The sequence below is a fragment of the Bordetella sp. BOR01 genome (genome assembly GCF_019218885.1).
In the GTDB taxonomy this organism is placed as follows: Bacteria; Pseudomonadota; Gammaproteobacteria; order Burkholderiales; family Burkholderiaceae_B; genus Bordetella_A.
On sequence record NZ_JAHUWT010000001.1, the window covers coordinates 1131007 to 1188677 of the forward strand.

Below are 57671 nucleotides of genomic sequence, written 5' to 3' on the forward strand. Positions count from 1 at the left end.
GGCCGTGCGTGCCTTGCTGGCGTCTTCCGAATTGGCAGACCGGCCGGTGCAGCCGTGTTTCTACACCAACAAAGTGCTGCGCGTGGTGCCGCTTACTCAGGCCTGCGACCGCTCTGTGTCCACCGGAACTCGTTCATGATGGCCCGGCTGGCATTTTCCGCTGCGGCATTGCTGGTCTTGGCAGGATGCTCCGCACAGCAATCGCTGCATGCGCTGCGTGAAGCGATTTCCGACGCACGCACCAGGGTCCAGGCCGACCAACGGCAGTTTGCCGCCGCCGTGTCCGATCGGGCCGCGCGCATGGCCGCCCAGGACGTCGGCAAGCCCTGGCTGGCAGGCCGGTCGCAACCATTGGCGCGCGATGTCATATTGCCGCCGGCGTTGCGCGGAGATGTGGACACGACCTTGTTGTTCGCCGGACGGCTCGACCTGCCGTCCCTGGCCGAACGCTTGACCAGCGTCACCGGCATTGCCGTGCGCATCGCTCCCGACGCCTTGCTGCCGCTGTCGTTGTTCCTGCCTCGCCTGGGCCAGCCTACGCCGGCCGCATTGCCCACGCCCAGCAGCATGCCGGTGCTGGTCGGGCCTCGCCCGTTGCCAGACACGCTCGATACGCTGGCCGCCAGCTTCGGCGTGCACTGGCGCTACCATCGCCATGCGATCGAGTTCTACCGCATGCAGACGCGCGTCTTCGATGTGCGGGCACTGACGCTGGCCAGTCGCGCCGATGCCCGCCTGGGGCGCGCAGGCACGACCGAAGCCGGCGGTTTCGACAACACGTCCAACACCACGCTGTCGTCCGGCGAGCATCATGCCTTGCAGGCCGTGCGGGTGCGCATCATCCCGTTCCTGACGCAGGCAGGCACGGTCGCCGATCTCGACGGCGGAGGCAGTTCACTGGTCATCACCGATACCCTCGAGGTCCTGGACCGCATCGGGCAGTTCATCGAACACGAAAACCAGGCCTTGACGCGGCGTGTGCGCTTGCTGTTCGAAGAAATCACGGTCCTCGCCAACGATACCGCCGAGGGTGGCATCGACTGGAAGGCCGTCTACGACAGCGCGCGCGTGGCCGTCACTGCCGCCGTGCCCGCCGCGGCCGGCGATATGGCCGCCGCGCTGGGCGCCGCGGTCGATCAAGGGCATTTCCAGGGTTCGCGCTCGATCATATCGGCGCTCAGCCAGACCGGCGCCGTGCTGCGGCACAACAGCGTGCCGGTCCTTACCTTGAATCGCCGCCCGGTCACTCACGCGGTGCGCACCACGTTCTCTTATATCGACAAGGTCCAGAGCACGGCGGTGCCGGGCATCGATTCCTCGCTGGGCAGCACGGCCCTGCCATCGGTGTCCATCAGCCAGAAGCAAGAGACCGTAGGTACCTTCCTGACCCTGGTGCCCGACGCCCAGGCCGATGGCCGCATCCTGCTGTCAATCGCCTACGACAACACCGTGGCCCAGCCGATCAAAAGCATCACATTCGGCGAGCAGGGCAATCAGGTCCAGGTGCAGCAGATCACCATCGATGGCAACGGTACGGTGCAGCAAGTTGCGCTCAGCCCTGGCCAGCCGGTCATCTTGTCCGGTTTCGACCGACGCCAGGATGAATACGATCGCCGTCGCCTGTCGGCCAATGCGCCGCTGCTGGCTGGCGGCCAAGACCGTGCCTCCAGTGATCGCCTGACGACAGTGGTGTTGGTAACAGCCCAGGTCGAAGAGGATATTTGAATGCGTGCAACCGCTATGCCCGATCAGTTGCTGCTGCTCGATCTCGATCACGGTGAAGGCAGCCTGGCGTTCGGATTGTCGTGGTTCGCCCTGGTGGGCAGCCATGCTCCCGCCATGGCAAGAGCCCGCGCGCGTCGCATGCGCGCCACGCATTATGTCGTGGGCGGGCAGGGCGCGATGGCGGGCGGCTGCGCACGGATCGCGCCGCGCCTTCGCCGGCCGGTGCACGCTGCGGCCCAGGTCTTTGCCCGGTATCACCCCGACGGCACCGCTGCCTGTATCGCGCCACTGCCAGACGGGCGCTGGTGGCTGGCGGCCGCCCAGGACGGCGCGGTGCTGGCGCGTGCCGATGCGCTCTACGCCGATGCCGAACAAGCTGCCGTGGCCCTGCAAGGCCTGGCTGCCCAGTACCCCTCGCTGCGCCAGCACGATGGCCGGCAAACCTTGAAGGCCCTGATGACCTCGGCCGATGCCGCCACACTGATGCAGCCCGTGGGATCGCGCTGGTCACGCATGCCCCTGCCAGTGCGCGCGTTCATCAGTCTCGTTGCCATAGCCCTGGCGGTACCGGTGGCGTGGCGGGCATGGCAGCCATCGGCGCGCGTGGCCGCGCCAGTAGCCAGCGTCACTGCCGAAGAAGCCTGGCAGCAGGCTTCTCTGGAATTTCGTCGGCAACACACCATGCACGCTTTGCCGGAACTGGGCCGCGTGCTGGCATCTTTGCATCGCCTGCCCCTGAACGTGCAAGGCTGGCTATTGCGCGATGCGCGCTGCCAGCCTGCATCGCGCGCATGGTCGTGCAGCGCCGCCTATGTCCGCGTGCAGGCCGACGCCACCAACACTGCCTTTGCCCAGGCTCTTCCCGCGGGCTGGCAGTTGCGCTTCCAGCCGCTCGATGCTGCCGAACTGGCCTGGATGGTGCCGGGAAACAGCACCTTGCTGGCCGACGTCGCGCTGCCCGACGCGACGCATGTCGACGGCGTCCTGGCCAGCGCTTTACAGCGCGCGCGGCCGGCTTTTACGCAGTTGACCCTGGGCCCTGCGGCTTCCGCGCCGATCGCGGCCCCGCGCGATCCACACGGCCTGCCCATCGCCGCACCACCTGACTGGCCGGCCTTGCGCCAGCGCGCGGTGGCGCTGCAGGGGCCGCTGCGCTCGCTTTCGCTGCTGGCCGACCAGTCCCGGCTGGTGGTCGCCTGGTCATCTGTCGTCTTGCGCCTGGCCGCCGGCCGTGTGCCGGCCACCGCCGTCAGCGCCCTGACCGCCGAACTCCAAGGAACCCTGTATGAACAAGACTGATCCACATGTATATCCAGCGGGATGGCTGCGTCGCGCCGCCTGGTTCATGGCGACAGCCGCCGGTTGCGGCGCCGGCATGCCGGCGGCCGCCCAGCCGCTGGCTGCCGATCGTGTCGCCGAATCTGTCGATGCGTCCGATGGCGGCAACGCGGCCTTCGCCGCGGCCGATACTGCATGGGCCGAAGGCGACACCGTGCGCGACCTGCTGCGTGCCGATGCACAGGCTGCTCGGGCCGCCCGGTTTCCGCGCCAGGCAGTCGATTGGCTGGCGCCACAGTTGCCCGGTGGCATGGTGCGCCTGCCTGGCGCTCCGCCAGGCAACCGGCCCGATGGCGAGCCTGGCTCCATCGATCGCATCGATGTCATGGCGATCTACGGCGTCGGCAAGGCCCTGCACGCCGATATTTCGGTCAACGGACGCGTGTCCCGCTATCGGGCGGGGCATGCCATGCCGCTGCTCGGCAGTCCGCTTGCCGGCGAGTCGTATGCGCTGCTGGCCATCGAGGCTCCGTGCGTGCGCCTGCGCAAGGCTGGCGAACGCTACACGACCTGCCTGCTGAACGCCGAGCCCGGCCATGATTGACAGTCCGGCCATCGCCCCGCGGTCACCAACGGATGTCCATGCCCGTTCGCTGCCCACCCTGGGCATCCAGGACCCGCCATGGCTGCGCACGCCCGACGACCTGGCTCGCCTGGATCCCGCTTTTGTGCGCGCGCTAGGCAGCGAATTCGACCTGGCATTGCTGGCCGGCCGCCTTTGCCCTGTATTGCTCGAGGGTGGCCAGGCGGCGGTGTTCGCTGTGCATGATTACCTGCATGGCGACCAGATCGCCGAAGTCGAGCGCATGCTCCGCGCGCGCGGGTATCGCCTTGCGCAGGTGCCGCGCTATGCGCTGCCTGCCACACTGCTGCTTCCCGTGGCGCGCGGCCAGGTCACTCCCGCCACGCTGCGAGGCCATGGCGGGGGCGGGCCCATCACGCGCCGTTCGGCATTGGCCTCGGTTTTTCTTGATATGGTGCGCTGGGGGCTCGACCAGCGTGCCAGCGATATGCACATCAATATCAGCCAGCCGCCGGGCAAGTCTGAAGTTCGCTACACCATCGACGGTGCCTATGTCTTGCCCGGCTGCTTCGGCGATATGTCGGCCGCGACCTTGCTCGAAGTGCTGGCAGTGGCGTGGATGGACGTGCGCGGTGGCAATGGCGCTGTGTTCGATCCGCTGGCCGAACAGCAGGGCCGCATCGCACTCGAGGTCGATGGCCGGCCCATCACGGTGCGCTGGGCATCGCTGGCGGCAGACAGCGGTCCGTCCGTCTGCCTGCGCCTGTTGCGGCTGGATGCGGCCGAGGGCGGCAGCACCCTGGCGGAACTGGGCTACCTGCCGTCGCAGATCCAGGTGCTGGAACGCGCCCGCGAACGCAGCGGTGGTGCCATCGTGCTGGCCGGCGTGGTCGGGTCGGGCAAGTCCACTTCCATCGCCACGCTGATGCGGGGCATTCCTGCTACGCGCAAGGTCATCACCCTTGAAGACCCGGTTGAATACCGCATAGGCAATGCACTGCAAAACACGGTGGGGCGCACGCTGGACGCCACGGCTTCGGCCGTATTCGATGCCAAGCTCAAGACCATCAAGCGTTCGGCCATGCACGACCTGTTGATCGGCGAGGTGCGCGACCGCGACACCGGCCGCGCCTTCATGGACCTGGCCGGCTCAGGCGCCAACGTCTATACCACCACCCATACGGGTTCGGCATGCATGATCCCCGAACGCCTGGCTTCCGATTTCGTCGGCGTGTCGCGCGATTTCCTGGCTACGCCCGGCGTGCTGAAACTACTGGTGTACCAGGCCTTGTTGCCGCGCTTGTGCTGTGCTTGCTCCTTGCCGTTCGATAACCTGCCCGGGCGCGATACCGCCATGTCCTGGCGCGAGTGGGCCGCAGTCTTCGCCCACGCCCACCAACTCGACGGCGCAGCATTGCGGGCCCGTAATCCTGCCGGCTGCCCGGCCTGCCGACGGCCGCAATTGCCGCAGCTATACGGCCTGGCGGGGCGTACTGTCGTCGCCGAAACAATAGAGCCCGATCACAATGACCGTTTCCTGCACCTGGTCCGGCGCCGCGACAATCTGGCGCTGCGGCGCTACGTGCACGCCTTGCCGCGCACGGCGTTCGCCGACGCCGACATGACCGGCAAGCGTGCCGTCGATTGCGCCGTATACAAGGCGTCCCAGGGCCAGATCGATCCCAGGGTCATTGCCTTGCGTTTCGACCTGCCTGTCGACCCGCGGCATGCCGCGGCATTGCACATGGCTGCCGGAGGCCGCGATGCGTGAGCGCGGGGGCTTGCTGCCGGCGGCGCTGCGGCAGATTGCCGACTGGCACGACAGGCGCTGCTTTCAACGCCAGCGCGCCGACTACTACGAATACCTGGCCGGCTTGATCGACAGCCTGCAGGGCCGCAAGACCTTGCGCGACATGTTCGACGACGATGCGCTGCGCTATGGGCCGCGTACCGTGCGCGGGCGCCTGGCGGGTCGCTGGGGGCGTCGCTATCAAGAATCCGGCGGCGACATCGCTGCGGCATGGGCCGGCACGATTCCCGATGATGAGTGCCAGTTGATCGCCGCGGCGCAGCATGCCGGGGGCGATGCGCTGCCTCATGCATTGCGCGATTTGGCCGACGCGGTACGGCTGGTGCAGCAGGCCCGCAACATCCTGGCGGCCACGTGCGCGGCAGGGGGCGCGGCGCTGGCCGTGGCCATCGTCCTGTTGTGTGCCGTGCCGTATTTCACCGTGCCGCGCCTGCAGCATGTATTCCAGGCGGTGCCTGCGGACCACTACGGCGAGCTCACCAGAGGCTTGTATGCGCTGGCGCAGGCCCTGCGAAGCTGGCTGGCATTCTGGGCCGCATTGCTGCTCGGCGGCACCTGGCTGGCCGCCTGGTCGATGCCGGCGTTCACCGGCCCGTGGCGTATGCGGCTGGATCTCCTGTTCCCCTGGTGCCTGTATCGCGATTTCCATGCCATCCGCTTCCTGTCCATGCTGGCCGTCATGCTGCGCCAGCGCGGCAACATCGATACGCGCCTGCGGCAGGCCCTGGCTGCCCTGGCCTGGCATGCGCCTTCCTGGCTGGCCTGGCATATCGGCGAAATGCTGGTGCGCGTCGAGCACGGTGTGGTGGGCGCTGACACCTTCGATACGGGCCTGTTCGACCGCGAGACTGCCTGGTTCATGGCGGATGTTATCGCCGCCAGGGGTGTCGAGGCGGGGGTGGCGCAGGCGCGCCTGCGGGTGGAGTCGCGCATGCTCAAGCGGGTGCGCCGCCAGGCCCTGGCGCTGCGCTGGTCCTTGCTGCTGGCGGCAGTCGCCGGTGTGCTGGGCCTCGCGCTTTGGCACTACGGCGTGATCGATGAGCTGCGCCGCGCCCTGACCAATTTCTACGCCAGTCGTTAGCCAGGGCGGCTGTGCCGCCCTGTTTTTTCAGTACTTACCGGAGTTCCGCATGCATCATCCGTCATTCATTGCGGCACCGCGCCGCCAGGCTGGCTTTTCGCTTATCGAGGTTTCGATCGTCACCGCCATCGTGCTGCTGGTGGCGATCATTGGCATCCCGGCTATCGGTGCCTATGTCACAGAAAACAAGGTGCCCAAGGTCGGCGAAGAACTGCAGCGTTTCGTGGCCCGCACCAAGGCCAATGCGCAAGGCGCCGGCCCGACGCCCTATGTCGACATCGACACCGGCGCGCTGGCCAACGCCTTGCGTGATTCCAGCGTGGTGGCGGTCAGCGGCACCGGCAGCAGCGCAGTGGTTGCCCATGGCCTGGGGGGGAATGGCAGCAGCGGCAATGGCACCATCAACCTTGCCCCCGTCTCGGTAGCGAGCGGCGGTGCCGGCTCGGGGTTCGCCATGACATTGACCAACGTCAACAACGCCGCCTGCCCGGCCCTGGCCTCGATCATGCAGCGCGTTTCCGACATCATCACCGTCGAAGGCCAGGGCGGGGCGGGCAAAGTCAAGGACAGTACCGTCGTTCCCCGGATTGCCTACAGCGCCACGGCCGCCGAATCGCGCTGCACCGAAGGCGACAACAACACCTTCGTGTTCACGGTACGCTGAAGGATCGCCCGTGATAACCCTAGCGTTCCATGCCGATCTTTCCAGGCGCGTCCGGCCGCGCCCATTTCCGGGGCAGGCCGGCTTCGCCCTGCTGGAACTGGCCGTGGCGGTTGCCGTGGCCAGCATGATCCTGATCTGGGGCGCCAATCGCCTGGTCCACCAGGTCGATGATGCGGCCGGCCGTGCTGCCGGGGTCTGGATGCTTGAACTCAAGCGCGGGCTCGACAACGTGCTGCGGCAGCACTTCGACAGCCTGGCCGAAGGCGTGCCCGCGCGGGATGGAAGTGGCCTGCCCCTGTATGCCGACCTGTTCGCCCCGCAATTGGCTGAACTCAAGGCCCATGGCCACTTGCCTGCCGGTTTCCCGGAAACCGGGGCGCTGGGCGGGGGCGTGGCCATCCGCATCCTGCGCGACGCCCGCTGTCCCGGGGCAGGGTGCCGGCTTGATGCCCTGGCGTACGGCACCGCCCCGGTCCTGGTGGCCGACGGCACGGCGCCAGACCTGATGCGCATCGGCGCCGCGGTAGAGGCCGCCGGCGGCTATGGCGGATCGGCCACTGCGACCCGGGTGCGAGGCGCCAATTTCGACTTCGCCAATCCGCCCGCGCCGGGCATGCCCGCCCTGGCGCCCGGTACCCTGGCGATATGGGCGGGTTTCGGCACGGCCGACTACGATCTGTTCGTGCGTCGGCGCGATACGCGAGATCCCGACCTGCAAGGGGGACTTTCCGTGGCCGGCCCCGTTACCACGACCAAGCGGCTACATACCGATGAATATCTGTCACTGGGCGGCATTGCCGTCCTCGGTACTGCTTGCGCGGCCTCCACCGGCCTGCTGGCGAGCGGCGCAGATGGCACTTTGCTAGGCTGCCGACAGGGCCGTTGGGCCATGGTCGGCGGCAACTTCGGTGGGGCATATGCCAGCAATAATCGTTACGGTTGCGCCCACTACTCTGGCCAGTCGACCGCCAACCCCCTGACCGGTACCTGTTCCTGCCCGCCCGGCTACGCAGCCGTTATTGTTTCCGCCGGCGGTAAATGGACGGAAACCGAGGGCTGGACCACCGGCTATGTCTGCGTGGGCTAGGCTGGCCGGCGCCCGGACCTCCCCCTGTGGCGCCCCCCGCGCGAGCCTCTATAATCAAAAATTCGCCTAAATCCCGGTTCGTCCCAGAATGAAATCCTCAGAGATTCGCCAGAAATTCCTGCAGTTCTTCCAGTCGAAAGGGCACACCATCGTCCCGTCGGCTTCGCTCGTGCCGGGCAACGATCCCACACTGCTCTTTACCAACTCGGGCATGGTGCAGTTCAAGGACGTCTTTACGGGCAAGGAAACGCGGGCCTATACCCGGGCCACCTCGTCGCAGCGCAGCGTGCGCGCCGGCGGCAAGCACAATGACCTGGAAAACGTCGGGTACACGGCGCGGCACCACACATTCTTCGAGATGCTGGGCAATTTCAGCTTCGGCGACTACTTCAAGCGCGATGCCATCCAGTACGCCTGGGAATTGCTTACCTCGGTCTACAAGCTGCCGGCCGAGAAACTCTGGGTGACGGTCTACCAGGAAGACGACGAAGCCTACGACATCTGGGCCAACGAAGTCGGCGTGCCGCACGAACGCATCATCCGCATCGGCGACAACAAGGGCGCCCGCTATGCGTCCGACAATTTCTGGCAAATGGCCGATACCGGTCCTTGCGGCCCGTGCTCCGAAATCTTCTACGACCATGGCCCCGATGTGTGGGGGGGGCCTCCGGGTTCTCCCGAAGAAGACGGCGATCGCTACATCGAGATCTGGAACCTGGTGTTCATGCAGTTCGAGCGCGATGTCGCCGGCAACATGGAACAACTGCCCAAGCCCTGTGTCGACACCGGTATGGGCCTGGAACGCATTGCCGCGGTGCTGCAGGGCGTGCATTCCAACTATGAAATCGACCTGTTCCAGAACCTGATCCGGGCCGCGGCACGCGAGACCGGTGTCAAGAACCTCGAAGACAATTCCCTGAAGGTCATTGCCGACCATATCCGCGCGTGCTCCTTCCTGATCGTCGACGGCATCATCCCCAGCAACGAAGGCCGCGGCTACGTGCTGCGCCGCATCGTGCGTCGCGCCCTGCGCCATGGCTACAAGCTGGGCCAGACCAAGCCCTTCTTCTACAAGCTGGTGCCCGACCTGGTGGCCGAGATGGGCCAGGCCTATCCCGAGCTGGCGCAAGCCGCCGAGCGCGTGGCCCAGGTGCTCAAGCAGGAAGAAGAACGCTTCGGTGAAACCCTCGAGCACGGCATGAAGATCCTCGACGGCGCGCTCGCCAGCGTACCGGCGGGCGGCCAGCTCGACGGCACCACGCTGTTCACGCTGTACGACACTTATGGCTTTCCGGTCGACCTTACCGCCGACATTTGCCGCGAACGCAATGTCGATGTCGACATGGCCGGTTTCGATGCCGCCATGGCGCGCCAGCGCGAACAGGCCCGCGCCGCCGGCAAGTTCAAGATGGCCGAGGGCCTCAGCTACGAAGGCGCCGATACCCGCTTCGAAGGCTACGAAAAACTCGAGCTCGACGGCGTCAAGGTCACCGCGCTGTACGTCGACGGTACCCAGGCCGAGCGCGTCCAGGCGGGCCAGAACGCCGTGGTGGTGCTCGATGCCACCCCGTTCTACGCCGAGTCGGGTGGCCAGGTGGGCGACACCGGCCTGCTCGAGGGCGGCGGCGCGCGCTTTGCGGTGGCCGACACCCTGAAGATCCAGGCCGGCGTGTTCGGCCATCATGGCGTGCTCGAATCCGGCTCGCTGTCCGTGGGCGATACCTTGCTGGCCCGGGTAGACGCCGTGCGCCGCGCGCGCACCGTGCGGAACCACTCTGCTACCCACCTCATGCACAAGGCGTTGCGCCAGGTGCTGGGCGCCCACGTGCAGCAGCGCGGTTCGCTGGTCGATCCCGACAAGACACGTTTCGATTTTGCCCACGACGCGCCGCTGTCGGCCGAACAGGTGACCCAGGTAGAAGCCATCGTCAACGCCGAAGTCCTGGCCAACCAGCCCGTCCAGGCGCGGGTCATGGCCTACGATGACGCCGTCAAGGGCGGCGCCATGGCGCTGTTCGGCGAAAAGTACGGCGACACCGTGCGCGTGCTCGATATCGGCTTCTCTCGCGAGCTGTGCGGCGGTACGCACGTGTCGCGTACGGGCGACATCGGCCTGTTCAAGATCGTGGCCGAAGGCGGCGTGGCGGCGGGCGTGCGCCGCGTCGAGGCCATCACCGGCGACAACGCGCTGGTGTGGGTCCAGAACCAGAACGCCCTGTTGTTGCGTGCTGCCGGCATGCTGCGCAGCACGCCGGCCGACCTGCCCGATCGCATTGCCCAGGTGCAGGACCAGGTCCGCACCCTGGAAAAAGACCTGGAACAGGCCCGTGGCAAGCTGGCCGCCAGCGCCGGCAACGATCTGGCTGCGAAGGCGGCTGAAATCAAGGGCATCAAGGTGCTGGCCGCCAGCCTGGGCGACGTCGATCCCAAGGCATTGCGCGGCATGGTCGACAACCTGAAAGACCGTCTCAAGTCGGCGGTAGTGCTGCTGGCCAGTGCGGGGGGCGACGGCAAGATCAGCCTGGTGGGTGGCGTAACGGCCGACCTTACCGGGCGCGTCAAGGCGGGCGATCTGGTCGGCTTCGTGGCCGGCCAGGTGGGCGGCAAGGGCGGCGGACGGCCCGACATGGCCATGGGCGGCGGCACCGATGCCCAGGCCCTGCCGGCGGCCGTGGCCAGCGTGCCGGGGTGGGTCGATGAACGCCTCTGATCCCGTTGCCGACTTGCCGGCCTTCCAGCACGACGTCGATGCCAGCGGGCTGACCTGCCCGCTGCCCATCCTGCGTGCCAAGAAGGCCCTGGCCCAGATGGAAAGCGGCCAGGTCCTGCGGGTCGCCACCACCGATCCCAAGGCGGTGCGCGATTTCCAGGCCTTTGCCAGGCAAAGCGGCAATGCCCTGGTGGCCCAGCACGAGAGCCAGGGCGGGGCGCTGCATTTCTTGCGCCGCCGCTAAGGGGCAACCCCGGGGCGCGCCCCGGGTGTATGCTGGATCTCTAGATAAATAGAACGCTTCCTTGCCAGGGGCTTCTTTTAAATGCTAGAATCTTCCGTTTTTCACATCTAATTCAAGGGATTACCTATGGTGGTGATTCGCATGGCCCGCGGTGGGTCCAAGAAGCGTCCGTTTTACAATCTGGTAGCCACCGATTCGCGCAACCGCCGCGATGGCCGCTTTATCGAGCGTGTTGGTTTCTATAATCCCGTGGCCAGCGAAGGCTCGGAAAGCCTGCGCATCTCGCTTGACCGCGTGCAATACTGGACCAACAGCGGCGCCCAACTGTCGCCCGCCGTCGAGCGTCTGGTCAAAGACTACTCGGCCAAGGTTTCCGCCGCCGCCTAACGGCGCGTCTGGCGTAAACCCGCGCGCTGCCTTGCCGGCCGGTCCTATGTCTGACGCCGCAAACCGCGTTGCGGCGCCCGACGACCTGGTCGAACTGGGCCGCATCAGTGGGGCCTATGGCGTCAAGGGCTGGATCAAGGTGCAACCGCATTCGGCCCAGGCCGATGTACTGCGCCGGGCTTCTTCGTGGTGGCTGACTCGCCTCGCTCCTGAATCGGCGCGGGGCGTTGTCGCGTCTGCGCCGCACGAATACAAGATCGTGCAAGCCCGGCCGCAGGGTGCCACCATCGTGGCACAACTGGCCGGCATCACCGACCGCGACCAGGCCGAGGCCTTGCGTGGCTGCGCGGTGCAGGTTTCACGCAGCCAGTTCCCGGCCCCCGCCGACGATGAATACTATTGGGTCGATCTCATCGGCTGCGCGTTCTATACCGACGCCGAAGGCGAGCCAGCCCGCGTGGGCGTGGTCGAAGAAGTCGTCGACAACGGCGCGCATGCCATCCTGCGGGTAGTGCTGCAGCGCGCGCCCGTGCCTGGCGGCCAGCCCGAACCGCGGCGCGATGCCAAGGGCCGTCCGCTGGTGATGCTGGTTCCCTTTGTCGGCGCCCATATCCTGGCGGTCGACCTGTCCGCCCGCCGTATCGATAGCAACTGGCCGACGGAATTCTGATGCGCTTCGACGTCGTCACGCTTTTTCCGGACATGTTCGGAACCGTGCGCGACCTGGGTATTACCGGCCGCGCGCATGCGCAGGGCTTGTGGGCCCTGCATGCCTGGAATCCGCGCGACTACACCCACGACGTGCATCGCACCGTGGACGACCGCCCCTATGGCGGCGGGCCGGGCATGGTAATGATGGCCGCGCCGCTGGAAGCGGCCGTGGCGGCTGCCCAGGCAGCCCGCGCGACGCAAGCCCTGCAACCCGCACCGGTCATGCTGCTGTCGCCCACCGGTCGTCGCTACGACCAGCAAGCTGCCCAGTCGCTGGCTGGTAGTTCGGGGGCTGTCCTGATTTGCGGCCGCTATGAAGGGATAGACCAGCGCTTCATCGACCGCTGTGTCACCGACGAAGTCTCGCTTGGCGATTTTGTCCTGTCCGGCGGTGAAATTGCCGCGCTTGCCGTCATCGACGCCGCCGTCCGGCTGCTGCCGGGCGCCTTGAACGATGGCGATTCCGCGCTGCAGGATTCGTTCAACGATACGCTGTCGGGCCTGCTCGACAGTCCTCATTACACCCGCCCCGAAGTCCATGCGGACCAGGCGGTGCCGCCCGAACTGCTCAGCGGCCACCATGCCAACATCGCCCGCTGGCGGCGCGAGCAATCGTTGCGCCTGACGGCCGCGCGTCGCCCCGACCTGCTCGAGCGCGCCCGCGCGCAGGGCTGGCTGACACCGGCCGACGAGCGCTATCTGGCCACGCTGGCGCCCGCTTCTCCTTCCAGCCCCAAGCCCTGAACCCTGGCTGAAGTCGGTGTCCCGATCGGCGCAATACCGTCGAGCGGCCCATGCCGCTTGCTGCGGTTGCCGCATTCCATCACCTGAAAATTTGAATGGATGAGTACATGCGTCTTTGCATGTCTGCAAAAAGTGTCATACACTTTTTGCAGACATTAAAAAAGGAGGCATGAATGACGACGCTCAAGGCTCGTCTTGCGCAAGGCGAATTTATCGGTGCGCCAGGCGTATTCGACATGATTTCCGCGAAGCTCGCGGATCGAACATCCGCCCCGGCGCTCTATGTGACCGGTTATGGCACCGTGGCGTCTCATCTCGGTCTGCCCGACGCCGGCCTGGCCACCTACAGCCAGATGCTGGAACGCATACAGACCATCTGCGAGGGCGTGTCCAAGCCCGTTATCGCCGATGCCGATACGGGATACGGCGGTTTGCTCAATGTCCGTCATACCGTGCGGGGCTACGAGAAAGCGGGTGTCGCGGCCATCCAGATCGAGGATCAGCAGTTTCCCAAGAAGTGCGGGCACACGCCGCAGCGGCAGGTGGTGCCGACGGCAGAGATGGTTCAGAAGATCCGTGTCGCATCGGATGCACGCAGCCGCGACGACTTCCTGATCGTGGCGCGCACCGATGCGCGCTCGGGGCTGGGGTTGGATGAGGCATTGCGCCGTGGCGAGGCTTATGTGCGCGCCGGGGCCGACATACTTTTCATCGAAAGCCCGGAATCCAGGGAAGAACTGCAAATCATCGGCCGCAGCTTCGACGTGCCGCTGCTGGCCAATATGGTGCACGGTGGCAAGACGCCGCTCCTGTCTCAGGATGAACTGACGGCCCACGGTTTTCAGGTGGCGATCTATCCATCGATTGGATTTCTGGCCGTTGGCCATGCCCTGGCCGAAGCCTACGCGGCGGTCGTGGCGCAGCAGCCGATTCCGGTCGGCCTGTATGACTTTCCCGCTTTCCATGAACTCATGGGTTTTCCCGATGTGTGGGCCTTCGAACGCCTGTACGCCGAAAGCCCCCAACCCTCACAAGGAGAAATCCATGCGCGTTAAGGGCTGTGCGACGCTGTTGGGTGACGACATCGATACCGACACCATCTTCCCGGGGCGCTACCTTGCAGTCCTGCGCCCCGAAGACCAGGCCAAGCATTTATTCGAGCCGCTGGATGCCGAGTTGCGCCAGCGTATCGTCGCGGGCGGCGTGGTGATCGGCGGCTGGAATTTCGGCTGCGGCTCTTCACGCGAGCATGCGGTCACGTCCATGCTGGGCGCGGGTATCCGCCTGGTCGTGGCCAAGTCGTTTTCCCGGATTTTTTTCCGCAACGCCGTCAACAATGGCTTGGCCGTCGTGATCAGCCCGGAACTGGTCGAATGCATGAAAGACGGCGAAGCGATAGAAGCCGACCTGCAGGCGGGCAAGGCCTATGTGCCCAAGGGCGAAGTCGCGTTCACGCCGTTACCTTCGGAAGTCCTATCGATACTGGTCGCGGGCGGGCTCTGGGCCGCCAAGACAAACAAAGCTGACATCAAGGTGCTGCAATGAGCTATACGCTTGCGGAAAAGATCATGGGCCGCCTGGCCGGCCGCGCGGTTCGCGCCGGAGAAATGGTTGAGATCGGGCCCGACTGGACCTTTGCGCTGGATGACGGCATTGGCCTGATCGACCAGAATTTCAAGCGCTATGGTGTGGAAAAACTGGCCAATCCAGACCGCATCGCATTGTTCTACGATCACTATGCGCCGGCCGATACCCCGCTGCATGCCCATGTGCAACGCGTGGGACGCCAGTTGTTCGATCGCTTTGGCCTTCCGCGCGAACGCCTGTTCGACGTAGGCGAAGGAATTTCGCACCAGATCGCGGTAGAAAGCGGCATGGTGCATCCTGGCCAGATGGTTACCAACATGGATTCCCATACCATCACAATCGGCGCCGTGGGGGCCGTGGGCTGTGGCATCGGCGGCGCTGAAATGGCCTATCTTTGGTCCAGGGGCAAGCTCTGGTTCCGGGTGCCTGAAAGCATCAAGATCGAATTGACCGGGCGCCTGCAGCCCAGTACGTCGGCCAAGGACATCGTGCTTGCCATCCTGCAGAAAATTTCCGCGCGGGGGGCGATCTACTCGTCGATCGAATACCACGGAGTAGCTGTGGCCGCGATGAGCATTCCCGAGCGCATGACCTTGTGCAATATGGGCATAGAAATGGGGGCGAAGTTCGCCGTCGTTCCAGGCGATGCCGTCACCCAGGCGCACTTCGACGACCTGGGTGTGGAAATCGGCGCAATGCCGCAGCCCGACGCCGACGCACGTTATGCCGCGCATCATCACATCGATCTTTCTACCTTGCAGCCCTTGCTGGCCGCGCCCAATCGCGTAGATAACGTCCACCCAGTGGAAAACTTCACGCAAGTACGCATCAACCAGGCATTCCTGGGCACTTGCACCAACGGCCGCCTGGAAGACTTCGAGATCGCCGCCAATATTCTGCGCGGCAAGCGCATCGCGCCAGGCGTGCGCATGTTGATCACGCCCGCGTCGCGCAAGGTCTACATGAAGGCGATGGGGGCAGGGCATATCGAGGCATTGATCAATGCCGGCGCGACAGTGACCACTCCTGGCTGCGGCGCCTGCGCAGGCATGCACCAGGGCGTGCTGGCCGAAGAAGAAGTGTGTATTTCGTCATCCAGCCGAAATTTCCTGGGACGCATGGGGCACCGCGATGCCTCGGTGTACCTGGGTTCGCCGGCAACCGTAGCGGCCAGTGCCTTGACCGGCTTCATCACCGATCCCAGAACGTTGGCGAATTAGCCTGCGTCATTCAATATAAACAGGAGACAACTCATGTGGAATGTCCTTACCCGGGCCCTGCGACGGGCGCTGCGCACAACCTGTGCCGTCAGCGCCTCTGCGTCTGCCTTGGCATTGGCCCTGGTGCTGCCGGCACAGGCACAGTATCCGCAGCAGCCGATCAGGCTGTTGGTTCCCGCCTCGCCTGGCGGAACCACCGATATCGCTGCCCGCCTGCTGGCCGATCCGCTGGGACAACGGCTGGGCCAGCCGGTAATCGTTGAAAACCGGCCGGGCGCATCGGGGTCTATCGCGACCCAAGCCGTCGCGCGCAGTCCGGCCGACGGGTACACCCTGTTATTCCAGAACTCGTCATTCCACGTCATCACGCCGCAAATTACGCCCAATACGCCGTGGGACCCCAAGAAAGACTTCCAGGCCGTTGCGCATGTGATGCTCGCTCCCCAGGTGGTGGTCGTCAATGCCGACCTGCCCATACACAGTCTGAAGGAGTTGGTGGAATACGATCGCAAGCATCCGGGAAAGCTGAACTACGCCTCGTCGGGCATTGGGTCCATGCAGCACGTGGGCGCCGAGCTGCTGAATCAGATGGCCGGCACGAAATTCATCCACATTCCGTACAAGGGAACGGGGGTGGCGCTCACTGACTTGTTGAGCGGCGCGGTGGATTTCACCATTACCACGCCACCGCCGTTGCTGGGGTACCTGCAGCAGGGCAAGCTGCGCGCACTGGCCGTCACCAGCCAGGAGCGGTTGCCAAGCCTGCCCGACGTCCCCACCGTGGCTCAGGCGGGAATGCCTGACCTGCAGGCCTCTTCCTGGCTGGCCGTGTACGCGCCCGCCGGCACACCGCCCGATGTGGTCGACAAGTTGAGCAAGGCGATTGGTGAAGTCGTGGCGACGAGTGAATTCAAGACAAAGGCGGATACGCTGGGGGCGCAGGCCGTGTATATGGATTCCCAGGCGCTGTCGGCCTATACCTTGTCCGAATACGACCGGTGGGGCGCGATCGTCAAGTCGGCCGGCATACGCATGGAATAAACGCCGGCAACAACCACTGCTGCGGAAAGCTGGCTGCTGCAGGCAGCCAGGCCTCAGGATGGCTTGAACACGTCGTCGGGCAGTCCCAGCGTCCAGGTACCCGAACGCCGCAAATGCCTGCGCATGGCGGCGTCCGCCTTTGCCGGCGAGCCGGCAAGTATGGCATGGACAATCTCGGCGTGTTCTGCGGTGCTTTGCGCAATCTGCGCGGCGCCCAGGGATTGGTTGACCTGCGCCATGACCAGCGGAAGATGGATGCGGCCCAGCAGTTGCACCAATTGATCGTTGCCGCCTATCTTCAGGATGGTGTTGTGGACCATCTGATTGTGCAGCATGAATTCTTTGTTCGATGCGGCAGGGCCGCGTTGTACATCGCGTAGCGCGGCTTCCATCAACTGGCGATGGTCATCCTTGTCGATCTGCTCGGCCGCAAGTTGCGCGGCCAGCCCTTCGAGCGATTCCCGGATCTGGAACAACTGGCGCATCTCTGCCCGGGACATGCGCCGCACCGCTGCGCCCCTGTTGGGCGTAAGTTCCAGCAAGCCGTCGGCGGCCAACTTGCCGAACGCTTCGCGCAGCGTGCTGCGTCCCACGCCCAGCTCCGTCATCAATTCGCGCGCGATCAGCCTTTGGCCTAGCGCGAAACGACCGTAAAGAATGCAATCACGGATCTTTTGTACGGCCAAGTCTACGGTTTCGCCGCGTCGTTCTGTCCGGCCACTCACATGATCACCATAAGTAGGCGGGGCCTGTGGCGAATAGATAAGGTTGAAATTCTAGTTGAAGTATGTATCCGGCGCAAAAGGCCACTGCCCTAGGGGAAGTCCCCACCTTGTCCGGGCTCGTCGTGCTGCTAGCATTGAAAATTATGTCTGCGTGAAATTTTCATATGCCCAGCCTGGCTTTTTCCGAGCCACCTGCCGCGCGCCGCGCGCAGTCTTCACCGGACCCTGCGCGCGCAATGTCGCCGGCTTCGGTGATCGACTTTTGGCTGGGCCAGCAGCTACGCCAATTGCGCAAGCAGCATGATTTGCCCCTGGTGCAGGTGGCCAAGGCCTGCGGCATTTCGGTAGGGCTGCTCAGCCAGGTAGAGCGCGGCCTGAGCTCACCGTCGGTAAAGGTGCTGGGCCTGCTGGCCCATCAATTCGGAGTGTCGGTCGACTCGCTGCTGCGCGGGGCAGGGCAGGGCTACAGCGAATCTGCCGGCCGCGTGGCGCGCGCCGGTTCGCACCGCCGCGTCGACCTGGCCGACAAGGGCATCCGCAAAGAAATGTACACGCCGCCCGCGGGGCGCAGCCTGGACTTGTGCCGCGCGCGCATCGAGCCGGGCGGATCCACCGGCGACGATCTGTTTTCCACCAATATGGGCGAGCAAGTCGGCCTGGTACTGCGGGGCACGCTCGAACTCTGGATCGAAGACCGTGTCCTCCTGCTGCATGCGGGCGACAGCTTTTGCTACACCAGCCGCACGCCGCGGCGCTGGCGCAACCCGGGGTCGGAGATCACTGAAGTCATCTGGGCCATCAGCCGTATCGACCACAAGGAGACCAGTCCATAAGATTGCGCCATCCCGTGCCAGCAACGCCGGCAAAAGGGAGCATGCGCACGAACGGGCGCGCGATGCGCTCCGCTTTCCACAACAGTAGGGGAATATCCATGAAACTGAAGATCATGGCGGCCGCCCTGGCCGCCACGCTGGCCCTGGGCGGCGCCGCCCAGGCGCAAACCGTGCTGAAGGTCGGCTCCACGCCCACCGGCAGCCCGTTCACGTTCCTGGACACCAAGACCAACAGCATCGAAGGGGTGATGGTCGACATCGTCAAGGCCGTGGGCAAGGAAGCAGGCTTTGAAGTGCAGATCGAGCCCATGGCATTTTCGGCCCTGATCGGTTCGCTGACATCCAAGCGCATCGACCTGATCTCGGCCGCCATGTTCATCACTGAGCCCCGCAAGAAGGTGGTCAGCTTCTCCGAGCCTGTGTACCGCTATGGAGAAGGCTTCATGGTGCCCAAGGACGACGACAAGCAATACAAGTCGTTCGCCGACATGAAAGGCATGACGGTAGGCGTGCAGGTGGGCACGGCATTCGTCGAGCCCATACAGAAAAGCGGCATGTTCAAAGAGGTCAAGCTGTACGACAACCCGCCGGACATGATGCGCGATGCCAACGCCGGCCGCATCCAGGGCGGCTTCATGGACTATCCCATTGCGGCCAGCATCATCGCGAAGGGAGCCTACCCCAACCTGAAGATGGCCAAGAGCTACGAGCCCACCGTGGTCGGCAGCCTGGGCATTGCCACGCGCCAGGACGACACCGAGCTGCTGGCGCGGATCAACAAGGCCTTGGGAAAACTGAAGTCGGACGGCACCATCGACAGCATCCTGAAGAAGTGGAACCTGGCGGAGTAAGCGCCGGCGCCGGCGCCAGCCGGCGGCCCGCCGCGGCCGCCGGCCCTTTCCAAGGACCCGACTAGGACGGATCGAACGATGATGGAGTTCTTCAATGACGCGCGCGAGTTCCTGCCCATACTGTTGCAGGGCGCCACGCTGACAATCCTGGTGACCTTCGGGTCGCTGCTGCTGTCGACGCTGCTGGGGCTGGTGTGGGCCCTGATGCGAGTGTCCGGCATCAAGTGGCTGGCCAAGTTCAGTGCCGGCATGATCAATGTGCTGCGCGGTATTCCCATTATCGTGCTGCTGTTCTACATCTATTTCGTCATGCCCGACATGGGCATTGCGCTGACGGCCGTCCAGGCGGCCATCATCGGCCTGGGCATCGCCTATTCCGCCTACCAGGCCGAGAATTTTCGCGCCGGTATCGAGGCTATCGACCGCGGCCAGATCGAGGCCGCCATGGCCATGGGCATGAGCTGGAGCATGACGATGCGCCGCGTAGTGCTGCCGCAGGCGGTGAAGATCGTGCTGCCGCCGTACGGCAACATCATGATCATGATGCTGAAGGATTCTTCCCAGGCATCCACCATCACGGTGGCCGAACTGGCGCTGCAAGGCAAGCTGATCGCGGTGTCCACTTTCAAGAATGCCACGGTCTTCAGCCTGGTCGCGCTGATGTACCTGGTGATGTGCGTGCCGCTCATCCTGTTCGTGCGGCATCTGGAAAAAAGGAGCGCGGCCAAATGATCCTGCTGAAAGACGTACGCAAGAGCTTCGGCAAGCTCGAAGTGCTGAAGGGCATCGATGCCGAAGTCAGCAAGGGCGAGGTCGTGTGCGTGATCGGGCCGTCGGGTTCCGGCAAGTCGACCATCCTGCGCTGTATCAACGGACTGGAACGCTACAACAGCGGCACCATCACGATCGATGGCGAACGTGTCGATGGCGACGCGCCTTCCATCGTGTCGATCCGCACGCAAGTGTCGATGGTGTTCCAGCGCTTCAACCTCTTCCCGCACCGTACCGCGTTGGAAAACGTCATCGAGGGGCCGGTGTTCGTCAAGAAAGAGCCGCGGGCCCAGGCGGTCGAGCGAGGCCGCGCACTGCTGGCCAGCGTCGGGCTGGCCGACAAGGAAGACGCGCATCCGCCGCAGCTCTCGGGCGGCCAGCAGCAGCGCGTGGCCATCGCCCGCGCCCTGGCCATGCAGCCCAAGGCCATCTTGTTCGACGAGCCCACGTCGGCGCTCGACCCCGAGCTGGTGGGCGACGTGCTGGGCGTGATGCGCAAGCTGGCCGAGGCGGGCATGACCATGGTGGTCGTCACTCATGAAATGAGCTTTGCGCGCGAAGTCGCCGACCGCGTGCTGTTCATCGATGGCGGCGTGGTGGTAGAGCAGGGCGCCGCCCGCGAAGTGCTGAACCAACCGCAACATCCGCGCACGCAGGATTTCCTGCATCGCGTGCTGCATCCCATGTAAGGAGCCATCATGGCGCAAGCGCCATATCCGCTGTCGCATTCTCTGTGGGCCGCCACTGCCGCGCCGGCGCCGGAAACCACGGCGCTGCAAGGGTCGGCCCAGGCCGACGTGCTGGTCGTCGGCGGCGGCTACGCCGGGCTGAGCACCGCGCTGCACCTGGCCGAACGCGGCACCGACACGCTGTTGCTGGAGGCCCGCGAGATCGGCTTCGGTGGGTCGGGGCGCAATGGCGGCCAAGTGATCCCGGGGTTGAAATACGATCCGGATGATCTCATTCGCATGTTCGGCGCCGACTGCGGCGAACGGCTGCTGCGTTTTGCCGGCAGCACCGCGGACACGGTGTTCGACCTGATCGAGCGCCACGGCATGGACGTGCCACGGGCGCGGGCTGGCTGGATCCAGGGCGCCCATACTGAAGAGGCGCTGCGCGTGGCGCACGGGCGCGCCGGGCAATGGGCGCGCCTGGGTGTGGCCGCGCGGCCCCTCGACCGGGCCCAGGTCACCGCCCTGACCGGTACCGACCGCTACCTGGGCGGGTGGCTCGATCCACGCGCGGGCGCCATCCAGCCGCTGAGCTACGTGCGTGGCCTGGCCCGCGCCACGCTGGCGGCCGGGGTGCGCATCCATACCGGCACGCCGGTGACCGGCCTGCAGCGCGATGGCGGCCGCTGGGTCGCCACTACCGCGCATGGCGGCCGGGTGGTGGCGCAACGCGTCGTGATGTGCACGAATGCCTATGGCATGGGGCTGTGGCCTGGCCTGCAGCAGTCCATCATCGATGCCAATACATTCCAGGTCGCCACCCAGCCGCTGCCCGAAGAGGTGCAGGCCACGATACTACCGCAAGGACAAGTTTGTTCGGACACGCGCAACTTGTTGCTGTACTTCCGGCTGGATCACCAGGGACGCTTGCTGATGGGTGGGCGCGGGCCGTTCCGCGAGCCCAGGGGGCCGCAGGACTGGGCCCACCTCGAGCGCGTGCTGACCAAGCTGTTCCCGCAGGCGGCGGGCATGCCGTTCGAATATCGGTGGTGCGGCCGCGTGGCCGTCACGCGCGATTACCTGCCGCACCTGCATGAACCCGAACCTGGCTTGTTGATCGATATCGGCTGCCAGGGGCGCGGCGTCGGGCTGCAAACCGCCATGGGCCGCGCGCTGGCCGCCTACACGGCGGGCGATGGCCCCGATGCCCTGCCGGTGCCGCTTACGCCCATCAAGGGCTTCCCGCTATATCCTTTGCGCCGCGTCTACGTCAACGCGGTGGTGAGCTGGTACCGCCTGAATGACGGGGGGGTATAGCGGCGATCAGGCCATGACGACGGTAACGCACAGGCCGTGGCCGCCCAGGCCCGCGGCGCATTCCACCTTGCCGCCATGCAGGCGGGCGATCTGCGCCACCAGCGACAGGCCGATACCGCTGCCGCGCGTGCGGTTGTTGCCACTGGCACGATAGAAGCGGTCGAAGATCCGCGGCCATTCGGCCTGGGGGACGCCCGGGCCGTCGTCGGCCACGCTCAGCACGGCGCCGCCGCCAGGCAGCGGGGCGCAGTGCACCTCGATGCGGCCGCCTTCCGGCGTATAGCGCACCGCGTTGTCCATCAGGTTGCTGACCAGTATGCCGATGGCGTCGATATCGCCGTTCACAGTACACGCTTGCGTGTCCAGCATGATGTGCTGGCGCTTGTTGCGGGCGGCCGACTCGTAGTCGCGCACGCCCATGGACACCAGGGCAGCCAGATCCACCGGGGTGGCGGGCCGCTGTTCGATGGCATCGAGGCGGGCCTGGTCCAGCAGTTGCTCGGACAGCCGCGTGGCGCGACGCGCCACTGCCAGCAGCCTGTCCAGCGCAACTTGGCGCGACGTGTTCTCGCTGGCGGCACGCGCCAGTTCGGCATGGGTGGTCAGTGCCGCCAGCGGCGTGCGCAACTCGTGTGCCGCGTCGGCAATGAAGCGCCGCTCGCGATTCATGGCGGTTCCCAGGCGGGTCAGCAGGCGGTTGACCGATACGATCAGGGGCTGCAGCTCGGCCGGCATGCCGTCGTGCGGTAGCGGCGCCAGGTCGAACGGGTCGCGTGACAGCAGGGCGGCACGCAGCCCGTCCAGGCGTGCCAGGGTCCGGTTCACGACAAACCGCAATGTCAAGGTCAGCAGCAGGAATAGCAGCGCCGAGGCTTTCAGGCCTTGCCACAGCCAGGCGCGAAACTCGGCACGTCGGTCCGCCAGCGCGATGCCGACCTGGATCTGGATCTGGTTGTCCACATCGGTGGCGGCATACATGCGCCAGGGTTGCCCGTCGACCGTCACGTCGGCATAGCCGTTTTCGAAGCGGTCGCTCAAGGGCGTGGCCGGCGCGCCCGGAGAGCGCGCCAGTTGGCGGCTGCCGTCGCGTGTCCAGATCTGGAAATTGATCTGGGTTTCGAACAGCTCATTGCTGCCATCGGCGGGCTCGAAGCCGATGGGGCCTTGCGCCTGGGTCAGCGAAAGCGGCAATGAACGCATCGCGACGTTGGCAACTTCATGCAGTTTTTGGTCCCAGACCCCGGTCTGGGTGCGCCCCTGTTCATAGGCGAACCAGGTGAACCAGCTCGCCCAGTTGACTACCAGCGCCAGCAGCAGGCCCCACAGAAGGCGGCGTTTCAGGGAAGGCAATCTGTGGCCTCGCCGATCCGGTAGCCATAGCCGTGCGCCGTGGCGATGATGTGTTCGCCCAGCTTGCGCCGCAACTGGTGCACGTACACCGCGACCGTATTGCTTTCGATGGTGCCATGCCCGCCGTAGACGGCGTCTTCCAGTTGCTCGCGCGTCACGGTGCGTCCAGGGCGTTCCATCAGCGCCAGCAGCGTCAGGTATTCATGCTGGCTCAGCGTGATTTCGGCGCCGTCGCGCCGCACCTGCCGCGTGGCCGGATCCAGCGTGACGGCGCCGCACATCAGCAAGGGGGTAACGCGATTGCGGCTGCGCCGCAGTACGGCCCGCAGCCGCGCCAGCAGTTCGTCCAGCTGGAATGGCTTGACGATATAGTCGTCGGCGCCCGCATCGAGGCCGCCGATGCGGTCGCTGAGCTGGTCGCGGGCGGTCACCAGCAGCACGGGCGTGGCGTCATAGCGTGCCCGCAGGGCGCGCAGCAAGGACAGCCCCGATTCGCCCGGCAGGCCGACATCCAGCAGCACTGCCGCGTACGCCGGCCCGGCCAGCGCCAGCCGGGCCTCGGCGGTGTCCCGCGCCCAGTCGACCGTGGCGTCGAGCCCTTGCGTCAGGCCCGCTTGCATGGCTTCGCCCAGCATGGGGTCATCTTCCACCAGCAATATGTGCACGCGATTCCGTCCGTTGGAGTGATGCCGCGCAGTATGCGGCACGGCCATTAAAAACTATTTAAAACCCTGCCGGCACAATCCGAAGCCGATGGCAGGAGCCGCATGGCGCGGTCCGCCGATATTAAAAGGAATTGCGATGAAACGCGGAATGCGATGGGCCGCCGGGCTGGCCCTGTTGGGCGCGGCGGCGGGGCAGGGCGCGCAGGCCGAGAATTTTATTGGTATAGGGGCCGCCTTCTTGCCAGAATACGACGGCGCCAAAGACTATCGTTTCTTGCCGGTGCCGCTGGTCAACTACGAAAGCGGGCATTTCTTCATTTCGCCGCGCGCCGGCCTGCCGGCTACGGGCCTGAAGTGGGATCTGGCGCAGGATGTGACGGCCGGCCTGTTCCTGGGCATGAGCCTGGGGCGCGACGCCGATGATGCCGACCGGCTCAAGGGCCTGGACGATATCGACTTCCATGGCGTGTATGGTGCGTACATGGAATGGCATCCGGGCCGATTTTCGCTGGGTGCAGCCTACCGGCAGGCCATGCGCAGCGGCTATGGCGGTACGTTGGAGCTGCGAGCCAGCTATCGCGTGGTGCAGACCGGGCGCAATGTCGTCACGGTAGGCGCCAGCACCGAATGGGCCAACCACAGTGACATGCAGACCTGGTTCGGCATTACCACCTCGCAGGCCGCACGCAGCGAAGCCGGCTTGAAACCGTATTCGGCCTCGGCCGGCTTCAAGTCGGCGGCGCTGTTCGCCAATTGGCGCTACAGCCTGGACAAGAACTGGGCCGTGGTCACCACCGTGGGCGTCAACACATTGCTGGGCGATGCGCGCGACAGCCCGATTGTCGAGCGCAAAACCAGCGCGTTCGGCGCGCTGGGTATCACGTACGCGTTCTGACGCGGTATTGCATCGCAGGCTGGGCGTCAGCCCAGCTTGGCGTGCTGTTCCCGCACCTTGGCCAGGGTTTCGTTGAACTGCGCCAGCCTGGCCTTTTCCTGCTCGACCACCACGGCCGGCGCGCGTTCGACGAAGCTGGCATTGCCCAGCTTGCCGTTGGCCTTGGCCGCTTCGCCTTCCAGGCGGGCAATTTCTTTTTCCAGGCGGATACGCTCGGCCGCCACGTCGATCTCGACGTGCAGCATCAGGCGCGCGGCTCCCACCACCTGGACCGGCGCTCCGGCGTCGGGCAAGGTGTCCACCACGTCCACCTGGCTCAGCTTGGCCAGCGCCGCCAGGTAAGGGCCGTTGCGCTGCAGCGTGGCGGCATCGCCCTGCGCCACCAGCGGCACCCGCTGCGCCGGCGACAGGGCCATTTCGCCGCGCAGGGCGCGCACGGCTTCGACCTGGGCCTTCAATTCGGCGACATCGCTTTCGGCGGCCAGGTCGATCGCGTCGGCATTGCTGCGCGGATACGGCTGCACGCTGACGCTATCGGTATCGCTGGCCTGGCGCTTGCCCGCCACGACCGATACCTTCTGCCACAGGGCTTCGGTAATGAAGGGAATGATGGGGTGCGCCAGCCGCAGCACGGCTTCCAGCACGCGGATCAGCGTGCGGCGCGTGCCCAGTTGCCGGGCAGCGGTGCCTTGCTGGATCTGCACCTTGGCCAGTTCCACGTACCAGTCGCAGTACTCATCCCACACATAGCGGTACAGGGCGTTGGCGACGTTGTCGAAGCGATAGTCGGCAAAGCCGCGTTCCACCTCGGCCTCGAGCGCCTGCAGTTGGCTGACGATCCAGCGGTCGGCGAACGACAGCTCGGCCGGCTGGTCGCCGCCCAGGTCGTGGCCTTCGGTGTTCATCAGCACATAGCGGGTGGCGTTCCACAGTTTGTTGCAGAAGTTGCGGTAGCCTTCGCAGCGCTTCAGGTCGAAGTTGATGTTGCGGCCCAGGGTGGCGTAGGCCGCCATGGTGAACCGCAGCGCATCGGTGCCGAACGCCGGGATGCCGTCCGGATACTGGCGTCGCGTGGCTTTCTCGATGGCGCCGGCCTGTTTCGGGTTCATCAGGCCATAGGTGCGCTTGGCCACCAGGCCGTCCAGGTCGATGCCGTCGATCAGGTCGATCGGATCCAGCGTATTGCCCTTGGACTTGCTCATTTTCTGGCCGTCCGCGTCACGGATCAGGCCGTGCATATACACATGCTTGAACGGGATCTGGCCGGTCAGGTGGGTGGTCATCATGACCATGCGCGCCACCCAGAAGAAAATGATGTCGAAGCCCGTGACCAGGACGCTGGACGGCAGGTAGCGCCGCAGGTCGGCCGTGTCTTCGGGCCAGCCCAGCGTGGTGACGGGCACCAGCGCGGACGAGAACCAGGTGTCCAGCACATCGGGATCGCGCGTGAGCGGGCCTGCGACGCCGGCGGCACGGGCCTGTTCCAGCGCCTGCTCTTCGGAATGGGCCACGAACACCTGGCCGTCGTCCGAGTACCAGGCCGGAATCTGGTGGCCCCACCACAACTGGCGCGAAATGCACCAGTCCTGGATGTTGTTCAGCCATTGGTTATAGATGGTGGTCCAGTTCTCGGGGTAGAACTTGATCCGGCCGTCGGCCACGACGTCCAGCGCAACCTGGGTGATGCTCTTGCCCGGATTCAGCGTGCCCTCGGGCGCAGGCTTGCTCATGGCCACGAACCACTGGTCGGTCAGCATGGGCTCGAGCGCCACGCCGGTGCGGTCGCCCCTGGGTTGCATCATCTTGTGGGGCTCGACCTTCACCAGGTAGTGCTCGGCCTCTAGCTGGGCCACCACCGCCTTGCGGGCCTCGTAGCGTTCCAGGCCCTGGAACTGCCTGGGGCCGTTTTCATTGATGTGCGCGTCCAGCGTGAAGATCACGATCAGCGGCAGGTCATGGCGCAGCGCGCAGGCGTAGTCGTTGAAGTCGTGGGCGCCGGTGATCTTCACGCAGCCGGTGCCGAATGCCGGGTCGACGAAGTCGTCGGCGATGATGGGGATGTTGCGGTCGCACAGCGGCAGCTCGACCATCTTGCCGATCAGGTGCTGATAGCGGGGGTCGTCCGGATGCACGCACAGCGCGCCGTCGGCCAGCATGGTTTCGGGGCGCGTCGTGGCGATGGTCATGCCCCGCAGCGTGATCGTCTGGCCGTCTTTGTCGACGATGGTTTGCGGGCCGTCGACGAACGGGTACAAGATGTGCCACATGTGGCCGTCGGTTTCCTCGGATTGCACTTCCAGGTCGGACACGGCGGTCAGCAGCTTGGGATCCCAGTTCACCAGCCGCTTGCCGCGGTAGATCAGGCCTTGCTGGTACAGGCGCACGAAGGTTTCCACCACGCCGCGCGACATGCGCTCGTCCATGGTGAAGTATTCGCGTTGCCAGTCGGCCGAGGCGCCCAGGCGCCGCACCTGGCTGGTGATGGTGCTGCCCGACTGCTCTTTCCATTCCCAGACTTTCTCGATGAACTTCTCGCGGCCCAGGTCGTGGCGCGAGATCTTCTCGGCGTCCAGGCGGCGCTCGACCACGATCTGGGTGGCGATGCCGGCATGATCGGTGCCCGGCACGAAGACTGTGTCGTCGCCGCGCATGCGGTGGTAGCGGACCAGGCCGTCCATGATGGTCTGGTTGAACGCGTGTCCCATGTGCAGCGTGCCCGTGACATTGGGCGGCGGAAACTGGATGGCATACGGCTGGGGGTCGGTCCCCGTTTTTACGTGCTGGCCTGCGGCGAAGTAGCCGCGCCGTTCCCATTCGGCATACCAGTGCGCTTCAAGCTCTGTGGGCTCGAAGCTCTTGGGCAGGTCGGCGGCGTCGGTTTCGGAGGATGTCGGGGCTGCGGCTTCGGTCATTACGGATTCCGGCAAGAAAAACGGGGGCAGGCCGATATGCGGCCAAGCAAACCGGCAATTTTAAGATGTATTGCGGTCTTGACGGCGTGTTAGAATGCCAGGTTACTGTAAACCTTTCAGAAGTCCCTGTTTTTATTAAGAAAACGGCGGTCGCCGGAACCTTCCGGTAAGGGTCCAGTCTCGAATCCAGTCCCGGAACGCAGCGCCCGGGGGCGGGCCGGCGTAAAAGTTTGTCATTACGGTTGGTTCGCCCGTTGCGGCGACGTGCGCCGATTCAACCGAAAAACAGTCAAACCCAGTTTGGAGTTCCCATGTCCGTCGAACGCACTCTCTCGATCATCAAGCCCGACGCCGTCGCCAAGAACGTCATTGGCCAAGTCGTCGCCCGCTTCGAAAACGCCGGCCTGAAGGTCATCGCCGCGCGCTTGCAGCAATTGTCGCGTGCCGACGCCGAGCGCTTCTACGCCGTCCACAAAGAACGCCCCTTCTTCAAAGACCTGGTCGACTTCATGGTGTCGGGCCCCGTGTTCGTGCAAGTGCTCGAAGGCGAAGGCGCCATCCAGAAGAACCGCGACCTGATGGGCGCCACCGATCCCAAGAAGGCCGCGCCGGGCACCATCCGCGCCGACTTCGCCGACAGCATCGACGCCAACGCCGTGCACGGCTCCGACGCCGCCGAGACGGCCGCCGTCGAAGTCGCGTTCTTCTTCCCCGAAATCAACATCCACAGCCGTTGATCCGGGTCGTCTGCGCCTGAAACACGCCATGGAAACCGCCGAACCCGTCAACCTGCTGGGCCTGGATGGCGCCGCCCTGTCCGACCTGGTCGGGCAATGGGGCGGCAAGCCGTTTCGCGCTCGCCAGTTGCAGCGCTGGATGCACCAGCGCGGCGCCGACTCGTTCGACTCCATGACCGACCTGGCCCGCGATTTTCGCGGCCAGCTGGCGCAGCACTGCCGCATCCAGGCGCTGCCGGTCACCACCGAACAGCGCTCGTCCGACGGCACGCGCAAATGGCTGTTCGATGTGGGGCAGGGCAATGCCATCGAAACCGTCTTCATTCCCGAAGACGACCGCGGCACGCTGTGCGTATCCAGCCAGGCGGGCTGCGCGGTCAATTGCCGCTTCTGTTCCACCGGCCACCAGGGTTTCAATCGCAACCTGCAGGCCAGCGAGATCATCGGCCAGCTGTGGTGGGCCAAGCGCGTGCTCGAAGCCGACGCGGGTACCGCGCGGCTGGGCGGCGCGGCCAGCGGCGACACGCGCGTCATCAGCAACGTCGTCATGATGGGCATGGGCGAACCGCTGCTCAATTACGACCAGCTGCTGCCGGCCCTGCGCCTGATGCTCGACGATAACGCCTATGGCCTGTCCCGCCGCCGGGTCACCGTGTCCACCTCGGGCGTGGTGCCCATCATGGACCGCCTGGCGCGCGACTGCCCGGTGGCGCTGGCGGTGTCGCTGCATGCGCCTACCGATGCGCTGCGCGACGAACTGGTGCCGCTGAACAAGAAGTATCCGCTTGCCGAACTGCTGGCCGCGTGCGAACGCTACCTGGCCAGCGCGCCGCGCGACTTCATCACTTTCGAATACTGCATGCTGGACGGCGTCAACGATACCGACCAGCATGCCAAGGCGCTCATCCAGTTGGCGCGCCAGGTGCGCTGCAAGCTCAATCTGATTCCCTTCAATCCGTTTCCGGCGTCGGGCCTGAAGCGTTCGCCGGCGGCGCGCGTCAAGGTCTTCGCGCAACGGCTGATGGACGCCGGCATCGTCACCACCGTACGCAAGACCCGCGGCGATGACATCGACGCCGCTTGCGGCCAATTGGCCGGCGAGGTCCGCGACCGCACACGGGTCGCCCAGCGCAACGCCGGCCGTACCATTCCCATTGCACAGGTGCAGGCATGACCCAGGAGCTCGACCCGGCTGTTACCGCAACCGAATCCCCGGTGCAGGCCCAGGCGCAGGCCTCCACGGTCGGCCAGGCCTTGCAGGCACTGCGCGTGGCCAGGGGATGGTCGCTCGAAGAAGTCTCCAGCCGCATCAAGTTCTCGTCGCGCCAGATCCAGGCGCTCGAGAACGAACAATGGGCCAAGCTGCCGTCGGGCGTCTCGCTGCGCGGCCTGATCCGCAGCTATGCGCGCCTGCTCGATGCCGATGCGTCGGCCATCGTCGCCTCGCTCGAAGCCCAGATCGCCGCTGCCCCCGCATCAGCCCCGAGCCATCGGGTCGCACGCACCATGGCGGTGCCGGTGCATCCGCACGACGACGACCGCAGCAGCATACCCTGGGGCTGGCTGCTGGTCATCGTGGCGCTGCTGGTCGTCCTGGCCGCCTATGCTGTCTGGCAGGGTTGGCTGCCCGCTGGCTGGCTGGCCTGGTTTTCCCGGGTGAATCCGTAATCCGTACACGCATGCAAGAGCTGTCTCCGCCCTGCCAAGATGCTCCGCCACCCGAAGTCGGGGCGGCGCCGCGTCGATTGACGCGTTCGGTCGCCGTGAAATGGGGCGACCGCCAGGTTCTCGTCGGCGGCCCGGCGCCGGTCGTGGTGCAATCCATGACCAACACCGATACCGCGGACGCCATCGCCACCGCCATCCAGGTCAAGGAACTGGCGCAGGCCGGCTCCGAATTGGTGCGCATCACCGTCAATACGCCCGAAGCCGCGCGCGAAGTCATCGCCATCCGCGAACAGCTCGACCGCATGGGCGTGTCCGTGCCGCTGGTGGGCGATTTCCACTACAACGGCCACAAGTTGCTGACGCAGTTTCCCGATTGCGCCCAGGCATTGTCCAAGTACCGCATCAACCCCGGCAACATGGGGGGCGGCAAGCGCCGCGACGACAACTTCGCCCAGATGATCGAAGTGGCCTGCCGCCATGACAAGCCGGTGCGCATCGGTGTCAACTGGGGCAGCCTCGACCACGAACTCATGGCGCGCAAGATGGACGAGAACAGCCGCCGCGCCCAGCCCTGGGAAGCCCAGGCCGTGATGCGCGACGCGCTGGTGGTATCGGCCATCAGCAATGCGCAGCGTGCCGAAGAACTCGGCCTGCGCGGCGATGCCATCATCCTGTCGTGCAAGGTCAGCCACGTGCAAGACCTCATTGCCGTCTATCGCGACTTGTCCTCGCGTTGCGACTACCCGCTGCACCTGGGCCTCACCGAGGCCGGCATGGGCAGCAAGGGCATCGTCGCCTCGACGGCCGCGCTGGCAGTGCTGTTGCAGCAAGGCATTGGCGACACTATCCGTATTTCGCTTACCCCCGAACCGGGCGGCGACCGTACCCGTGAAGTCATCGTGGCGCAGGAAATCCTGCAAACCATGAACCTGCGGGCGTTCACGCCCATGGTCGTGGCCTGCCCAGGGTGCGGGCGCACCAGCAGCACGTTCTTCCAGGAACTTGCCGACAGCATCCAGTCGTACCTGCGTCGCCAGATGCCGGTGTGGCGCGCGCACTATCCCGGCGTCGAAAGCATGAACGTCGCGGTCATGGGATGCGTAGTCAACGGGCCTGGCGAAAGCCGCCATGCCGATATCGGCATCAGCCTGCCGGGCACGGGCGAAGTGCCGGCGGCGCCGGTGTTCATCGACGGCGAACGCACCGTCACCCTCAAGGGCGACCGCATTGCCGAAGAATTCCAGACCATAGTCGAAGACTACGTCGCGCGTCGCTATGGCGCGCAGGCCACTCACTGAAAATAAGGGCTGAGCCGCCAGGCGCGCCGCGGTGCGAGCCATCGCGGCATGATGAAGATGACGCAAGCTTTCCAGAAAGTTGCCGCCATACGCGGCATGAACGACATACTGCCTGGCGACGGAGCGCGTTGGGAACGCTTCGAAGAAATCGTGCGCGGCTGGTTGCATGGCTACGGCTATCGCAACGCGCGCACGCCCGTGCTCGAGCACACGCGCCTGTTTGCGCGCGGCATCGGCGAGGTCACCGACATCGTCGAGAAAGAGATGTACACGTTCACCGATGCGCTCAACGGCGATTCGCTCACGATGCGGCCCGAAATGACCGCCGGCGTGGTGCGCGCCAGCATCGAACACAACCTGTTGTACGACCGGCCGCAGCGCGTCTACAGCATCGGCCCCGTATTCCGCCACGAACGCCCGCAGCGCGGCCGCTACCGCCAGTTCCACCAGATCGACGTCGAGGCCCTGGGCTTTGCCGGCCCGGATGTCGATGCCGAACTCATCGTCATGTTGGCGCGCCTGTGGAAGCTGCTGGGCCTGGCCGACGTGCGCCTGGAACTGAATTCGCTGGGACAACCGGCCGAGCGCGCCGCCCACCGGGCAGCGCTCATCGAGCACCTCGAGCGTCACCGCGACATTCTCGACGAAGACGGCCAGCGGCGCATGTACAGCAACCCTTTGCGGGTGCTCGACACCAAGAATCCGGCCATGCAGGCCATGGCCGACAGCGCGCCGCGCCTGTTCGATTTCCTGGGCGATGAGTCGCGCGCCCATTTCGATGGCTTATGCCAGTTGCTGGCCGATGCGGGTATCGAATACCAGCTCAACCCACGCCTGGTGCGCGGGCTCGACTATTACAACCTGACCGTCTTCGAATGGGTCACCGACCGTCTGGGTTCGCAGGGTACCGTCTGCGGCGGTGGCCGCTACGACGGCCTGGTCGAGCTGCTGGGCGGCAAGGCCGCGCCCGCCGTCGGTTTCGCCATCGGCATGGAACGCCTGCTCGACCTCTGGGAACAGAGCGTGCCATTCACGCCCGAGCCCGAATGCGAGGTTTATGTCGTGCATCAGGGCGAAGCCGCGCAACGCCTGGCCGCACGCGTTGGCGAACAACTGCGCGATGCCGGCTTGTCGGTCATCGTGCATGCCGGGTCGTCCGGTTTCAAATCGCAATTCAAGCGGGCCGACGCCAGCGGAGCCCGCGTTGCGGTTATTCTTGGCAGCGATGAAGTGGCCGCCGGCACTGCCAGCGTCAAGCTCCTGCGTACCGATGTGGCCGGCGAAGCCGCCCAGCAGCAGGTTGCGCTGGACCGCCTGGCCGATGTTTTGAAATCCAAGGGTTAGCATGGCATACGATCTCGAAGAACAGGAAAAACTCGACGCAATCAAGGCCTGGTGGACGCGCTACGGCACGCTGGTGGTCACCCTGGCGGCCATCGCGGCGCTGGCCTGGGGTGGCTGGTGGGGCTGGAAGGCCTACCAGGCGCATCGCGCCACCCAGGCCATGGGCTACTTCGAGGCCCTCGAAGACGCCGCCCGCCTCGGCGGGGCCGATTCCGCCGTTCGCATCAAGGCCGCGGCCTCGACCCTGCGCAGCGACTATCCGTCCACCGGCTACGCGGCGCGCGGCGCCCTGGTTGCCGCCCATGCGCTCAAGCAGCAAGGCGATGCGGCAGGTGCCCGCGAACAGCTCGAATGGCTGGCTGCCCAGTCCAAACATACGGCTCTGCAGCCTGTGGCGCGTGTGCGCCTGGCCGGCCTGCTGCTCGACCAGAAGCAGTACGACGCCGCCCTGGCTCAGCTTGGCAATCCGCCGCCGGCTTTCGCCGCGCTGTATGCCGATCGCCGCGGCGACATCCTGGCCGCGCAGGGCAAGCCCGAAGAAGCCCGCAAGGCATGGCAGGCCGCACTCGACGGGCTTGGCGCCACCGACCCCCTGCGGCAAGCCGTGCAATTGAAACTGGACGCCCTCAGCGGAGCCTGACCGTATGCTTAACTTCCGTTTTGGCCGCGCCTGGCGCGGTGCCACCCTGGCCGCAGGACTGCTCGCCCTGGCTGGCTGCTCGATGTTCTCCAGCAACGACGACCGCTACGAGCCCTCACCCCTTACCGAATACGCACCTGGCATGTCGGTGCGCGCGGTGTGGTCCACTTCGGTCGGCAGCGGGTCCGGGTTCGGATTCATGCCGGCCGTTGTCGGCGATGCCGTGTACGCCGCCACGCCCGACGGTTCGGTGGCCAAACTCGAAATGTCCAGCGGCCGCGCGCTCTGGAAAGCCTCGGCCGATACCAAGCTGTCGGCCGGCGTCGGCAGCGACGGCACCACTACTGTCGTCGCGTCGCCACTGGGCGAAGTCATCGCCTTCGACGACACCGGCAAGGTCAAGTGGAAGGCGCAGGCCACCAGCGATGTCGCCATCCCCCCGGCAGTGGGCTATGGCGCGGTCGTGGTACGCAGCGGCGACTACCGCATCCAGGCGTTCAACATCGAAACCGGCGAACGTCTCTGGAGCCTGCAGCGCCCCGGGCCGGCGCTGGCCTTGCGCAGCAGTGCGCAAATGGTCATGGCCGAAGGCCTGGTCATCACCGGCTTGCCGGGCGGCAAGCTGCTGGCCGTCAATGTGGGCAGTGGCAATGTCCAGTGGGAAGGCACCGTGGCCAACCCGCGCGGGGCCAGCGACCTCGAGCGCCTGACCGACGTGGTCGGCGCGCCGCGTATCGCCGGCAGCCTGCTGTGCGCGGTAGCCTACCAGGGCCGTATCGTCTGCTTCGACGTCACGCAGGGCGGGCGCCCGTTGTGGGCCAAAGATTTCTCCAGCGCCAGCGGCATGGCGCTGGATGGCCAGTTTGCCTACGCACCCGACCAGCATGGCGTGGTCAACGCTTTCGCGCTCGACAGCGGCACCAATGTCTGGAAGCAGGCCGCCCTGAAGAATCGCCAACTGACCTCGCCGGCCATGCTGGGCAGCGCCGTGGCCGTGGGCGACCTGGACGGCTATGTCCATTTCCTGTCGCGTAGCGACGGCAGCCTGCTGGCGCGCCTGTCGGTGGGCGGTGGTGCCATTGTCTCGCCCCTGCTGACCACGCCACAGGGCGTTCTGGTGCAGAACGGCAACGGCAATCTTGTGCTGATCGGCACCAACTAACTTCAATCTTCCGGCCCTACCGTGTCTTTCAAGCCCGTCGTCGCCCTGGTTGGCCGCCCCAATGTGGGCAAGTCGACCCTATTCAACCGTCTGACGCGCTCGCGCGCGGCACTGGTTGCCGATTACTCCGGCCTGACGCGCGACCGCCATTATGGCGAGGGCAGGGTGGGCGATACGCCCTTCATCGCCATCGATACCGGTGGCTTCGAGCCCGTCGCCAAAACCGGCATCCTGCGCGAAATGGCCCGCCAGACCCGCCAGGCCATCGCCGAGGCCGACGTGGTGGTGTTCCTGGTCGATGCCCGTGCCGGGATCAACGCACACGATCATGAAATCGCCCAGTTGCTGCGCAAGTCGGGCCAACAGCGCGTGGTGCTGGCCGTCAACAAGGCCGAAGGCATGGGCGTGGGCAACGCCACCACCGAATTCCACGAGCTGGGCCTGGGCACGCCCTATCCGATTTCCGCCGCCCATGGCGACGGTATCGTCGATCTCATCGAACTGGCGCTGCAGGGGTTGGTCGAGCCCGAACCCGAACCTGCCGCCGATGCCGAGGGCATCGCAGACCTGCCGCCCGACCACCGTATCAAGCTGGCGATTGTCGGCCGCCCCAACGTGGGCAAGTCCACCATGATCAACACGTTGATGGGCGAAGAGCGCGTCATCGCGTTCGACCTGCCCGGCACTACCCGCGATGCCATCGAGATCGATTTCGAACGCGACGGCCGCAAGTTCACCCTGATCGACACGGCCGGCCTGCGCCGCCGCGGCAAGGTATTCGAGGCAGTCGAGAAGTTCTCGGTCATCAAGACCCTGCAAGCCATCGAAGCCAGCAATGTCGTGTTGCTGATGCTCGATGCCCAGACCGAAGTCTCTGACCAAGACGCCCATATCGCCGGCTTCGTGCTTGAAACCGGCCGTGCCGTGGTCGTGGCCATCAACAAATGGGACGGCCTGGACACCGACCAGCGCGAGCGCATCGAACGCGAGTTCCAACGCAAGCTGCGCTTTCTATCGTTCGCGCCCACCCATACCATTTCGGCCCTGAAGGGCCAGGGCATCAAGCCGGTGCTCAAGTCGGTGGTGGCTGCGCATGCCGCTGCCTTCGCCAAGCTGTCCACTCCCAAGCTGACGCGCGAACTCCAGGCCGCCGTCGAGCAGCAGCAGCCGCCGCGCAAGGGCATCTTCCGCCCCAAGATGCGCTACGCGCACCAGGGCGGGCAGAATCCGCCGCTGGTCGTCATCCACGGCAATGCGCTCGATGCCATTCCCGATTCCTATCGCCGCTACCTCGAAACCCGCTTCCGCGAGGCCTTCAAGCTGGCCGGTACGCCGCTGCGCATCGAATTCAAATCATCGCGCAACCCTTACGCGCAGGAAAACTGATCCATGAGCCGCTACTGGAGTCCCATTGTCGGGACACTCAGTCCCTACGTACCGGGCGAGCAGCCCAAGCTGCAAGACCTGGTCAAGCTCAATACCAACGAGCACCCCTTCGGTCCGTCCCCCAAAGTGCTGCAGGCCATGCGCGGGGCGTGCGACGACAGCCTCAAGCTGTACCCCGATCCGGGCTCCGAACGGCTGCGGCAGGCCATCGCCACCCATTTCCAGGTCCAGCCCGATCAGGTCTTCGTGGGCAACGGCTCCGACGAGGTCCTGGCGCACACCTTCCTGGCGCTGCTCAAGCATGACGCCCCGCTGCTGTTTCCCGACATCACCTATAGCTTCTATCCGGTGTACTGCGGCCTGTATCAGATCGCCAGCCAGGCGGTACCGCTGACCGAAGATTTCTGTATCGATGTGCAAGACTACCTGCCTGGCTCGGGGCGCCAGGCGGGCGGCATCATTTTTCCCAACCCGAACGCGCCCACCGGCCGGGCGCTGGCCCTGGACGAGGTCGAACGCATCGTGGCGGCCAATCCCGATATCGTGGTTGTCGTGGACGAGGCCTATGTCGATTTCGGTGCCGAATCGGCGGTGGGCCTGGTGTCCCGCCATGACAACCTGCTGGTCATCCAGACCTTGTCGAAGTCGCGCTCGCTGGCTGGCCTGCGGGTGGGTTTTGCCATAGGCAGCCGGGTGCTCATCGAGGCGCTCGAACGCGTCAAGAACAGCTTCAATTCCTATCCCATCGATCGCCTGGCCGAGGTCGGCGCCGTGGCGGCAATCGAAGATACCGCCTATTTCGAACGCACCCGGCAGGCCGTGATCGCCACGCGCGAAATCCTGGTCGGGCACTTGCAGGCGCTGGGTTTCCAGGTGCTGCCTTCGGCCGCCAACTTCGTCTTTGCTCGCCACCCAGATCACGACGGGGCCAGCCTGGCTGCCGCCTTGCGCGAGCGCAACATCATCGTGCGCCATTTCAAGCACGCCCGCATCGACCAATTCCTGCGCATCACGGTGGGCACCGAAACCCAGTGCACGCGCCTGGTCGAGGCCTTGAGAGCCATCCTGGCAGCCTGAAAAAGTGGGCAGGGCGCACCCGTGCTCCCGTCCTGACACCTTATGAAAGAATTTGCCCCTCGGGGCAAGTGGCACGGGCCGGGAAAACCCTGTAGAGTACATATTTCGGCGTCTGCCACCACTCAAAAACAAATATTGGAGCCTGGCCAATGAGCAATAAAGGGCAAACTCTGCAAGATCCGTTTCTGAACACGCTGCGCAAAGAACATGTGCCCGTGTCCATCTATCTGGTGAACGGTATCAAGCTGCAAGGGCAAATAGAATCTTTCGATCAATACGTGGTGCTGCTGCGCAATACCGTGACGCAAATGGTGTACAAGCACGCCATTTCCACCGTTGTTCCGGCCCGCGCCGTCAATTTCCAGGTGGATGTGCCCGCTGAATAATCGTCAAGCTCCAGCTGTACCTTTTCCTGCCCGCCGCACATTTCGTGTCGGCGGGCATTTTCGCTGTAGCGGGGTAGTCTCATGCGCGCGCTGATCATCAGTGTCGACCTGGGCAATCCCGATTTCGCGGCGCATGCCGAAGAATTCGCCATGCTGGCACGTGGGGCGGGGGCCGAGATCGTCGGCACTGTCGCCGTCCGGCGCGATCGTCCCGACGCCAAGTTCTTCATCGGCTCGGGCAAGGTCCAGGAAGCCGTGGCTCAGGCCGACGCGCTGCTGACCGACATCGTCCTGTTCGACCAGCCCCTGTCGCCCGCGCAGCAGCGCAACCTCGAACGCGAATTCAACCTGCGCGTAGTCGACCGGGTGGCCCTCATCCTGGATATCTTCGCGCTGCGCGCCAAGAGTCACGAGGGCAAACTGCAAGTCGAACTGGCTCAGTTGCAGCATCTGGTCACCCGCCTGACCCGCCTCTGGACCCACCTTGAACGCCAGCGCGGCGGTATCGGCATGCGCGGACCGGGCGAATCCCAGCTCGAAATGGATCGCCGCATGATCGGTGCCAAGGTCAAGATGCTGCGCGAGCGGCTCGATCGGGTCGAGCGCCAGCGGGTCACCCAGCGGCGTGCCCGGGCCCGCGGCGGGGTGTTGTCGGTATCGCTGGTAGGGTATACCAACGCCGGCAAGTCCACGTTGTTCAACGCCCTGACGCGTGCCGGCGCCTATGCGGCCGACCAGTTGTTCGCCACCCTGGACACCACCACCCGCCGCATCTGGATCGAAGGCACGGGCTCGGTGGTACTGTCCGACACCGTCGGGTTCATCCGCGACCTGCCGCCCAACCTGATCGCCGCGTTCCGGGCCACCCTGGAAGAAACCATCCATGCCGATGTACTGCTGCATGTGGTGGACGCCGCCAGCCCGCAGCGCGACGAACAGATCGCCGAAGTCAATAAAGTGCTCGCCGAAATCGGGGCCGCCGCGATTCCCACCATTTTGGTGCACAACAAGATTGATCGGGCCGGGCTTGCCCCCCGGGTCGAGCGTGACGCCCATGGTACGATTGCGCGAGTATTCGTAAGCGCTACCGAGCGCGCCGGTCTGGATGCGTTGCGCGGGGCAATTGCAGAGATCGGCCAGATTGTGGGAAACAATGCCTCGAATCACCAAACTCTTCAATCTGAATGACCCTGGCTGGGGTCGTGGCAACAACAATGGCTCCGAGCCGCCCAAGCGCCCCAAAGGCAACGGCGATGGCCCGCCCGACCTCGACGAGGTCTGGCGCGACTTCAACAACCGCATCGGTTCGTTGTTCGGGCGCAAGGGCGGGGGCGGCGGCAATCGCCCCGGCAACCGCGGTGGCATGACGCCCCCGTCGCCGCGCGGCACACGCATCGGCCTGGGCCTCATTGCCCTGGTCCTGGTATTGCTGTGGCTGGCCAGTGGTTTCTTCATCGTCCAGGAAGGCCAGGTCGCGGTCGTCACCCAGTTCGGCAAATACAAAAGCACAGCGCCTCCCGGCTTCCAGTGGCGCATGCCGTATCCCATCCAAAGCCATGAAGCGGTCAATATTTCACAGTTGCGCACGTTCGAAGTCGGTTTCCGTGGCGGGTCGCGCAATAAGGTATTGCCCGAGGCCCTGATGCTGACCACCGACGAAAACATCGTCGACATGCAATTCGTGGTGCAGTACCGCCTGCGCGCCGACGGTGCGCCCAATTACCTGTTCAATATGCGCGATCCCGACGAATCGGTGCGCCAGGCCGCCGAAACTGCCATGCGCGAGATCGTCGGCAAGAAGCCCATGGACTTCGTCCTGTACGAGGGTCGTACCGAGGTCGCCGTCGAAGTGCAGAACCTGATGCAGCAGATCCTCGATCGCTACAAGTCCGGCATCCAGGTCAGCACGGTGGCCATCCAGAACGTGCAGCCGCCCGAGCAGGTGCAGGCCGCGTTCGACGATGCCGTCAAGGCCGGCCAGGATCGCGAACGCCAGATCAATGAAGGGCAGGCCTACGCCAACCAGGTTGTTCCGCTGGCCGGCGGGCAGGCTTCGCGCATGTTCGAACAGGCCGAAGGCTACCGCGCCAAGGTCATCGGCGATGCCCGCGGTGATGCCGCACGCTTCACCAGCATCCTGGCCGAATACGAAAAGGCGCCCACCATCATGCGTGAACGCATGTACCTGGAAACCATGCAGCAGATCTTTACGCGCGCCAGCAAGGTCATGATCGACACCAAGGACGGCAACAACATGTTGTACCTGCCGCTGGACAAGATCCTGCAGCAAACTGCCCGCGACGCGACGGTCAAGCCGACCGCAGTGCCCGGCGCCAGCCAACCCACCGTTCCGCAGCCGCCTGCGCGCAATACCGGCGCAAGCTCGTCCGGCAATACTGGCAGCAGCAACAACACGCTGTCTCGCGACCGTCTGTCGCGCTAATCCGGAGGAGCCCAGAACATGCAACGTTTCATGCCCATCCTGGTAGGCCTCCTATTGGTGCTGGCCGCCTTGTCTTCCATGGTGTTCATCGTGCGCGAGCGCGACTACGCCCTGGTATTCTCGCTGGGCGAGGTGCGCAAGGTCATCAATGAACCCGGCCTGTACTTCAAGGCGCCGCCGCCGTTCCAGAACGTCGTCACCCTTGACAAGCGCATCCTTACCATCGAGTCCACCGATGCCGAACGCATCCAGACTTCCGAAAAGAAGAACCTGCTGATCGATTCGTACGTCAAGTGGCGCATCGCCGATCCGCGGCTGTACTACGTTACTTTCGGCGGCAACGAACGCGCCGCGCAGGAACGCCTGCAGGCCCAGATCCGCGACGCGCTCAACGCATCGGTCAACGTACGCACCGTCAAGGAAGTCGTATCGGCCGAGCGCGACAAGATCATGAGTGAAATCCTTACCACCGTGGCCAAGCGCGCCGAGCCGCTGGGTGTCGAAGTGGTCGATGTGCGGCTGCGCCGCATCGAGTTCGCGCCGGAAATCTCCGAGTCGGTCTACCGCCGCATGGAAGCCGAGCGCACGCGGGTAGCCAACGAACTGCGCTCCATCGGTGCGGCCGAAAGCGAAAAAATCCGCGCCGAGGCCGATCGCCAGCGCGAAGTCATCCTGGCCGAGGCCTACGCCAAGGCGCAGACCGTCATGGGCGAGGGCGATGCCGAGGCCAGCGCGCTGTATGCGGCCGCGTTTGGCAAGAACCCGGACTTCTACTCGTTCTACAAGAGCCTCGAGGCTTACCGGGCATCGTTCTCGAATCCCTCCGACGTGTTGGTGGTCGACCCCAGCTCCGAGTACTTCCAGTTCATGAAGAACTCCACCGGCAAAGCCGCCCCGGCCCCCGCCAAGTAAGGCTCGCCGGGCTCGGTCCGGGGCAGGGCGCCTTCCTTGGCGCCCTGCACGAACGCCCAAACCATGTACAATACCGCGTAAGCTAGAAAACATTCCGCAGGCGGCTGAGCGGGCTTACGCCCTCTCAGCCGCTTTTGTTTTGGGCGTTGCCCACGCCTTTCAGGTGTCATTCAGGTAAACACTCATGGGTAACTGGTTGCTGCCCGAGAGCCTCGCCGACGTGCTTCCCGCCGAGGCCCGGCGCATCGAGGAATTGCGCCGCGAACTGCTCGATCTTTACCGTACGTACGGCTTCGAGCTGGTCGCGCCACCCCTGGTCGAGTACATAGATTCGTTGTTGTCGGGCACCGGCAGCGACCTGGATCTGCGTACGTGCAAGCTGGTCGATCAACTTTCCGGCCGTACCCTGGGGGTGCGTGCCGACATGACCCCCCAAGTCACCCGCATCGACGCCCACCTGCTCAATCGGGCAGGTGTTACGCGCCTGTGCTATTGCGGCAACGTGCTGCACGCGCGGCCGGCCGATCTGCTGTCCAGCCGTGAATTGCTGCAAATCGGTGCCGAAATCTATGGCCACGCCGGTTTCGAGGCCGATCTCGAGATCATTTCGCTGGTACTCGACACGGTCGCCACGGCTGGCCTGCGCCAGCCGCGGCTCGACCTTTGCCACCCGGGCGTGGTGCGTGCCATTCTCGATGCCGACCCGGCCGCTGCCGCGTGCGCCGAAGACATCATTCTGCTGCTGCGCGAAAAAGACGTCCCCGGCCTGGCCGAACTGGCCCAGCGCGGCTGCGAAATCCGCCCCGACACGCTGGCCGCGCTGCAACGGCTGCCCGGCCTGTACGGCGGCCCCGAGGTTATCAAGCAGGCCCGGCGCGACCTGCCGTTGCTACCCGGCGTGGCAGCGGCGCTCGATGCTCTGCAAGTCATCGTCGACGCCATGCCCGAGGTCGTCCTGGGCGTCGACCTGGCCGACATCGGCGGCTATGGCTATCACTCGGGCGTGACTTTCGCGCTGTACGTCGAAGGTTGGCATGACGCGCTGGTCAGCGGTGGCCGCTATGACGACGTCAGCCGGGCTTTCGGCCGGGCGCGTCCCGCCACCGGGTTCAGTCTCGACCTGCGCAAGCTGGCGCGTGGGCTGCCGCCTGCCAGCCAGGCCCGCGCCGTACGCGCGCCCTGGGGGCAAGAGGCCGCCCTGGCGACGGCGGTGCGCCAACTGCGTCGCTCGGGCGAAATCGTGGTCCAGGTGTTGCCGGGCCACGAGCAAAGCCAGGATGAATTCATCTGCGACCGTGAACTGGTGCTGCAAGATGGTGCCTGGGCGGTTCGAACGTTGTAAAACTGACCCCCTCTTGTACCAAGAGGGCCGCAGGGGGATTTCCGGATTTCCCGAGAAACTCGATATTGATTCGCACAATGAGCAAGAACGTAGTGGTTATCGGCACCCAGTGGGGTGACGAAGGCAAAGGCAAGATCGTCGATTGGCTGGCCGAATCGGTCCAGGGCGTGGTGCGCTTCCAGGGCGGCCACAATGCCGGCCATACGCTGTGGATCAACGGCAAGAAAACCATCTTGCGCCTGATCCCGTCGGGCATCATGCATCCCGGCGTTACGTGCTTCATCGGCAACGGCGTCGTGCTTTCGCCCGAGGCGCTGCTCAAGGAAATCGAAGAACTCGAGGCCGGCGGCCTGGATGTCCGTTCGCGCCTGCAAATCTCCGAAATCTGCCCGTTGATCCTGCCGTATCACATTGCAATCGACCAGGCGCGCGAAGCGCGCAAGGGCGAAGGCAAGATCGGTACCACGGGCCGCGGCATCGGCCCTGCCTACGAAGACAAGATCGCGCGCCGCGCGCTGCGCGTGCAAGACCTGTTCAATCCCAAGCTGTTCGATGAAAAGCTCGCCGAACTGCTCGATTATCACAACTTCGTCCTGACCCAGTACCTGGGCGCGCCGGCCGTTTCGGCCGAGCAAGTGCGCGACCAGGCCATGGCCCTGGCGCCTGCCATCGCGCCCATGGTCAAGGATGTTTCCAGCAATCTGTACGCCATGCAGCAGGCCGGCCAGCGCCTCTTGTTCGAAGGCGCGCAAGGCGCGCTGCTCGACGTCGACCACGGTACCTACCCGTTCGTCACCAGCAGCAACTGCCTGGCGGGCGCGGCATCGGCCGGTGCCGGCGTGGGGCCGCAGTCGCTCGACTATGTGCTGGGTATCACCAAGGCCTACACCACGCGGGTCGGCTCGGGTCCGTTCCCCACCGAGCTGGTCGACGAAATCGGCACGCGCCTGGCCACCATCGGCAAAGAATTCGGCTCGGTCACCGGGCGTCCGCGCCGCTGCGGCTGGTTCGACGGCGCGGCGCTCAAGCGCTCGGTGCGCCTCAATGGCATCACCGGCTTGTGCATCACCAAGCTCGACGTGCTCGACGGGCTGGAAAGCATCCAGTTGGGCGTCGGCTACCGTGTCGATGGCGAATTCCGCGACGTGCTGCCCTATGGCGCGCATGCGGTAGCCCAGGCCGAAGCCGTGCTCGAAGAGCTGCCCGGCTGGAGCGAATCCACGGTCGGCATTACCGAATATGCCAAGCTGCCGGCCGCGGCCCGCCGCTATCTCGAGCGTGTTGCCGAGGTCTGCGGCGTGCCTATCGACCTGGTTTCCACCGGCCCCGACCGCAACGAAACCATCGTGCTGCGCCACCCGCTCAAGGGCTGATCGCGCTATTCGCTGCGGGACCCGCGCCCGCCGGGTTATCATTTCAAAGCCGCCGCCGGTCCTGCCGGTGGGCGGCCTTTTCGTATCTTCAGGAGACACCGCCATGAGCGCGCCCGCCAACGACGACAGCCATCTGTGGATCACCTGGGACGGCTATAACCGCCTGATCGAGCGCCTGACCCTGCAGGTGTACCAATCCGGCTGGCAGTTCGACCTGATCCTGTGCCTGGCGCGCGGGGGAGTGCGGGTGGGCGATGTCATGTCGCGCATTTTCGACGTGCCGCTGGGCATCCTGGCCACCAGTAGCTATCGTGAAGCCGCCGGCACCAAGCAGGGCAACCTGGACATTGCCCAGTTCATCACCATTACCCGAGGGGCGCCTGCCGGGCGCGTGTTGCTGGTCGACGACATGGTCGACACCGGCCTGACCTTCAACAAGGTGCAAGAGCATTTGCGCCAGCAGTTTCCCCAGATCACCGAGCTGCGCAGCGCGGTGCTGTGGTGGAAGGGGCATTCGCAGGCCTCGCCCGACTACTATGTCGACAAGCTGCCTACCAACCCCTGGATTCACCAGCCCTTTGAAGACTACGACAGTCTGCGGCCGCACCAGCTCGAGGCGTGGATCCGCAAGGGCTCGACGACGTCCTGATAAAAACAGGGACGCTTCTGGCGCGTTCCGGCCGGTACGGGGCGGGCCTGAGGGGCACAGTCTCGCCAAATCTTTCCCGGCGTGCTAGAATTTCGGGTTACCAGTAAACCCCATCGGGTTGCCGGGGCGCGCGGGCGTGGTTTGTTGGAAGTTTTTTGGGCTTTCCAGCCGAACAGTTTTAGTTTGCGGTTTTTGCTGATTAGAACAAAAATCTACCAACCAGCCATGCCGGGCTTGCAGTCAATGCGCCCTGTGTGTTCAACCTTTTTGTTACCCCAAAGCAGGCCTGCCACTTTATGCCTATTGTCCGACTGAAGGAAAACGAACCGTTCGAAGCCGCCCTGCGCCGCTTCAAGCGCACTATCGAAAAGACCGGTTTGCTCACCGAGTTGCGCTCGCGCGAGTTCTACGAGAAGCCCACGGCCGAGCGCAAGCGCAAGCACGCCGCCGCCGTCAAGCGCCACTACAAGCGGATTCGTAGCCAGCAACTGCCGCCCCGCATGTATTGATTTTTGTGATTCCAGAATCTATTGATTCCAGAATCATTCATTCAGGACTTGCTCGCCCGGGTCGACGTAGCCGACGTCGTCGGGCGATATGTGCAGTTGCGAAAGGGTGGCGCCAACCTGCTTGGCTTGTGCCCTTTCCATAACGAAAAAAGCCCGTCGTTCACTGTCAGCCCCACCAAGCAGTTTTATCATTGCTTTGGTTGCGGCGCGCACGGTACTGCCATCACATTCTTGATGGAACACACGGGCGCCAGTTTCCCCGAGGCCGTGCGCACGCTCGCCGGCTCGGTGGGAATGACCGTTCCCGAAGAAAACCGCAGTCCGCGCCAGCAGGCCGAATCGGCACGCCGCAAGGCTGAAGAATCGCGCCACACGCAGGTGCTGGATGCCGCGCAGGCGCATTACCTGCGCCAATTGCGGGCGTCGCCCGCGGCCATCCAATACCTGAAGCAGCGTGGCCTGACGGGCGAGATCGCGGCGCATTTCGGCCTGGGCTGGTCGGGTACCGACCGTCATGGGCTGTCCAAGGTCTTCGACAACTACGACGATCCCACGCTGGTCGAGGCCGGCCTGGTGATCGAGTCCGAAGACGGGCGCCGGTACGATCGCTTCCGCGAGCGCGTGATGTTTCCCATCCGTAACGTGCGTGGCAGCCTGATCGGTTTTGGCGGTCGCATCATCGGCAAGGGCGAGCCGAAATACCTGAACTCGCCCGAGACCCCGCTGTTTTCCAAGGGCCAGGAACTCTACGGCCTGTGGGAGGCGCGCCAGGCCATTCGCCAGGAAGGCCAGGTCATCGTGGTGGAAGGCTACATGGATGTGGTGGGGCTGGCCCAGCAAGGCATTGCCAATGCCGTGGCCACGCTGGGCACGGCTACCACGCCCGATCACGTCAAGCGCTTGCTGCGCAGTAGCGACAAGGTCGTCTTCAGCTTCGACGGCGACGCCGCCGGCCGCCGCGCGGCCTGGCGCGCCTTGCAGGCGTGCCTGCCGGTGCTGCGCGACGATATTGCCATCCGGTTCCTGTTCCTGCCGGCAGAGCACGATCCCGATTCGTATGTGCGCGAACTGGGTGCCGAGGCATTTCGCACTTGCCTGGGCGATGCCATGGCCTTGTCGCGCTTCTTGCTTGAAGAGCTGGCCTCGCGCCATAACCTGGCTGAAGCCGAAGGGCGCGCCAGTTGCCTGCACGAGGCCAAGCCCCTGCTGGCCGCCATTCCGGAATGTGCGTTGCGCCTGCAGATCGAGCGCGAAATGGCGCGCCAGGTGCAACTGACGCCAGAAGAGATGGCGCAGGTGCTGGCGCAGGCGCCGGCCCGGCCATTCGCGTCCGCGGCGGGTGGCGCGGCATCCGGGCCGGCCGTCACAACAGCAAAGGCAACGGCGCCCACGCCGGTTGGCGCGGACGATCACGGCCATTTCGACACGCCTCCGCCCGACTTCGATTACGAGCCGGTCGGATTTGGCTATGACGACGAGCCGCCGCCCGGCATGGGCATGGGCGACCCGGTGTCCGGGGGCGGACAGCGCAACCAGGGTGGTTGGCAGGGCGGCAAACAAGGCAACTGGCAGGGTAAGAAAGGGGATTGGCAAGGCAAGGGCAAGGGCAAAGGCGAATGGCGCGGGCGCCGTGACGACGGCGTGGGCGGGTATGAGGGCCGGCGGTCCATGCCTTCGCTGGCCAAGCGCTTGCTGGCCCTGCTGTTGGCTCACCCCGAGCTGGTCGACAGCATGGGTGACCAGCAGCTTGAAGTCCTGGACAAGGGCCCCCATCTAGGGTTGGTAAGAGACTTGATCATGCTGGCCCAAGCCAGCGGGGCGCGCCATGTGGGTGCCCTGCTGCAGGCCGCCGACCCTGATTCCGACTTGGCGACCGTGCTGAAAGGCATGCGTGCCGATCTGCTGGTCCAGGAAGACCTTCCCGAGCCCCAGACCGAATGGGACGACGCCTTGCGGCGTATCGAATTCGACTCGGTACGCACCGAGATGGCCAAGTTGGCCGAAACCGGCCTTGCGTCGGAAGAGGCGCGCCAGCGTTACCAGGAACTGTCCGCGCGTCTGGTGGTCTTAAAGAGTGGTGGAATACAGTAAATGCGGTAGAATCGAGGGTTTTCCGGCGGCTTTGAAAACATTTGGCCGCAGGGGAATCCAAGACCGGAAATAGGCGTCGGTACAAAACAAGGCAGATCAGTAAAAAAGATGGGCGGGCGCCCGCGGGGTACGGAGTGGTAGGCACGAGATATGCCGGCCCCGTAGCGTGCGGGCAACCTGGCAGGCGGCCGGTAGGCGGTCATCTGCTTGTTACAATCAATGGTGGCAAGTTGCGCAGTTCGGCAGGGTTTTGGCCGGCGGCGTTGCAGGTACGGAGCTGTGTCTATTCGCAAGCAGCTTGGGGCAGAGCCCTTCAAGCTGGCAGAGCCTTTCGCAGGCAAGACAGCCCCCCGCAACGCCCGGAAACCCGGCCGCAACGAACTCGCGATACCAACGCACTCCTGGGCCGTCGGGCCAGAAGGGGTGCCGGTTGGGCCCATACAAGGGCCCGCGCCGCGGCCAACGCGGCGCACGCGGCTTCAGCGCGCTTGCCTGTTTTACCCGCATCGGTTTCGCTGCGGCGCCATGGCGCGCGCATCGGGCCCTTGTGGTGCAATGTGCCCCAATCAACGGGTTGCGACGACCACGGAAGCGACTATGACCAGAACATCAGGCAAAACCACCCCTGCAAACGATACGGCCGACAAGCCGGTCACGGCGGCGAAGCGCGCCGTCAGCATGGCGGCGGAAAAAGCGCCTGCCAAGGCGGCAGTGAAGGTCTCCAAGACGGCAGCAACGAAGACCGCGGTCAAGAAGGCCGCGAAGCCGGCCGCAGCCGCCGACAAGCCCGAGAAGGCGGTCAAGGCCGCGCGTGCCAAGAAGGCCGAAGACAAGCTGGCCGACCTGGTCGGCGGTGCCCGGCCGTCCAGTGGCCGCCGTCCCGGCCGTCCTGCCAAGAACGCCAATAACGATTCGGATTCTTTCGACGATTCCATTGATGGCGAAGGCGAGGTGTTGCCCGACCTGAAGCCGCCCAAGCGCGGCGGCAAGCGCGGCAAGGCCGATCCCAAAGACCTGATCGCCCGCGGCCCTGTTTCGCCCGAAGAATACGAAGCGCGCCGCAACCGGCTCAAGCAGCTCATCAAGCTGGGCAAAGACCGCGGCTACCTGACCTACGGCGAAATCAACGACCACCTGCCTGACGATCTGGTCGACGCCGAAGCCATCGACGGCATCATCAGTACGTTCAGCGACATGGGCATCTCGGTCTACGACCAGGCCCCCGACGCCGAAACGCTGCTCATGAGCGAAAACGCGCCGGTAGCGTCCAACGACGATGATGTCGAAGACGAAGCCGAAGCCGCCCTGACCACGGTCGACTCCGATTTCGGCCGCACCACCGATCCCGTGCGCATGTACATGCGCGAAATGGGGTCGGTCGAGCTGCTGACGCGCGAAGGCGAAATCGAGATCGCCAAGCGCATCGAAGACGGCCTGAAGCACATGGTGATGGCCATCTCGGCGTGTCCCACCACCATCAACGAGATCCTCAGCCACATCACGCGTGTGCGCGAGAGCCAGGCACAGATCGACGAAGTGGTCGACGGCCTGGTCGATCCCGAAGATGGCGAAGAATACGCCGGCGCCGGTGTCACGGCCGACGAAGACGAGAACGACGACGGCCCGGCCGGCGGCATGTCCAGCAAGCAGTTGGAAGACCTGCGCGTCAAGGCGTTGGCCAAGTTCGACGAAGTGGGCAAGCAGTTCGAGAGCATGCGCCAGTCGTACGAAAAAGATGGCTACAAGTCCGAGGCCTACATCAAGGCTCAGGAAGCCATCCTGAACGAGCTGATGGGCATCCGCTTCACGGCCAAGATGGTCGAGAGGCTGGCCGATACGCTGCGTTCGCAAGTCGAGGAGGTGCGCCAGCTCGAACGTGCCGTGCTGCATACCTGCGTGGACCGCGCCGGCATGCCGCGCAGCCATTTCATCAAGGTCTTCCCGGGCAACGAAACCAATCTCGATTGGGTCTTGCAGGAAGTGGCCGCGGGCCACCCGTATGCCGAGACGCTCGAGCGCCAGGTGCCGGCGGTGCAGGAACTGCAGCAAAAGCTCATCGACCTGCAAACGCGCGTCGTGCTGCCGCTGAAAGACCTGAAAGACGTCAACAAGCGCATGGCCACCGGCGAAGCCAAGGCCCGCAAGGCCAAACGCGAAATGACCGAGGCCAACCTGCGCCTGGTGATCTCGATTGCCAAGAAGTACACGAACCGTGGCCTGCAGTTCCTGGACCTGATCCAGGAAGGCAACATCGGCCTGATGAAGGCCGTGGACAAGTTCGAGTACCGCCGGGGCTACAAGTTCTCGACGTACGCCACGTGGTGGATCCGCCAGGCCATTACGCGTTCCATCGCCGACCAGGCGCGCACCATCCGCATTCCGGTGCACATGATCGAAACGATCAACAAGATGAACCGGATCAGCCGCCAGATCTTGCAGGAAACGGGTGCCGAGCCCGATCCCGCCACCCTGGCGCAAAAGATGGACATGCCGGAAGACAAGATCCGCAAGATCCTCAAGATCGCCAAGGAACCGATCTCGATGGAAACGCCCATCGGCGACGACGACGACTCGCACCTGGGCGACTTCATCGAAGATACGTCCACCCTGGCGCCGTCGGATGCCGCCTTGCATGGGTCCATGCGCGACGTGGTCAAGGAAGTGCTGGACTCGCTTACCCCCCGCGAAGCCAAGGTGCTGCGCATGCGTTTCGGTATCGAAATGAGCACCGACCAGACCCTGGAAGAAGTGGGCAAGCAGTTCGACGTCACTCGCGAGCGCATCCGGCAAATAGAGGCTAAAGCGCTGCGCAAGCTGCGCCACCCCAGCCGGGCCGACAAGCTGAAGAGCTTCCTGGAAGGACAGTAAGTTTTCTGGGCCTCTAGCTCATGCCTGGTTAGAGCAGCGGACTCATAATCCGTTGGTGCCGAGTTCGACTCTCGGGGGGCCTACCAAGTATTGGCGCGGGTTTGCGGCAAGTTTCCGCAACCCGCGCTTTTTCATTGGTGGGGGATTTCTTGCCGATATTCCCCAGCGCACGCCGTAGCGCAGCCGTCGCAAGATGGACGTAGCGCTTGGTGCTTTTCGCCGACGACGGTCGCAGCGGGCAGGTCAATGACGTGACGCTCGCTAATAGAGCCCCCCGCGCTGCTGTCAAAGCCATTCGACAGTCCTCAAACTTCCGCCCACACAGCCTCCGTTCGGCCGGGTTTTGATGCATTGAACCGCCTACTTTGATTCGGACTTGAAGTTGCGCGGCGCCGAGGTTCATCCGCTGACGGGGCAGTGGGTTGTCGGACGGATCCAAATGCGCTTCCCGCTTGGCGGACAACGGAAACTGCGGCAAACTGCTGACGGCTATCTGTACTTCGCAGTATTAGTTCAACTGACGCGTTATTCCTAGTGCAGGCAAGATATACCTGCTCGTTACGCAGACTTTCGCCGAAATACAGGGTGGCGGGGCGATTTACCGGGAAACGTCGAAGGTAATGTGCCGACAGCCAATTCAGCATTGGATCAGGATAAAGTAGTTAGGTGCAAGTAGATGCAGGCAGGTTAGTTCAATCCATGTCGAGGTCGAAGCGTTATGGATATTGACCAATTGGCCGGAATAGTCCGCACCCATCCAGAGCTTGCGCTTTTCGCCACGATCTTCGTGGGCCACTTCATTGGCCGTATACGGATCCGTAACGTCAGCCTGGGGACCGTGGTCGGCACATTGATCGCCGGCATGATTTTCGGCTTGGCATTCGAGCCGCAGATTCCTGATTTGCTGAAGTGGGCCTTCTTCAATCTGTTCCTGTTTGCCGTGGGTTATTCCGCCGGGCCGCAATTCTTTGCCAGCCTGAAGCGCGAGGCCTTGCCGCAAATGGCATTGGCGGTTCTGGTCTCATGCACAGGGCTGGCGGCAGCGATTGCCATGGTGGCGCTGTTTCGGTTTGACCCTGGGTTGTCGGCTGGGCTGGTGTCGGGGTCGATGACCCAGTCGGCGGCCCTAGGCAGCGCGCTCAGCGCAATTTCCGCCCTGGATATCGATGAGGCTACTCGCGCACTATTAACTGCGCATGCACCCTTGGCCGATGCCACGACTTACATCTTTGGCGAAGTAGGCTTGATTCTGTTCATTACCGTCATCGCGCCGCGCTTGCTGAAGATCGACCTCCAGCAAGTTGCCCGCGAGGGCGAGGCGCAGTTGCAGGCATGCGCAGACAATGCAGAGCCAATTCTGTGGGACGTGGCGCCGCTTGCTTTGCGTACGTATCGGCTGGAAAACAAGGAACTGGGCCAAATCACGGTTCGGGATTTTGAGCACCGGTTTGCGGCGGGTCGCTTGACCGTTACCAGCATTCGGCGTGGCGATCAGATACTGCGTGACATCCGCCCAGAGATGCGGCTGGCATTGAACGACGTGATGATGATAGTTTCCCGCCGTGCCGGGGTGGTTGGTGCCGAGCCGGAAATCGGTACGGAGATTGACGACCAGGAACTGCTGGGCCAACCCATGGTGCAGGCATCCATCGTGCTTACGCGCCGCGAACTGGCGGGCAAGACGCTGGCAGCGCTGGCACGAGATGCGGGACGCGGCGTGTTTCTGGAATCGCTCAGCCGCGGCCCGAGCACGCTGCCGCGTGCGTTGGGCACGCGCGTGCAGCGGGGCGATGTATTCAAGCTGGTGGGAAGCCGTGAAGCTATTGCAGCCTCGGCAAAAACTCTGGGCTTCATGGAGCACGACCCCGGACGCACCGATCTAGCCTATCTGGCTGGCGGTGTCGTAGTCGGCATCCTGTTCGGCTTGCTGCAAGTGCATCTCACGGGCGTACCACTGGGCCTGGGTACCAGTGGCGGAGTGCTGGTGGCAGGGCTGCTGGCAGGCTGGTTGTATAGCCGCTATCCGGTGGTCGGGCATATTCCCGAAGCTGCCCTGCGCTTGCTGTCGGACGTCGGGCTCATCATGTTCATCGCCGCCATCGGGCTGGCCGCAGGTCCACATGCCCTGCACGCCATCCATGAAGGTGGAGTCGCGATGTTCGCCAAGTTGGTCGGGGCAGGAGCAGTGGTGACGCTGGCTGGTCCGGTCGTCGGCCTGCTGTTCGGCCACTACGTGTTGAAAAATGCCGCCGATCGCGTTACTGCCGGGCATCGCGGGTGCGCAGACTACCGTGGCCACCCTTACCGCGCTGAAAGAGCGCGGAGGCAGCGACATTTATGCCATCGGTTTCACGGTGCCGTTCGCTGTGAGCAATGTGCTCATCACCTTGTGGGGGCCTATCATCGTCGCTTGCTCCTTGGCTCTTGGAGCGGAATAGGGATCAGAGATGAGGAATGCACTGATTCTTGAATTTGCGCTGATATTCGCCATGGCTATCGGACCCGCTTGCATGGCACAGCCCAGCGCATTCACCGATCCTGAGGATGGCGCGTTCGACGTGAGCGATTATCTGTTGAATCGTAAAGGGGTGTTCCCGGTTCCGATGATTATTACCGAACCCGCCGTGGGATATGGCGGTGGGGCGATGCTGATGTACTTTTCGGAATCGCTTGCCGAAGCCGGTCAGAGAGCCAAGCAGGCCGACCAACCTGTAGCACCGCCCAATGTCACCGGGGTGGGTGCGGTGGGAACCGAAAATGGTTCGCGCGGTGCCGGCTTGTTCCACTTTCATACCTGGGGCGGCGACCGGTTTCGTTATCTTGGTGCGTTGGCACACGGCAAGATGAACCTGGACTACTACGGGCCGCTCAACCATGGACGCAGTTATGAGCTGAAAGGTACTTTTCTTGTGCAGCAGTTGCTGACACGGATCGGCAATACTCGCTGGTACATTGGGCCGCGCTATACCTACTTCAACTCCGACACGCGCTTTACCGGGGAAGCCGCCGGTGAACTCGGGTTCGATGATCAGGAGCTCAACGTGAGCAAGCTGGGCGTGGTTGTCGACTACGACAATCGCGACAACATGTTTTACCCCAGCAAAGGCAGCTACGCGGAACTGGAAGCCCAGTTCGCCCGGGGCTGGTTAGGCAGTTCCAAATCGTTCGAGACCTATCGCGCGCGGGGCTACACCTGGCTGCCGATCCATCCCAAATGGACCTTGGGCCTACGTCTGGACGGTCAGACCTCTAGCGGATCGGTACCGTTCTACGCCCAGCCGTATGTGGATTTACGCGGCGTGTCACGCGGCCGCTATCAGGACCGGACCGCCTTGGCTGCCGAAATGGAACTGCGGTGGAATGTGACGCCGCGTTGGTCACTACTGGGATTCACCGGGGTGGGCAAGGCATACGGCCGCTGGAGGTCGTTCAGCGAGGCTTCCAACGTCTCGAGCATCGGCACCGGGTTCCGCTATTTGATTGCTCGGAAACTAGGCCTGGCCGTGGGCATTGACGTGGCACACAGCAAAGATCAGAACGCTTTCTATATCCAAGTGGGCAGCGCCTGGCGATGAGCGTGGACATTCAATCGAAGAAAACGGTTCCACCAGGGGCGAAGAGCCGCCTATTTTCTGATAGCCACTAGAGCTCAAAAATAGTTATATCCGAGCGAAATATCGATGCAACGTACCGTTCATATCAGCAGGCGCGCGAACGGCGCAGCGTATCGCGTGGCGACTCTCCGAAGGCCTTGCGATAGTACTGGGCGAAGCGGGACATATGGCGAAAGCCCCATTTCATCGCAATATCCGACACGGTACTTGTCTGGTCGCAGGTCAACAGGTCGCGCAGGGCACCGTTCAGTCGCGCTGTCATGAACCAGCGCCCGGGGGGCATGCCTACGCCGCGGCGGAAAATCAACTCCAGCGAGCGCAGGCTATATCCGCAACGCCTGGCGATGTCGGCGAGCGCGACGTCGGTTTCCTGGCCGGAGAGTACCAGCCGTTCGCAGGCGGTAATCAAATGATGATGGCGTCGCTCGGTCGACGGCCTTTCCGAGTTGCGTGCGGGCGTCGCGTCGAACAGTGCGTCAACATAGCCGGCCAGCAACGAATCGTAGACCTCTGCAGCCAGATCGGATGTCATTCCGCCATCGGGGTGCAGGCGCCGCGCCAGATTCAACGCATCGTCGGTGAGGCTGGTCAGGGATCGCCTACCACCGGCGGGCAGACGTATCGAATAGGCAGCCTGCCTTGACGTTTCCAACGGACGTCCCATCCGCGCGTGAGCAACTTTCTGGAGGCGGTCTTCCGAAACAATGAAATTCACCCAACGGGACGACCCGGAAGCGTGATACAGCAGTTCCACGCCCGCCGGATAAATCTGTATTTCATCGGTTCTGACCAACGCTGTATTGATCCGGGTGACATCGCCCCCTTCCGCCATGAAGCCGATGCAGACAACATTGCGCGGCATGCCGCCTTGGGCGATGACGGGAAAATTGTACCAACCTGTTTCGAGTCTGACGTCTCCGAGAGTCAGGCGTTGATGTTTCATCGTTGCCAGCTTGGTCGACAGTAGGCGATGTTCGAAGCTCGCGCCGTAGACAACATCGAAGGCTTGAGACGGTTCGAAACCCGAGTACACATGCTGCATGTAATTCGACTGAAACATCATGGCAAAAAAGTCCTCAAAGATTTCGCTTTTCGGATAGCACTTAGCCCAGATTCGTAATATTTTTACTACATCCTTGTCAGGCCGAGTTCAGCTCATGGCGGAAAATTACCGGCAAGTCAAAGCGCGCCTACGTACGTTAGAGGTAGAGGCGGAGCGGCTGCGTCAGAAAGAGTTACGAAATGTTCTGGCCGATATGCGCCAGAAGATCCGGGAATACGGCATCGCGCCGGAGCAGTTGTTCGGTCCAGATCTTTCGGACCTGGTGCGGTACCGCCACCCGGAAACCGGCCAGACCTGGAATGGCATTGGACGGCCGCCCAACTGGATCAGGGGCAAGGACCGTGGCCCGTTCCATGTGGATTGAGTTGATTCCCACATTCATGAATACCTTACGAAAGAAGGTCCTGCTGGCAAAGTGACCCACCTTCCCGCACGGGGAAATGCAAGAAGCGGAAGTTTGAGTTTGTAGTCTGGCCTTAGAAATGCACCTTTGAATGGTAGAGGATCGACATGGCAGATATCAGCTTGACACCCGAAGACCCCACGTGGGCCTGGACTGATGCGGAAACCGATACGGAATTCAACTTCGCGCTCAATGTCGATAACGGCGCGGTGAATTTCACCGATGCCGGGTCGGTTACCGCGAACTTCGACGGCTCGCATCCTTTTTCGGTCTATGCCGAGAACACCAGCCTGCTGATTGGCAATTTGAACGGCGGGGCAGGAGACGAGCCCATTACTTTGCAGGTCGGGCCCGACTCGACCACCGGCTTCGCCAACTTCCAGTCGCAATGGCTGGACAACATGACCATCGATTTTTCCCAGGCGGGCGGCACCGGTACCGTCGCCATGAATGTGGAAAACATCACGACCAATCCTACCGACGTCCTGCACATCGTGGGAGTAGAGGGTGGGGCATCGTTCACATTCGTGGGTGCCACTCCGGACCATGCCGAGCTCAACGACGGCATCCTGACCTTCTATGAAGCCGACAACACGCCCATCCTGCAGGTAGAAGCTGACAACTTCACTCAGGAAGACGTAGACAGCCTGGAATTCAACGGCAATAACGTGTCCTTCGCATGCTTTCTGCGCGGTACGCTTATCGCCACGCCGGAGGGCCCGAGATGCGTAGAAGACTTGCGGCCCGGCGATCAGGTGCAGACCGCAAGCGGCGGCGTGCGTACCGTGAAATGGATCGGCCGCCGCACGCTGTATGCGGCGCATATCCCCGACACTCACGCTATCCGCGCCTTTCCTGTACGTATTGCTGCGGGCGCGTTCGCCCCCAATATTCCTGGGCGTGATTTGTATGTATCGCCCGGCCATCACATGTACTTCAACGGCAAGCTGATTCCCGCCATGTTGCTGGTCAATGGCAAAACGATCATTCAGGATTTTTCGCAGAAGGTGTTCGAGTATTTTCACCTTGAGTTGGATCAGTTCGACATTCTGCTGTCCGAGGGAGCCGCGTCCGAGTCGTACGTCGATACCGGCAATCGCTCGATGTTCCAGAACGTGAATAACGTCACGTTGCTGGCCGATTTTGGGCCGCCTGAAGGTCGTCCGGCCATTGATGGCATTGAAGTCCTGCGGTCGGGGCCGGAAGTATCCGCTGTGCGCAAGCGCCTGCTCAAGAGGGCCGAACACTTGACGCAATCGGTGCGGGTATCTGATCCGGACATCCGGGTGGAAGTCGACGGCCAGGCGGCCGTCGCACAAACGCGTGATTCAGCGGAGTCGGTGCTCAGGTTCAGCCTGCCTGCCGGTGCGGGCATCGGTGACCTTCAAATCCTGTCCCGGTCCGCGATCGTACGTGAAACGAGCCCGTACCCGCGTCGCGATCTGCGCAAGGTGGGGGTGGGGCTAATTCGCATCACGATTGAAGATGACGACGGCCGACGAGATATCAGCTTGTCAGACACGCAGGTGCAGGGATTGCACGCTCCGCAAGATGTGCACGGCGTCATCATGCGCTGGACTGACGGCCATGCCGTGATTCCACAAACGTTGCATCGTGCACGAGGAAATGCAGTGCTTGAATTGCACGTGTTGCGTACCTATTCATATTGGGAAAGCGCGGAAACGAAGTTGCAGGCGGCATAAGCAGCGGGTGCCCGGCCCCTTGAGTCGGGTGTCGGCACTCGCAGCCCAAGACCAAAAATTGAGTCAGTTCGCGGTATCCCTGCGTCATTCAATGGCGCCACGCTTTGGCAGAAGATGTGAGGTGGGCACGTGAAACAGCAACTGAAGGTCGGATTGGCAGTCGCCGCGATTTTGGCGGGAGCAGCGGCACTGGGCGCTTATGTGGCGCAGACGCCGCCCGCCGCCGACGCGCAGGCGTCGTTGGTCAAATTGGGCGATGGCAAGAGCGGCCCGGCAGGCATGGCCTGGATTCCCGGCGCCGAGTTCCTGATGGGCAATGAACACAAGCTCTCGCAGCCCAACGAAAGGCCATCCCACAAGGTGCGTGTCAGTGGGTTCTGGATGGACGTGCATGACGTCACGAATGCCGAGTTCGGCCGCTTTGTGCAAGCCACGGGTTATTTGACGACCGCCGAGCAGAAGCCGCGCTGGGAAGACCTGCAACCGCAGTTGCCGCCCGGCACGCCGCGTCCGGATGACAGCCTGCTGGTGCCGGGCGCCATGGTGTTCACCGGCACGGCCTCCGAAGTGTCGTTGCGCGACTACAGCCGCTGGTGGCGCTTCGTCCCTGGCGCCAACTGGCGCCATCCGCAGGGGCCGGGCAGCAATATCGAAGGCAAGGACGATCATCCCGTCGTGCAGGTGTCGTACGAAGACGCGCAGGCTTATGCCAAATGGGCCGGCAAGCGCTTGCCCACCGAAGCCGAATGGGAGTTCGCCGCGCGCGGCGGGCTGGAGCAGGCCACCTACAGCTGGGGCAATGAGCTCAGCCCGCAGGGCCAGCCCATGGCCAACATCTGGGATACCCAGCAACAGCAGCCGTTTCCCGTGGTGAAGGACGAGAAGATACAGGTCGGCACCACATCCGTGGGCAGCTTCCCGGCCAATGGCTATGGCTTGTACGACATGGCGGGCAATGTCTGGCAATGGACGGCGGACTGGTACCGCGCCGATGCCTTTGCCATCCAGGCGCAGTATCGCCAGCCGCCGCTGGACCCCGCCGGGCCCGCCGACAGTTTCGATCCAGAGGACGGCAATGTCCCCGCCGCGGCGCCCAAGCGCGTGACGCGCGGCGGCTCGTTCCTGTGCAGCGATACCTATT

52 protein-coding genes and 1 tRNA gene (2 of these 53 only partly in view) are annotated in these 57671 nt (G+C 64.2%); 48 read left to right on the top strand and 5 right to left on the bottom strand.

From position 1 onward, the window contains the following. The 17 genes from KW845_RS05350 to KW845_RS05430 form a co-directional block, all read left to right on the top strand. A protein-coding gene (locus KW845_RS05350; RefSeq protein WP_218368113.1) for a TcpQ domain-containing protein crosses the window boundary here: on the top strand, positions 1 to 139 show its end. It extends 698 nt beyond the left edge of the window; 139 of the gene's 837 nt are visible here — the last part of the coding sequence; the start codon falls outside the window, past its left edge; its stop codon occupies positions 137 to 139. Next, positions 136 to 1725 carry a hypothetical protein gene (locus KW845_RS05355; protein ID WP_218368114.1) on the top strand — a complete coding sequence of 530 codons (1590 nt, stop codon included), beginning with the start codon at positions 136 to 138 and terminating at the stop codon, positions 1723 to 1725. Before KW845_RS05350 ends, KW845_RS05355 begins: the two co-directional genes overlap by 4 nt. Beyond that, positions 1726 to 3024 (top strand): type 4b pilus protein PilO2, encoded by a 1299-nt coding sequence (pilO2, locus tag KW845_RS05360; RefSeq protein WP_218368115.1) that lies wholly within the window; start codon positions 1726 to 1728, stop codon positions 3022 to 3024. It begins immediately after the preceding gene. Next, entirely contained in the window at positions 3011 to 3607 is a 597-nt protein-coding gene (locus tag KW845_RS05365; RefSeq protein WP_255592385.1) for a hypothetical protein, read from the top strand. The genes pilO2 and KW845_RS05365 overlap by 14 nt, the downstream gene beginning before the upstream one ends. Then, positions 3600 to 5357 carry an ATPase, T2SS/T4P/T4SS family gene (locus KW845_RS05370; protein ID WP_218368116.1) on the top strand — a complete coding sequence of 586 codons (1758 nt, stop codon included), beginning with the start codon at positions 3600 to 3602 and terminating at the stop codon, positions 5355 to 5357. Before KW845_RS05365 ends, KW845_RS05370 begins: the two co-directional genes overlap by 8 nt. Then, a complete protein-coding gene (locus KW845_RS05375; RefSeq protein WP_218368117.1) occupies positions 5350 to 6477 on the top strand; it encodes a general secretion pathway protein in 1128 nt (375 codons plus the stop codon). Before KW845_RS05370 ends, KW845_RS05375 begins: the two co-directional genes overlap by 8 nt. A 49-nt stretch (positions 6478 to 6526) precedes the next feature. Then, entirely contained in the window at positions 6527 to 7141 is a 615-nt protein-coding gene (locus KW845_RS05380) for a type 4 pilus major pilin (RefSeq protein WP_218368118.1), read from the top strand. 10 nt (positions 7142 to 7151) lie between these two features. Next, on the top strand, positions 7152 to 8228 hold the full coding sequence (locus KW845_RS05385; RefSeq protein ID WP_370628179.1) for a prepilin: 1077 nt from the start codon (positions 7152 to 7154) through the stop codon (positions 8226 to 8228). A gap of 88 nt (positions 8229 to 8316) precedes the next feature. Beyond that, entirely contained in the window at positions 8317 to 10938 is a 2622-nt protein-coding gene (gene alaS / locus KW845_RS05390) for an alanine--tRNA ligase (protein ID WP_218368119.1), read from the top strand. Further along, positions 10925 to 11182 carry a sulfurtransferase TusA family protein gene (locus tag KW845_RS05395; protein ID WP_218368120.1) on the top strand — a complete coding sequence of 86 codons (258 nt, stop codon included), beginning with the start codon at positions 10925 to 10927 and terminating at the stop codon, positions 11180 to 11182. The genes alaS and KW845_RS05395 overlap by 14 nt, the downstream gene beginning before the upstream one ends. A 126-nt stretch (positions 11183 to 11308) precedes the next feature. Beyond that, complete coding sequence (rpsP, locus tag KW845_RS05400) at positions 11309 to 11569, top strand: 30S ribosomal protein S16 (RefSeq protein ID WP_012248922.1); 261 nt, start codon at positions 11309 to 11311, stop codon at positions 11567 to 11569. 46 nt (positions 11570 to 11615) lie between these two features. Then, complete coding sequence (gene rimM, locus KW845_RS05405) at positions 11616 to 12239, top strand: ribosome maturation factor RimM (protein ID WP_218368121.1); 624 nt, start codon at positions 11616 to 11618, stop codon at positions 12237 to 12239. Continuing rightward, entirely contained in the window at positions 12239 to 13024 is a 786-nt protein-coding gene (gene trmD / locus KW845_RS05410) for a tRNA (guanosine(37)-N1)-methyltransferase TrmD (protein ID WP_218368122.1), read from the top strand. Before rimM ends, trmD begins: the two co-directional genes overlap by 1 nt. Positions 13025 to 13197: 173 nt before the next feature. Continuing rightward, positions 13198 to 14079 (top strand): oxaloacetate decarboxylase, encoded by an 882-nt coding sequence (locus tag KW845_RS05415; protein WP_218368123.1) that lies wholly within the window; start codon positions 13198 to 13200, stop codon positions 14077 to 14079. Next, a complete protein-coding gene (locus KW845_RS05420) occupies positions 14069 to 14569 on the top strand; it encodes an alpha-IPM isomerase (protein WP_218368124.1) in 501 nt (166 codons plus the stop codon). The genes KW845_RS05415 and KW845_RS05420 overlap by 11 nt, the downstream gene beginning before the upstream one ends. Beyond that, positions 14566 to 15831 (top strand): aconitase/3-isopropylmalate dehydratase large subunit family protein, encoded by a 1266-nt coding sequence (locus KW845_RS05425; protein WP_218368125.1) that lies wholly within the window; start codon positions 14566 to 14568, stop codon positions 15829 to 15831. Before KW845_RS05420 ends, KW845_RS05425 begins: the two co-directional genes overlap by 4 nt. Positions 15832 to 15864: 33 nt before the next feature. Next, positions 15865 to 16872 carry a tripartite tricarboxylate transporter substrate binding protein gene (locus KW845_RS05430; RefSeq protein WP_218368126.1) on the top strand — a complete coding sequence of 336 codons (1008 nt, stop codon included), beginning with the start codon at positions 15865 to 15867 and terminating at the stop codon, positions 16870 to 16872. A 53-nt stretch (positions 16873 to 16925) separates the two neighbouring features. On the opposite strand, the gene KW845_RS05435 is transcribed toward KW845_RS05430, so the two are convergent. After that, complete coding sequence (locus tag KW845_RS05435; protein ID WP_370628180.1) at positions 16926 to 17597, bottom strand: GntR family transcriptional regulator; 672 nt, start codon at positions 17595 to 17597, stop codon at positions 16926 to 16928. Positions 17598 to 17761: 164 nt separating this feature from the next. Here KW845_RS05435 and KW845_RS05440 point away from each other — a divergent pair, with 164 nt between their 5' ends. The 5 genes from KW845_RS05440 to KW845_RS05460 all read left to right on the top strand — a co-directional run bounded on the left by KW845_RS05440 (position 17762) and on the right by KW845_RS05460 (position 22040). Then, the gene (locus KW845_RS05440; RefSeq protein WP_218368128.1) at positions 17762 to 18430 is read left to right on the top strand and encodes an XRE family transcriptional regulator; all 669 of its coding nucleotides are present in this window, start codon (positions 17762 to 17764) and stop codon (positions 18428 to 18430) included. A 98-nt stretch (positions 18431 to 18528) separates the two neighbouring features. After that, positions 18529 to 19281 (top strand): ABC transporter substrate-binding protein, encoded by a 753-nt coding sequence (locus KW845_RS05445; RefSeq protein ID WP_218368129.1) that lies wholly within the window; start codon positions 18529 to 18531, stop codon positions 19279 to 19281. A gap of 78 nt (positions 19282 to 19359) precedes the next feature. Then, entirely contained in the window at positions 19360 to 20013 is a 654-nt protein-coding gene (locus tag KW845_RS05450) for an amino acid ABC transporter permease (protein WP_218368130.1), read from the top strand. After that, entirely contained in the window at positions 20010 to 20741 is a 732-nt protein-coding gene (locus tag KW845_RS05455; protein WP_218368131.1) for an amino acid ABC transporter ATP-binding protein, read from the top strand. The genes KW845_RS05450 and KW845_RS05455 overlap by 4 nt, the downstream gene beginning before the upstream one ends. A 9-nt stretch (positions 20742 to 20750) precedes the next feature. Next, on the top strand, positions 20751 to 22040 hold the full coding sequence (locus tag KW845_RS05460; protein WP_218368132.1) for an FAD-binding oxidoreductase: 1290 nt from the start codon (positions 20751 to 20753) through the stop codon (positions 22038 to 22040). Positions 22041 to 22046: 6 nt separating this feature from the next. Here the strand turns inward: KW845_RS05460 and KW845_RS05465 are convergent, their stop codons facing one another. Together KW845_RS05465 and KW845_RS05470 are read right to left on the bottom strand one after the other, a co-directional pair. Then, entirely contained in the window at positions 22047 to 23390 is a 1344-nt protein-coding gene (locus KW845_RS05465) for an ATP-binding protein (RefSeq protein WP_218368133.1), read from the bottom strand. Beyond that, positions 23378 to 24055 carry a response regulator transcription factor gene (locus tag KW845_RS05470; protein WP_218368134.1) on the bottom strand — a complete coding sequence of 226 codons (678 nt, stop codon included), beginning with the start codon at positions 24053 to 24055 and terminating at the stop codon, positions 23378 to 23380. The genes KW845_RS05465 and KW845_RS05470 overlap by 13 nt, the downstream gene beginning before the upstream one ends. Positions 24056 to 24191: 136 nt before the next feature. Here KW845_RS05470 and KW845_RS05475 point away from each other — a divergent pair, with 136 nt between their 5' ends. Further along, complete coding sequence (locus tag KW845_RS05475) at positions 24192 to 24950, top strand: MipA/OmpV family protein (RefSeq protein WP_218368135.1); 759 nt, start codon at positions 24192 to 24194, stop codon at positions 24948 to 24950. Positions 24951 to 24976: 26 nt separating this feature from the next. Here KW845_RS05475 and KW845_RS05480 read toward each other — a convergent pair whose 3' ends face one another. Further along, the gene (locus KW845_RS05480) at positions 24977 to 27862 is read right to left on the bottom strand and encodes a valine--tRNA ligase (RefSeq protein ID WP_218368136.1); all 2886 of its coding nucleotides are present in this window, start codon (positions 27860 to 27862) and stop codon (positions 24977 to 24979) included. A 311-nt stretch (positions 27863 to 28173) separates the two neighbouring features. Here KW845_RS05480 and ndk point away from each other — a divergent pair, with 311 nt between their 5' ends. The 22 genes from ndk (at position 28174) to KW845_RS05590 (ending at position 53322) form a co-directional block, all read left to right on the top strand. Next, positions 28174 to 28599 (top strand): nucleoside-diphosphate kinase, encoded by a 426-nt coding sequence (gene ndk / locus KW845_RS05485; protein ID WP_218368137.1) that lies wholly within the window; start codon positions 28174 to 28176, stop codon positions 28597 to 28599. A gap of 28 nt (positions 28600 to 28627) precedes the next feature. Further along, entirely contained in the window at positions 28628 to 29773 is a 1146-nt protein-coding gene (gene rlmN / locus KW845_RS05490; RefSeq protein WP_218368138.1) for a 23S rRNA (adenine(2503)-C(2))-methyltransferase RlmN, read from the top strand. Next, positions 29770 to 30267: a RodZ family helix-turn-helix domain-containing protein gene (locus KW845_RS05495; protein ID WP_218368139.1), complete on the top strand. Its 498-nt coding sequence runs from the start codon at positions 29770 to 29772 to the stop codon at positions 30265 to 30267. The genes rlmN and KW845_RS05495 overlap by 4 nt, the downstream gene beginning before the upstream one ends. 11 nt (positions 30268 to 30278) lie before the next feature. Continuing rightward, on the top strand, positions 30279 to 31565 hold the full coding sequence (gene ispG, locus KW845_RS05500) for a flavodoxin-dependent (E)-4-hydroxy-3-methylbut-2-enyl-diphosphate synthase (RefSeq protein ID WP_218368140.1): 1287 nt from the start codon (positions 30279 to 30281) through the stop codon (positions 31563 to 31565). A gap of 57 nt (positions 31566 to 31622) precedes the next feature. Continuing rightward, positions 31623 to 32909, top strand: a complete 1287-nt coding sequence (gene hisS, locus KW845_RS05505) for a histidine--tRNA ligase (RefSeq protein ID WP_218368141.1) — start codon at positions 31623 to 31625, stop codon at positions 32907 to 32909. 1 nt (position 32910) lies between these two features. Then, positions 32911 to 33549, top strand: coding sequence for a tetratricopeptide repeat protein (locus KW845_RS05510; protein ID WP_218368142.1), 639 nt, complete (start codon positions 32911 to 32913; stop codon positions 33547 to 33549). Positions 33550 to 33553: 4 nt separating this feature from the next. After that, on the top strand, positions 33554 to 34711 hold the full coding sequence (gene bamB / locus KW845_RS05515; RefSeq protein WP_218368143.1) for an outer membrane protein assembly factor BamB: 1158 nt from the start codon (positions 33554 to 33556) through the stop codon (positions 34709 to 34711). A 21-nt stretch (positions 34712 to 34732) separates the two neighbouring features. Then, positions 34733 to 36097: a ribosome biogenesis GTPase Der gene (gene der / locus KW845_RS05520; protein WP_218368144.1), complete on the top strand. Its 1365-nt coding sequence runs from the start codon at positions 34733 to 34735 to the stop codon at positions 36095 to 36097. Positions 36098 to 36100: 3 nt separating this feature from the next. Further along, positions 36101 to 37174 carry a histidinol-phosphate transaminase gene (hisC, locus tag KW845_RS05525; protein WP_218368145.1) on the top strand — a complete coding sequence of 358 codons (1074 nt, stop codon included), beginning with the start codon at positions 36101 to 36103 and terminating at the stop codon, positions 37172 to 37174. Between the two features lie 149 nt (positions 37175 to 37323). Further along, positions 37324 to 37560, top strand: a complete 237-nt coding sequence (gene hfq, locus KW845_RS05530; protein WP_012248943.1) for an RNA chaperone Hfq — start codon at positions 37324 to 37326, stop codon at positions 37558 to 37560. Positions 37561 to 37641: 81 nt separating this feature from the next. After that, positions 37642 to 38748, top strand: a complete 1107-nt coding sequence (hflX, locus tag KW845_RS05535) for a GTPase HflX (protein ID WP_218368146.1) — start codon at positions 37642 to 37644, stop codon at positions 38746 to 38748. Further along, a complete protein-coding gene (gene hflK, locus KW845_RS05540) occupies positions 38714 to 40003 on the top strand; it encodes an FtsH protease activity modulator HflK (RefSeq protein WP_218368147.1) in 1290 nt (429 codons plus the stop codon). Before hflX ends, hflK begins: the two co-directional genes overlap by 35 nt. 18 nt (positions 40004 to 40021) lie before the next feature. Further along, positions 40022 to 40915, top strand: coding sequence for a protease modulator HflC (hflC, locus tag KW845_RS05545; RefSeq protein ID WP_218368148.1), 894 nt, complete (start codon positions 40022 to 40024; stop codon positions 40913 to 40915). Positions 40916 to 41099: 184 nt separating this feature from the next. Further along, the gene (locus KW845_RS05550; protein WP_218368149.1) at positions 41100 to 42257 is read left to right on the top strand and encodes an ATP phosphoribosyltransferase regulatory subunit; all 1158 of its coding nucleotides are present in this window, start codon (positions 41100 to 41102) and stop codon (positions 42255 to 42257) included. 77 nt (positions 42258 to 42334) lie between these two features. Then, positions 42335 to 43630, top strand: a complete 1296-nt coding sequence (locus KW845_RS05555; RefSeq protein ID WP_218368150.1) for an adenylosuccinate synthase — start codon at positions 42335 to 42337, stop codon at positions 43628 to 43630. A gap of 103 nt (positions 43631 to 43733) precedes the next feature. Next, the gene (locus KW845_RS05560; RefSeq protein WP_218368151.1) at positions 43734 to 44279 is read left to right on the top strand and encodes a phosphoribosyltransferase; all 546 of its coding nucleotides are present in this window, start codon (positions 43734 to 43736) and stop codon (positions 44277 to 44279) included. Between the two features lie 296 nt (positions 44280 to 44575). Then, positions 44576 to 44788 (top strand): 30S ribosomal protein S21, encoded by a 213-nt coding sequence (gene rpsU / locus KW845_RS05565; protein WP_012417992.1) that lies wholly within the window; start codon positions 44576 to 44578, stop codon positions 44786 to 44788. Positions 44789 to 44809: 21 nt separating this feature from the next. After that, positions 44810 to 46879: a DNA primase gene (gene dnaG, locus KW845_RS05570; protein WP_218368152.1), complete on the top strand. Its 2070-nt coding sequence runs from the start codon at positions 44810 to 44812 to the stop codon at positions 46877 to 46879. 597 nt (positions 46880 to 47476) lie between these two features. Continuing rightward, entirely contained in the window at positions 47477 to 49747 is a 2271-nt protein-coding gene (rpoD, locus tag KW845_RS05575) for an RNA polymerase sigma factor RpoD (RefSeq protein WP_218368153.1), read from the top strand. Between the two features lie 7 nt (positions 49748 to 49754). Then, positions 49755 to 49833 (top strand) — tRNA-Ile (locus KW845_RS05580). A 632-nt stretch (positions 49834 to 50465) separates the two neighbouring features. Beyond that, on the top strand, positions 50466 to 52217 hold the full coding sequence (locus tag KW845_RS05585) for an aspartate:alanine exchanger family transporter (protein WP_255592387.1): 1752 nt from the start codon (positions 50466 to 50468) through the stop codon (positions 52215 to 52217). Between the two features lie 19 nt (positions 52218 to 52236). Next, positions 52237 to 53322, top strand: a complete 1086-nt coding sequence (locus KW845_RS05590; RefSeq protein ID WP_370628193.1) for a BamA/TamA family outer membrane protein — start codon at positions 52237 to 52239, stop codon at positions 53320 to 53322. Between the two features lie 124 nt (positions 53323 to 53446). Here KW845_RS05590 and KW845_RS05595 read toward each other — a convergent pair whose 3' ends face one another. Further along, a complete protein-coding gene (locus tag KW845_RS05595; protein ID WP_218368155.1) occupies positions 53447 to 54424 on the bottom strand; it encodes a helix-turn-helix domain-containing protein in 978 nt (325 codons plus the stop codon). 94 nt (positions 54425 to 54518) lie between these two features. Here KW845_RS05595 and KW845_RS05600 point away from each other — a divergent pair, with 94 nt between their 5' ends. The 3 genes from KW845_RS05600 to KW845_RS05610 form a co-directional block, all read left to right on the top strand. After that, positions 54519 to 54788 carry an H-NS family nucleoid-associated regulatory protein gene (locus KW845_RS05600; protein WP_218368156.1) on the top strand — a complete coding sequence of 90 codons (270 nt, stop codon included), beginning with the start codon at positions 54519 to 54521 and terminating at the stop codon, positions 54786 to 54788. Positions 54789 to 54934: 146 nt separating this feature from the next. Beyond that, positions 54935 to 56530 carry a Hint domain-containing protein gene (locus KW845_RS05605; RefSeq protein ID WP_218368157.1) on the top strand — a complete coding sequence of 532 codons (1596 nt, stop codon included), beginning with the start codon at positions 54935 to 54937 and terminating at the stop codon, positions 56528 to 56530. A gap of 129 nt (positions 56531 to 56659) precedes the next feature. After that, positions 56660 to 57671: the 5' portion of a formylglycine-generating enzyme family protein gene (locus KW845_RS05610; protein ID WP_218368158.1), read on the top strand. The gene runs 137 nt beyond the window's last position; 1012 of the gene's 1149 nt are visible here — the first part of the coding sequence; the start codon lies at positions 56660 to 56662; its stop codon lies off the right edge, out of view.

Excerpts from the sequence above, each read along its gene's own strand:
- KW845_RS05355 (WP_218368114.1), top strand. The coding sequence starts at position 136 with ATGATGGCCCGGCTGGCATTTTCCGCTGCGGCATTGCTGGTCTTGGCA.
- pilO2 (WP_218368115.1), top strand. The coding sequence starts at position 1,726 with ATGCGTGCAACCGCTATGCCCGATCAGTTGCTGCTGCTCGATCTCGAT.
- KW845_RS05365 (WP_255592385.1), top strand. The coding sequence starts at position 3,011 with ATGAACAAGACTGATCCACATGTATATCCAGCGGGATGGCTGCGTCGC.
- KW845_RS05370 (WP_218368116.1), top strand. The coding sequence starts at position 3,600 with ATGATTGACAGTCCGGCCATCGCCCCGCGGTCACCAACGGATGTCCAT.
- KW845_RS05375 (WP_218368117.1), top strand. The coding sequence starts at position 5,350 with ATGCGTGAGCGCGGGGGCTTGCTGCCGGCGGCGCTGCGGCAGATTGCC.
- KW845_RS05380 (WP_218368118.1), top strand. The coding sequence starts at position 6,527 with ATGCATCATCCGTCATTCATTGCGGCACCGCGCCGCCAGGCTGGCTTT.
- alaS (WP_218368119.1), top strand. The coding sequence starts at position 8,317 with ATGAAATCCTCAGAGATTCGCCAGAAATTCCTGCAGTTCTTCCAGTCG.
- KW845_RS05395 (WP_218368120.1), top strand. The coding sequence starts at position 10,925 with ATGAACGCCTCTGATCCCGTTGCCGACTTGCCGGCCTTCCAGCACGAC.
- rpsP (WP_012248922.1), top strand. The coding sequence starts at position 11,309 with ATGGTGGTGATTCGCATGGCCCGCGGTGGGTCCAAGAAGCGTCCGTTT.
- rimM (WP_218368121.1), top strand. The coding sequence starts at position 11,616 with ATGTCTGACGCCGCAAACCGCGTTGCGGCGCCCGACGACCTGGTCGAA.
- trmD (WP_218368122.1), top strand. The coding sequence starts at position 12,239 with ATGCGCTTCGACGTCGTCACGCTTTTTCCGGACATGTTCGGAACCGTG.
- KW845_RS05415 (WP_218368123.1), top strand. The coding sequence starts at position 13,198 with ATGACGACGCTCAAGGCTCGTCTTGCGCAAGGCGAATTTATCGGTGCG.
- KW845_RS05420 (WP_218368124.1), top strand. The coding sequence starts at position 14,069 with ATGCGCGTTAAGGGCTGTGCGACGCTGTTGGGTGACGACATCGATACC.
- KW845_RS05425 (WP_218368125.1), top strand. The coding sequence starts at position 14,566 with ATGAGCTATACGCTTGCGGAAAAGATCATGGGCCGCCTGGCCGGCCGC.
- KW845_RS05430 (WP_218368126.1), top strand. The coding sequence starts at position 15,865 with ATGTGGAATGTCCTTACCCGGGCCCTGCGACGGGCGCTGCGCACAACC.
- KW845_RS05440 (WP_218368128.1), top strand. The coding sequence starts at position 17,762 with ATGCCCAGCCTGGCTTTTTCCGAGCCACCTGCCGCGCGCCGCGCGCAG.
- KW845_RS05445 (WP_218368129.1), top strand. The coding sequence starts at position 18,529 with ATGAAACTGAAGATCATGGCGGCCGCCCTGGCCGCCACGCTGGCCCTG.
- KW845_RS05450 (WP_218368130.1), top strand. The coding sequence starts at position 19,360 with ATGATGGAGTTCTTCAATGACGCGCGCGAGTTCCTGCCCATACTGTTG.
- KW845_RS05455 (WP_218368131.1), top strand. The coding sequence starts at position 20,010 with ATGATCCTGCTGAAAGACGTACGCAAGAGCTTCGGCAAGCTCGAAGTG.
- KW845_RS05460 (WP_218368132.1), top strand. The coding sequence starts at position 20,751 with ATGGCGCAAGCGCCATATCCGCTGTCGCATTCTCTGTGGGCCGCCACT.
- KW845_RS05475 (WP_218368135.1), top strand. The coding sequence starts at position 24,192 with ATGAAACGCGGAATGCGATGGGCCGCCGGGCTGGCCCTGTTGGGCGCG.
- KW845_RS05480 (WP_218368136.1), bottom strand. The coding sequence starts at position 27,862 with ATGACCGAAGCCGCAGCCCCGACATCCTCCGAAACCGACGCCGCCGAC.
- ndk (WP_218368137.1), top strand. The coding sequence starts at position 28,174 with ATGTCCGTCGAACGCACTCTCTCGATCATCAAGCCCGACGCCGTCGCC.
- rlmN (WP_218368138.1), top strand. The coding sequence starts at position 28,628 with ATGGAAACCGCCGAACCCGTCAACCTGCTGGGCCTGGATGGCGCCGCC.
- KW845_RS05495 (WP_218368139.1), top strand. The coding sequence starts at position 29,770 with ATGACCCAGGAGCTCGACCCGGCTGTTACCGCAACCGAATCCCCGGTG.
- ispG (WP_218368140.1), top strand. The coding sequence starts at position 30,279 with ATGCAAGAGCTGTCTCCGCCCTGCCAAGATGCTCCGCCACCCGAAGTC.
- hisS (WP_218368141.1), top strand. The coding sequence starts at position 31,623 with ATGACGCAAGCTTTCCAGAAAGTTGCCGCCATACGCGGCATGAACGAC.
- KW845_RS05510 (WP_218368142.1), top strand. The coding sequence starts at position 32,911 with ATGGCATACGATCTCGAAGAACAGGAAAAACTCGACGCAATCAAGGCC.
- bamB (WP_218368143.1), top strand. The coding sequence starts at position 33,554 with ATGCTTAACTTCCGTTTTGGCCGCGCCTGGCGCGGTGCCACCCTGGCC.
- hisC (WP_218368145.1), top strand. The coding sequence starts at position 36,101 with ATGAGCCGCTACTGGAGTCCCATTGTCGGGACACTCAGTCCCTACGTA.
- hfq (WP_012248943.1), top strand. The coding sequence starts at position 37,324 with ATGAGCAATAAAGGGCAAACTCTGCAAGATCCGTTTCTGAACACGCTG.
- hflX (WP_218368146.1), top strand. The coding sequence starts at position 37,642 with ATGCGCGCGCTGATCATCAGTGTCGACCTGGGCAATCCCGATTTCGCG.
- hflK (WP_218368147.1), top strand. The coding sequence starts at position 38,714 with ATGCCTCGAATCACCAAACTCTTCAATCTGAATGACCCTGGCTGGGGT.
- hflC (WP_218368148.1), top strand. The coding sequence starts at position 40,022 with ATGCAACGTTTCATGCCCATCCTGGTAGGCCTCCTATTGGTGCTGGCC.
- KW845_RS05550 (WP_218368149.1), top strand. The coding sequence starts at position 41,100 with ATGGGTAACTGGTTGCTGCCCGAGAGCCTCGCCGACGTGCTTCCCGCC.
- KW845_RS05555 (WP_218368150.1), top strand. The coding sequence starts at position 42,335 with ATGAGCAAGAACGTAGTGGTTATCGGCACCCAGTGGGGTGACGAAGGC.
- KW845_RS05560 (WP_218368151.1), top strand. The coding sequence starts at position 43,734 with ATGAGCGCGCCCGCCAACGACGACAGCCATCTGTGGATCACCTGGGAC.
- rpsU (WP_012417992.1), top strand. The coding sequence starts at position 44,576 with ATGCCTATTGTCCGACTGAAGGAAAACGAACCGTTCGAAGCCGCCCTG.
- rpoD (WP_218368153.1), top strand. The coding sequence starts at position 47,477 with ATGACCAGAACATCAGGCAAAACCACCCCTGCAAACGATACGGCCGAC.
- KW845_RS05585 (WP_255592387.1), top strand. The coding sequence starts at position 50,466 with ATGGATATTGACCAATTGGCCGGAATAGTCCGCACCCATCCAGAGCTT.
- KW845_RS05590 (WP_370628193.1), top strand. The coding sequence starts at position 52,237 with ATGGCTATCGGACCCGCTTGCATGGCACAGCCCAGCGCATTCACCGAT.
- KW845_RS05595 (WP_218368155.1), bottom strand. The coding sequence starts at position 54,424 with ATGATGTTTCAGTCGAATTACATGCAGCATGTGTACTCGGGTTTCGAA.
- KW845_RS05600 (WP_218368156.1), top strand. The coding sequence starts at position 54,519 with ATGGCGGAAAATTACCGGCAAGTCAAAGCGCGCCTACGTACGTTAGAG.
- KW845_RS05605 (WP_218368157.1), top strand. The coding sequence starts at position 54,935 with ATGGCAGATATCAGCTTGACACCCGAAGACCCCACGTGGGCCTGGACT.